This window comes from Streptomyces sp. 4N509B (assembly GCF_052245655.1).
GTDB lineage: Bacteria > Actinomycetota > Actinomycetes > Streptomycetales > Streptomycetaceae > Streptomyces.
Window position 1 is genome coordinate 1 of sequence record NZ_JBQQBZ010000013.1, and the last position, 55,344, is coordinate 55,344.

Below are 55,344 nucleotides of genomic sequence, written 5' to 3' on the forward strand. Positions count from 1 at the left end.
TCCCCGGCATGTTCTGGAGCGGGATGCCGCCACCGCCACCACCGGCGCCACCGCCCGCCGGCGGCCGGAACACGTTGCCCAGACCCTTGCCGGCGTCCTTCAGCACGTTCACGAAGCCGCCGCTCTTGATGACCGCCGCCGCTCCGCTGAGCGCGCCGAGCCCGAGGCCGACGACACCGAGCACGATCCCCGCGATGTCCCACTCGCCGGTCGCGATGCCCTTCCCGATCGTTAACCCCAACCCGGCGACGCCCAGCACGAGGCCGACGCCGATGGCGACGATCGCGAGCGGCGGGACGAGGATCGCCACGACGGCGACGATCGCCGCCACGATGCCGAGGACCAGTCCGATGATCTCGTCCCAGAGGCTGTCCCAGAAGCTCTTGCCCTTCACCGCCTCGCCCCGCGCCGTGTCCAGCTCGGTGGCGGCGGTGCGGGCGTCGGACTCCCGCAGCTCCTTGGCGTCGAGCGCGAGCCGCTTCGCCGTGTCGAGCGCGAGCTGGGCGGCGTCCACCGAGCCCTCCGCGCTGGACTTGCTGTCGCGGGCGGCGTCGATCTGCTGCTGGTCGGGCTTGTCGGCGCCCTCCAGCGTGGTCAGCGACGAGGTGGCCGACTCCAGGCTCGACTGGGCCTCGTCCAGCTGCTGCTTGGCGAGGCGGCCGTCCTCCAGCGCGCGGGCGGCCTGCTCCTGGTGGGTCTCCAGCTTGGGCGCGTAGGCGCTGAGCGCCTCCGAGGCCCGCCGGTAGGAGTCCTTGAGCTTCCCGACCTGTTCGGGCAGCTCGTCGAGGATCTCCCGCAGCTTCTCCATCGACTGGCCCTCGCCCATCAGCCCGTCGTTGACACGGCTGATGAACGTGAAGGTGCTCTCGGCGTCGTCGGCGATCGCGTCGTACTCGTTCGCCAGCTTCCGCACGATCTCCGGGTTACCCGGCGTCGGGTCCTCCGACAGGTCCAGGACCTCCCAATCGGCCGTCGGGGGCCGTGCCATGTCCGAACCTCCTGTTCGTCCTCGGGGGCGTGAGGGGCCGACAGCTCACGCGGCCTGCTCCGCCTGTGCCTGGTGCGGGGTGAAGGTGAGCGTGCCGGCGATGGCGTCGAACATGTCGAAGAAGGCGTCCACCAGCGTCAGGTTCGGGGTGGTGCCCGCCACGACCAGCAGCGAGTGCGTGCCGGGGACGGGGACGACGGTCTGGCTGATCGCCACCCGCGCCCAGCCGCGCCCGTAGAAGTCGATGTCCTCCACGGAGGTGGCCCGCCCGGCGGGCCCCACGTGGGGCAGCTCGATGATCTCGTTCCGCCGGGCGCGGGTGCCCTGGCCCAGAGGGTTCCGCGCGCCCTGCACCGCGTAGGCGAGCATCAGCTCCGACAGGTCGGGCGTGGTGCCCTCCGGGAGGTTGACGCACAGCACCATGACGTTGCCGATCAGGACCGAGCCGTCCTCCAACAGGTCGAACATGCCGGCCAGTTGGAGCGCGCCACGGGCGTGTGCCTCCCGGGCGCTGCGGCGGGCCGCCCTGATCAGGGACTCCAGGCCGGCGCGCGCGTCGGCGGGCGCGGAGGTGAGCGCCGCCTCCCCGCCGAGGTCGGACAGGATGCGGCGGCGGATCGCGGCGTCGCGGGTGTTGGGGTTGAGGTCGAGGTTCCACCAGGAGGCGGGGAACCGCAGCCCGTAGGCGGCCGGCACCCCGGAGCCGCCCGTGGCCGTCGTGCCGGGTGTGCCTGGCGTGCCCTGCGTCATGTGCCGGCCTCCTCGGAGAGCTCCTGGCCCAGCTGGTCGTCCGTGGACGTGAAGTTGTCGATGATGCCCTGGGCCGCCTGCTTGAAGGTGTCCACGTTCTCCCGGACGCGCTCGTGGCCCTTCTTCCAGGCCGAGTCGAAGGAGTTCACCGCGTCGATGAGCCGGCCGTCGCCGATGTCGTCCTCCGAGCCGACCTTGCCCAGGCTCGCGGTCTCGCTGATGCGCTCGCTGATCTCGTCGAGGTTCGCGATCGCCTCCGACAGCTCCTCCGTCGGGATGCGAATGGTGGACATGCGCATGCCTTTCGTCGTCGCTACGAACCGGGCCCCGGGCGACGGCGGCCCGCCGCCGCTCCGGGGCCCGCCCGGTGGTGGATCAGCCGATGGAGCCGGCCGTCTGGTCGTCGGTGTCGACGAACGCCGCGGCGACCGCGGACAGGAACTGGCTGACGCCCTCGAGCCCCTCGATCGCCTGCTTGGTGCTGGAGTTGTACTGCTCCCAGTAGGGCTTGAACTTGGTCTCGGACCCGGGGGTGCTGTAGGCCGCGGCGACGACTTCGCTCATCTTGGTGTCGGCCTCCTGGAGGCCCTGCTGCATCATCTCCTTCTGATTGCGCAGCCAGGCCGCCGCGGCGTCGATCTCGTCCGGGTCGATGTTGATCTGGCCACCAGCCATGCCAAGTCCTTCCGTTCCGTCCGGTCCGTCCGGTCATCGAACGGCGGCTGTCCTCGCTCGCACGCTGTGCGCTCCGCCGCTGCCGGCCCTACGGGGGGGACCGGGAAACGGTTCACGGGAGGCGGGGGATGCCGCCCTCTCCGGACGCCCCCGGGCCGTCGAGGTCGTCGAGGTCGTCGAGGCGCGCGGCGAGGACGCGGCCGACGGGGCCGAGCGCCTCCGCCCGCGTCATGGCCTGGTGGGTGGCCGCCACGTCGTGCGACGCGATGCGCCCGGCCACCCACGGCCGCCACAGCTCGGGCGCGTTCTCGCCGTGCGCGGCGCGGAAGTAGAGCAGGTCCCCGTCGAAGACCCCCTCCACGAAGGTCGGCAGGAGGCTCGTGGCGTGGGCGTGGGCCGCCGTCAACGCCGCCACGTGCCGCTCGTCGAGGCCGTTGCGGGCCGCGAGGACCGCGGGCGGGTCCGGCGTCAGGGGGTCGAGGCCGACGGACTCCAGCAGCAGCGCCCACAGCTCGCGCTCCTTCAGGTGCTCGCCCGCCGCCCGCTCCGGGTCGATGGGGCGCGAGTCGAGCATGGCCAGCAGCGTCACGGCCTCGCCGAGCGCCCGCAGCCGCACCGCGACCGCGTGGGCCAGGGCTCCGCCGATCGACCAGCCGAGCAGCCGGTACGGCCCCGCCGGCTGGGTCGCGCGGATGCGCGCGACGTAGGAGGTGATCATCTCCTCGAAGCTGCCGGGCAACTCGGGCGCGTCCGCGCCGAGGCCACGGGCCTGGAGGCCGAAGACCGGCACCCTCGAAGGCAGATGGCGCAGCAGTCCCGCGTAGCACCAGCTCAGGCCCCCGGCGGGGTGGACGCAGAACAGCGGCGGTCGCTCGCCCTGCGCGCGCAGCGGCAGCAGCATCTCGAACGCGCCGGGCCCGTGCCGTTCCGCCGAGGGGCCGGCGGTCGCGTCGAGCCGCCGCGCGAGGGCGGCGGCCGTCGGCGCCTCGAACAGGCTGCGGACCGTCAGCTCCGCGCCGTGGCGCGCCCGGATGCGGCTGACGAGCCGGACGGCCAGCGCGGAGTGGCCGCCGTGGTCGAAGAAGTCGTCGTCGGGCCCGAGCCGCGGCACGTCGAGCACCTCGGCGAAGAGCCCGCACAGCTCCCGCTCCAGCTCGCCGCGCGGCGCACGGGCGCCGCCGGGGGACCCGGCCGCGCCGCCGTCGGCGGGCGCGTTCCGGGGCGCGGGCAGCGCCGCCCGGTCCAGCTTGCCGTTGCGCGTCACCGGCAGCGCGTCGAGCGTGAGGAACGTGGCCGGCACCATCGGCGCCGGCAGGCGCGCCGCCGCCCAGGCCCGCAGCGCGGCGGCGGTGGGGGCGGCGCCGGCGCCGGCACCGGCCGCCGGGACGACGTACGCCGTCAGCGCCGGCTCGCCCGAGGCGTCCTCCCGGGCCGCGACGGCGGCCTGCGCCACGCCGGGGTGGCGGGCCAGCGCGTGCTCGACCTCGCCCGGCTCGATCCGGCAGCCACGGACCGACAGCTGCTCGTCGACGCGGCCCAGGAACTCCAGCACCCCGTCCGCCGTCCACCGCGCGCGGTCGCCCGTACGGTACATCCGCCCGCCGGGCGGCCCGAACGGGTCGGCGACGAAGCGGCAGGCCGTCAGGCCCGGCCGTCCCAGGTACCCGCGGCTGGTCTGCTCGCCGGCCAGGTACAGCTCGCCCGGGACGGTGGGCGGCTGCGGCTGGAGCGCGCCGTCGAGCACGTACGCCCGGACGTTCCGCCCCGGCCGGCCGATCACCGGCCGTCCGGGGTCGTCGGAGCCCGCGCGGTCGGCGACGCGGCAGTACACGGCGTCGACCGCGCACTCGGTGGGGCCGTAGTAGTTGTACGCCGAGGTGTCGGGGAGCGCGCCGAGCCGCCGCCACAGCGCCGGGTCGATCGCCTCGCCTCCCACCATCAGCACCCGCGGCCGGTGCCCGCCGCCGGGGGTGTCGTCGGGGGCGCCGCCGTCCCCGTCGTCGGCGAACAGCCCCGCCGCCAGCAGGGGGCGCAGCAGGGACGGCGTGAGGTCGAGGAAGTCCAGGCGTCGCCGCGCGATCTCCGCGACGAGCGCGGCCGGGTCGTGCCGCACCCCGTCGGCGACGAGGTGGAGCTCGTGCCCCGCCGCGAGGAAGAGCGGCCCCTCCCACGAGGTGTCGAAGGAGAACGAGGCCGTCAGCGCCGCCCGCAGCCGCCGCCCCGCCGCCCGGCTCTCGGGCCCGATGAGCGTCGCGACGTGGTCGCCGTGGAGGTTCGTCAGCTGGCGGTGCTCGACGACGACGCCGTTGGGCCGGCCCGTGGAGCCCGAGGTGTAGGCGAGGTACGCGGCGTGCTGGGGCCGCAGCGGGGCGCGGCGCTCGGCGTCGGTCAGGTCCCGCGCGGGCTGGCGGCGCAGGGCCGAAAGCGTGGCCGGGTCGTCCAGCGGCAGCACGACGGGCGACATCCCGACGGCCGCCGCCCCGCGGGGCGGCGGGAGCGGCGGCAGGCCCGGCGCGTGGGCGGCGGTGGTGAGGACGAGGACGGGCCGCGCGTCGCGCAGCAGCAGACGCGTCCGCTCCCTCGGCCCCTCGGGGTCGACCGGCACCGACGCGGCCCCCGACTTCAGGACCGCCAGCAGCGCCACGAGGTGGGCGGCCGAGCGCGGCAACGCCAGCGCCACCACCGACTCGGGTCCCGCGCCGCGCTCGACCAGCAGCCGCGCGAGCCGGTTCGCGTCCTCGTTGAGCCGCGCGAAGGTCCACTCCCGCCCGCCCGGCGTGCCGCAGACCAGCGCCGTCGCGTCCGGGGTGCGGCGCGCCTGCGCCTCGAAGACCTCCGGCAACGTCGTGGCCGGCAGCGGCGTCTCCGTCTCGTTGACGGCGACCACGACCTGCTTGCGCTCGGCGGGCGTCAGCAGCCCGATCGTCCCGACCCGCCGCTCGGGGCCCGCGTCGGCCAGGGTCGTCAGGAGGTGCAGGAAGCGGTCGAGGTGGGCGGCGGTGGCCTCGCCGTCGTGCGCGGCCGGGTCGGTGTCGACGTCGACGCGCAACGCGCCGTCGGCGGTGCGCTCGTAGACGTTGACGCCGAAGCGGCTGGCGCCGCCGTTGGAGAGGTTGTGCAACGTGGCCGGGTGCTCGCCGAAGCGCAGCGGCGGGTCGTAGCCCATGATGTTGATGTTCCAGCCGCCCGAGCCGCCCCGGGGGCGCACGCGCGTGGCGTGCGGGTCGCGGACGAGGAACGGCGAGGGGTAGCGCTGGTGGCGCAGCAGGTCCCGCGCCTGCCGCGAGGCGTGCCCCACCAGCTCGCCGACGCCCGCCGCGTTGTCGGGACGCAGCCGCAGCGGCAGCACGTTGGCGACCATGCCGGGCACCCGGCGGGCCACCGGCCCGGTGCGGCCGGTGACCGTGAGTTCGAGCGACACGTCGCGGCTGCCCGTCAGGCGGTGGGCGTAGAGGCCGAGGGCCGCCATCGCCACCGCCGGCAGGCTGGAGCGGACCTGCCGGGCCAGGGCCCGCAGCCGGTCGGCGGCCGGCGCGGCGAGGTGGCCCGTGGCGCGCACGAGGTCGCGCGGCAGCGAGGGCACGTCGGAGCCGCCGTCGCCCCACCACCCGGCGCCGTCGGCCAGCTGCCGCCGCCAGTGGTCCCGGTCCCGCCGGAACCGCTCGGAGGCGAGGTACGCGGCCTCGTCGTCCAGCAGCTCGCGCAGCGTCCCGAGGGTGCACGGCGGGGGCGGGTCGCCGGCCAGCAGGCTCGTGTACAGCTCGGCGACCCGCTGGATGAACAGCGAGAACCCGTAGCCGTCGAGCACCACGTGGTGGGCGCCGACGTACAGCAGGGTCCGGTCGTCGGCCGGGCGCAGCACGGCGAAGGTGAACAGCGGCGGCCGGCCGAGGTCGAACGGCACCCGCATGTCGTGCCGCATCCAGTCGTGCGCCGCCGCCCACGGGTCGGCCGCGTCGCGGCAGTCCACGACGGGCAGCAGCCAGTCCACGGTCGGCAGGACGACCTGCCAGACGCCGCCGTCGTCGTCGGCCTCGAAGCGGGTTCTGAACGCCTCGGTCTCCGCGACGGCCTGCCGCAGCGCCGCGTCGAGCGTGGGCACGTCGAGCCGGCCGCGGACCTCCAGGTACTCGGCGGCCCGGAAGATCGGGTTCGCGACGTCCAGCGCCTGGGAGAACCACACGCCCGTCTGCGCGGTGGTCAGCGGCAGCCGACGTTCCTCACCGTCAGGCTTCCTCATCACGTTCGGCCTCTCTCCTCCGCTCGCCACCTCGGTGGGCCATGCGGTGGATGATGGCAGCCGTTCGCGGCGTGCCGGGGCACGGGCGAGGGGCCTCCGTGGGGTTACCGCACGCGTGTGACCAGCGGCGGAACGGCCGGGGCGGGGGAGGCGCGCGCGGGAAGGAGAGGCACCCGCGCCACCCCGACGGCCTAACGACGGGCGTGGGGTCATACAATGCGAACGGATGTTCGCCCTCACTCCCTGGCTGGAGTGAGGGTTTTCTTATGCCCACATCCGCGCACACCCCAGCGTCCCCGTCCCCGTCCCCGTCCCCGTCCCAGCCCTCGTCCGCGTCCGACGCCCGGACCTCGGCCCACGCCTCACCGCTGGCGGAGTTCCCCACCCAACTCGCCCGCACCCACCGCTTCTCGTTCGGGGAGCCCGACGCGCTCACCGTCTCGGGCGACGGGTCACGCGTCTTCTTCCTCCGCTCCCGCGCCGGGGACGACCCGGTCACCTGCCTGTGGGCCCACCACCGGGCCACCGGCGAGGAGGAACTGCTGGCCGACCCGGCCGTGCTCGACCCCGCCGCCGCCCCGGCGGACTCGCCCACGCCGGTGGGCGTCACCGCGTACGCCTCGGACCGGGACGGGACGCTGCTCGCGTTCGCCCTCGCCGGACGGCTGTGGACGGTCAGGCCCGCCGAGGGCGCCGGCTCCGCCCGCCGCCTGACCACGGCCGCCGAGCCGGTGGCCGACCCCCGCCCCTCGCCGACGGGGCGGCACGTCGCCTACGTGAGCGGCGGGGCGTTGCGCGTCGTGTCGACCGCGACGGCGGTCGACCGCGCCGTGGCGCTCCCCGACGGGCCCGAGGTCGTCTACGGCGTGCCCGAGCACATCACCGCCTCGTCGATGGGCCGCGACCGTGGCTACTGGTGGGCGCCGGACGGGCGGCGGCTGCTCGTCGCGCGCGTCGACCCCACGCCCGTGAAGCTCCTCTACCTCGCCGACCACACCGACCCCGAGCGGCCCCCGACCCCGGTCCGCTATCCGACGGCCGGCACGGCCAACGCCGCCGTCAGCCTCTGGCTCGCGGACCTGCCGGAGGAGGCCGCGTCGGGGGAGGCCGCGTCGGAGGAGGCCGCCGGCGGGGCCGCCCGGCTGAGGCCCGTCGACTGGGACACGGAGGCGTTCGAGTACCTCGCCCGCGCCGCGTGGGACGCGTTCGGCCCGTACGTCACCGTCCAGAGCCGCGACCAGCGCCACCTCCGCCACCTCGCCGTCGACCCCGCCACCGGCGCCACCACCCCCCTCGGCGAACAGCACGACCCCGCCTGGCTCCACCTCGCGCCCGGCCTGCCCGCCCGCACCGCCTCGGGAGCGCTGCTGACCAGCGTCGACGACGTCGCCACGGACACCCGCCACCTGGTCGTCGACGGCCGCCCCGTCACCCCACCCGGCCTCCAACTCCTCGCCGTCACCGCCGTGGACGGCGACACGGTGCTCTTCACCGCCTCGACCGAGCCCACCGAGTCCCACCTGTGGCGCTACGACGTCGCCCGCCAGGACGGCCCCCACCCGTTGAGCCAGGAACCCGGCGTCCACGCCGGCACCGGCCGCGGCGGCACCACCGTCCTGGTCTCCCGCACCCTGCGCCGCTACGGCACCCGCGTCACCGTCCTCGACGAGGGAGCGGGCGTCACAGGTGCAACGGATGCGACGGGCGGGACGGGCGGGACGATCGCCTCCCACGCGGAGGAGTGCGTCCTGCCCTCCCGCGTCGAGATCCTGCGGCTCGGCCCCCTCGGCCTGCGCGCCGCCCTCTTCCTCCCCTCCACCCACTCCGCCGAACGCGACGGTCCTCTGCCGGTGCTGATGGACCCCTACGGCGGGCCCGCGATGCGCCGCGTCACCGCGGAGCACACCTGGCGGAGCTTCGTCCCGCAGTGGTTCGCCGAGAACGGCTTCGCCGTCCTGGTCGTCGACGGCCGCGGCACCCCCGACCGCAGCCCCGCATGGGAGCGCACCGTCCACCTCGACGTCGCCACGCCCGTGCTGGAGGACCAGGTCACCGGCCTGGCCGAGGCCGCCGCCCGCTTCCCCGGCCTGCTGGACACCACGCGCGTCGCCATCCGCGGCTGGTCCTACGGCGGCTTCCTCGCCGCCCTCGCCGTGCTCCGCCGCCCCGACGTCTTCCACGCGGCGATCGCCGGCGCCGCCATCAGCGACCAGCGGATGTACGGCATTCACTGGCGTGAACGCCACCTCGGCCACCCGGACGAGCACCCCGAGGCGTACGACCGCTGCTCCACGCTGCCCGAGGCGGCCACGCTGAGCCGCCCGTTGCTCCTCGTCCAGGGCCTCGCCGACGACAACGTGCTACCCGCCCACACCTTCCGCCTCTCCGCCGCCCTGCTCGCCGCCGGCCGCCCCCACGAGGTGCTGCCGCTGCCCGGCGCCGGCCACCGGCCCACCGACCCGGCGCAGGTGGCCGGGCTCCTCGGCCACGAACTCGCCTTCCTGCGCCGGGTGCTCCCCGGACCGCCGGCCGCCGCCGGTGGGACGACGCCGTGACCGTTCCCGTGTCCGAGCGGCTCAGCGGGTCGGGCTCGACGTGACGCAGCCCGGCACGGGCGAGGTGGAGCCGGCGCAGTCGTCGGGCTCGTTGCCGGCGACGGACGAGCGGGTCGCGGTGACGGTGCCGGTGTTCATGATCCCGCCCGCGGCCTGACCGGCGGCGTTGTCGGTGACGACGCTGCCGGTCAGGCGCAGCGCGCTGAGGCGGCTGTTGACGAGGGCGCCGCCGCCCACGCCCTCGGTCGCCTCGTTGCCGGTGACGCGGCTGGAGACCAGCTCCACGGTGCCGCCGTTGACGAAGATCCCGCCGCCGGCGAAGGTGGCGGTGTTGTCGCGGATGGTGCTCAGGCGCGCGGTGGTGGCCGCCTGCTCGCCGTTGTGGGCCAGCCCGCCGCCGATCTCCCTGGCGTGGTTGTCCGCCAGGGTGACGCGGGTCAGCGTGAGGGTGCCGAAGTTGTTGAAGACGCCCGCGCCGCTGCCGGCCCGGCCGTTGGTGAGGACCACGTCCTCCAGCGCGAGCCGTCCGCCGACCTCGACCTCCATCACGCGGAACTCCGGCGTCCCCGTCACCGCGCTCCGCCGGATCGTGGCCTGGCCCGCGCCCACGGCGTGGAGGCGGACGTCGCCGGTCACGGCCGTCAGCCCGTTCACGCCGCCGAACGGGGAGGAGACGGTGTAGGTGCAGCCGCCCTCCAGCGCGATCTCCCACCGCGTGCCCGAGGCGTCGGCGTTCGCCGACACGATCGCCTCGTTCAACGCCGCCACCCGGCCGCTCTCGCACGGCACCCGCACGCTCCGCACCTCGCCGCCGGGAGCGGCGGCGCCCGCCGGCACGGCGGAGAGCACCACCAGCACGAGCACCCCCAGCCCCAGCACCAGCGCGAGGCCCACCATCACGCCCCTGCGCCCGCCGAACGTCCCGTCACGTCGCATGCCCATGCCCCGAGCATCCGCCGTCACCCCACCCACCGGGCCCGGGACACGCGCCCGCGCGGGGAACGTCGACCGTCCGGGCGACAGCCATGTGCAGGAGGCCGGCAACGATCCGCGGGCCGCCTCCCTCGCAACGGGGCGCACTGTATGCACCCGTCATGCGCCCTTTTGGCCCCTTTCTCTGACTGCTCTTCTAGAGGAACCGCAGGGTTGAAGGGGGCGCTTGTGCTGTCGGATCGGAGAACTCATGAGCTGCGCCGCCGACACGGATGGCCCGCTCGCAGCTTTCTAGGGAGTCTGTCCCTACCTCTTCGGACTGAGTTGCTGCGGCTTGGTGTTCCCAGCGAGTACCGAGGTGAAGAGGCTCTGATACGCGAGGGCGACTGCTCCACCCACGTCGTGTTGCTTCGTACGGGAGTCACCAAGGTCACAGCTCACCTGGACAATGGGAACGAGGTGCTCCTCGCTATCCGCGTAGGAGGGGACCTGGTGGGTGAAATGGCCGCGATGGATGCCGCGCCGCGGTCCGCGACCGTGAGTGCATGTGGCGTTGTCGAGGCGATTGTCATCGAGAACGACGATCTGCAACGATTTCTACAGATGTACCCCGAAGTGGCTCGGTCGATCGCCAGCATGATGGCAGAGCGTCTCCGCTGGGCGAATCGCCGACGCCTAGAGTTCAGCGGCTACCCGGTCAAGGTACGCCTCGCCCGGGTCCTCGCGGAGCTAGCCGCAACCCATGGCCATCAAGTCCGTCAGAGCGTGGTCATCGGCGTCACTCTGAGCCAGCCGGAGTTGGCCGCTCTCACCGGCTCAGCCGGGCACACCATCCAGAAGGCACTCCGAGAGCTGCGGGAGGCAGGTCTCCTGACGACGAACGCGCGACGCATCTCGGTCCGCGATCTGCCACGCCTACGCGAAACTGCCCATCTTCCCGCAACTTTGACCTGACGTCCAAGTAACCCGTACTTCTACGGCTGGCTCGGCGTCCTGGGCTCTCTCGAAGCAGATTGGACGCCCGAGCGTGTGGCAGAGCCGCACGCACCGCCCACGACGAGACAGGTGTCTCATGACATCGCATGACATCGTCACGCGCCATCTGTGCGTGGCGGTCGATGTGGAGAAGTACAGCAGGTTGGACACGCCCCAACAGGAGGCAGCACAGGCGGACTTGCTACGGGTCCTCGACGAGGCTGCTGCCCTCAGCGGACTGGACCGTACGTGCTGGTCGCGTCAGGCGCAAGGCGACCAGGAGTTCTCGGTGCTGCCGCACAGTACCCCGGAGGCCGTCGTACTCGGTGTCTTCGTACGCCACCTGACGGCCATGCTCGCGGCTCACAACGCTTGGCGCCCGAGCCGAGACCGGATGCGCCTTCGGCTCGCCATGGACCTCGGTGTGGCCCGCGACGCCGCCCTCGGCCACAGTGGTCCGGCGCCAGTGGCCGTTGCGCGATACCTGAACGCGAGAGTGTTCAAGCGCGCACTGGCAGCCATGACGGCGACAAACCTTGCCGTCATCGTTTCCGACCGCCTCTATCAGGACGTGGTCCAGTCACGCGAGCACGGACTCGACCCGAAGGAGTACGCGCACCTGCACGTGATCGAGAACGGGTTCCGCGGCTACGGCTGGATCTACATTCCCGGACAGGATCCGGAAGAGGTGCGGTCCCTGGTCCAGCGGCTCTCGCAGGAGCAGAGTCGCGGTACTGGGCTCAGCGGTGATCACTCGCAGGCAAGGTTGTCCTCAATCAGGAGGTTTGGAGGATCTCACGTGAACACTCCCGCAGAAATCGCCGCTCTGGCGGCAACCGCGGCATCCGCCGTAGTCGGCGCCATGGCTACGGACACCTGGCAGTACGTGCGTAACCGCTGTGCACGGGTGTTCGGAAGGCACGTACCCGAGCGGGAGATGGAGCTGATGGCGCAGCTGGACGAGTTCGAGCGCTCGCTCGCATCGGTGCCCGCCGAGCGCGAGAACCTCCTGGACGACTTCAGGCATCGAACGGCCGAGGAACTGGCAGCCATTGCCGCACTCTCCGAGGATGCTGCCGATGAGCTGCGATCACTCGCCTATGGAACGACGCACACCCTCGGTAGGGGTGACCAGCACAGCAGTGGTCCCGTCGTCGGAACGCTCAACGTTCGCGGTGATTCCAACGTGTCTGGCCGTGACACCAACATCTGGAGGTTCAGGTGATGCATGAGGGGGGCGGTGAACGCCTTTCAGCAGACGTGCCAATGCCGCCGCACCAAGGCCCGCTGAGCTCGGCACCGTACGAGATGCATGTCATGGGAGATGGTTATGTCGCTCGTGATATGCACTTCCACACCTACATCGACCGACTGAGCCGCCTCCGTCCTCGCCCCGTCGACCGACGGCACATCCTGTCCGACGACCTGTATGTGGCTCCGCGATTCACGCCCGGCGAGCCGCCGGCAGCGCGCTTTGACGACTCCGGCTCCATGAGTGATGCCGTACTTGCGGTCATCGGAGACGAGGCGTCCGGGCGCCGCACGACGGCGCTGAAGCTCCTCGACGCTGCGCTCGGCGGCGATCAGCCAATCTTCGAATTGTTTCCCGACTGGGAGCACCCTGAGGTGGCATGCATACCCGACGACCCTCAGGTCGGGTATCTGCTCAACCTTTCGGGTGTGCGCGAACCGCTGAGTTCCACGTTCCATGAAGAGCTGGCGCTCTACGGAATGAAGGCGCTGGCGAAGGGGCCCAAACTGATCATCGTGGCCACCGAGTACGTGTGGCAGGGGGCAGAGACAGAAAATGGGGCCGGGTCGGCAACCGTCATGCGGATCAGCCGTCCATCCGCGCTCCAGGTCGCTCGCCGACGAATCGCGCAGCACCCGGAACTGGCAGCGCGTGTTGGTTGGCTTCAGGACCCGTCCAGCGTATTCGCGAACCTGCTGGGTGGAGATGAACCCCCAGGTGAGGGGGTACGGCTGGCGAACATCGTTCTGAAGGCCGCCGACGCCAACGACGCTGAAGCGCGTGACTCGTTCTTGGAATGGAAGCACAAGCTGAGCGAATGGTTCGGAGCTGATGACCCCCAGGCGACCGAACGGCGGGCCTTGCAGATCGCGGCAGCAGTCCTCGACGGATGCCCGGCGCGTGTCGTACTTGACGCCGCCGACCTATTGCTGGCCGATGAGGGCCTAAACTGGCCTGGACGACCGGGAGGCCCGCTGGTCAGGGCAGATGACACGAGGCGATGTGAAGAGGCGGGCGTCGACTTCGCCGATGGGATCGTATCCATCTCCAGGCTCCGTCCCGACATCGATCAGGCACTCCTCAAGCATGTCTGGCGGAGCAGGCCACAGATGGTCCCGATCCTTACGCGGTGGCTGTCGACGATCAGTACATCCCAAACCACCGGAGACGCATGCGTGCCCCGGCTGGCCACACTGCTTCCTGAACTCGCGCGGTCCGAGGGGCTGGAGACCGTCCTAGGGCTCGTCCACGTGTGGCTGCGTCAGGGAAGCGCCCGTCACGAGACCCATGCCGTCGACGTGCTCAGTACGCTCGCGCTCGACCCCCAATTGGGCGCGGTGGTCCGTGAGAAACTCTTGGGTTGGGCAAAGGCGCCGAGGAAACCAGAACGCCAGAGGGCAGTGGTGGCACTCTGCGAGAAAGGACTGGGACACAGTTATCCCAGCATCGCCCTCACCCGGCTGAGGTACGTTCTGGACAACGCTGACGATGCCAGGATCCGGGACGCCGCCATCGGGGTGATTCGGAGCCTGCTGGGAGACGTCGAATTGTCGGTACGAGTCCTCAATACAATCCTCAGATGGGCCGCACAGTCAAGCAGGGACGTACCGAGCTCCGAGGTTTTCGTCAACGTGTTCGCCGGAATGGAGCCGACTGAGCGTGGTGCCCTGGTTCATCGCCTGCTCACCATGGAAGGGGAACGCGGACACGCGGTTAGGCAACTGCTTGGTGAAGGCTGGCGGGTGGCCTGGCGGTGCCCCGACCTACGGCCCCGTGCCGCCGAAGTGCTCAAGAAGTGGGGTGAAGCCGTGAGCCCCGAGGGCCTGCCTGTCGAGGCGGTGGTGGAGGTTACTGCCTCGGTGCTGCCCGAGGTGAACGATGTGCTGGGCGACGAGGTGTACAAGCTCATCGGAGGGCGGAGCCCCTTCCACGAGTTGATGAGAGCGCGGCTGGTGCAGGTAATGGCTCAGATGCCCCCGTCGCGGGCGATCGACGACACGGACCAAGTGGTGTGAGGAGGAAGACCGTGTTCCGACGCAATCGGTCATGCACTGATCCGGAGAGTCAACGAGTGTCTGCGCGGATCTTCACCACCCGGCTCGATAGCGCTGATCATGCACTGCACTTCGACGCCGTCGTCAGTTACGGTTGGCGACCCCGAGGCGCTGCAACTCTGGTTCATGGTGATGCAGTGGCTCGTTCGCTGCTCAGGGAGGTCGCGGCGACGGCCGCACGGAGATTCCCCGTGCTGCTCGCAGATGACGCCGAGGCCGCGATTAATCGCGACCTGTCGGAGCCACTCCGTAGCGATCCAAGACTCGTGGTGAACGGCAGCGTGTCCCTCACCATCACCGACGACTCGCGTATCGTGGCTGACGAGCGCATCAGGGCAGCGCAACGAGAGCAGCAGGCTATGGCGGGACTAATCTCTCATCTGGAGGGATTGCGAGAACTTCTGCTAGACCGCCACCTCGGTATCGTGTGGTGGATCGAAAGATATGCAGACTGTCAGTTCGCCGTGGGTGACCCCGCGGCCAAGACGGCGTCGCTCCTAAGAACATTTCGGATGATCACGGGGGCACTGGCGGCCGATCAGGAGCGGTCCCAGTCCGATGTAAACGCAGTGATCAAAGCCCGCGTCGCGGAACTGCTTGCCGCCCTTGACGACCCTGTGTCGGGCAGGCGCGTGTTGGACCTGCTGGAGACCATGCTTCGCACCCTCACGCCACCATCGCAACGTGTTGGAGGGGAGGCACAGGGCGCGGAGAACGGTGCTTCTGTTGTTTCGGCTGGGGATAGGTCCGGCGGAGCGTAGATCCGAGCGGGCTTGCGCCCCTCCGTTCAGATGACGGAGGGGCTTCCCGTCTTTCTGCTCGTTAGACACGGCACCCACCTCTCACCGGACGAGTCACGTCACGTACAGGTCGTCGATCGCGCCCGTCGCGGTGGCGTCGAGCAGGCGCCGGCCAAGCGGCGTGAGGGTGTGGCGGCGGGATCGGCCCGCCTGGTGGGTGGCGAGGAGGCCGGCCCGCCGCAGGATGGCGGTGTGCTCGCTGACGGTGGCGGGGGACAGGCCGGTCCGTTCCGCGAGGCGGCTGGTGTTCAGCCCCTCGCCGGCGGCCGCGGTGGCCGTCGAGGTCGCGGTCAGGACGCTGGCCCTGCCGTGGCCCAGCAGGGCCGCGAGGGCGGCGAAGCCGTCGGACGGCGCCGGGCCGTGGCCCTGGCCCTGCCCCTGGGCCTGGCCCTGCCCCGGGCTCCGGGTGGTGACGGAGGGGAGGTGCGGGACCTGGTAGTGCAGGGTCGGCTGCGCCTCGGCCGGGTCGCAGGGGACGTAGGAGGTGAACGGGGCGGGCACCAGCAGCAGGCCGCGGCCGTCGAGGCGGTACTCCAGGGAGTCCTCGCCCGCGATCTCCAGCACCGGCGGCCGGAAGCGCATGCGCGGGTGCAGGGTGTTCAGCAGCTCCTCGGCCCCGCCGCGCGCCACCACGCGCGCCCGGTGGGCGAGGTCGGCGTCGAGGTGCGCGGCGATGCCCGCCCAGTACGGGGCGATCGCGGACCGGTGGTAGACGTGGACGGCCCGCGCGAGGGCGTCGAGCGCGTCACGGTCCCCGTCCGCGACGGCCCGCAGGGAGCGTGGCAGGGCGCGCTGCCCGGCAACGTGCTCCAGGTCGGCGCGTAACGTCGCGCGTGGCGTGGCGCGAAGCCGTTCCACCTCGCCCTCCCACGTGGCCTCCCCGGGGTGACCGCGCAGCAGGAAGCCCGGGACCGGGCCGTTCGCGGTGCAGGCGGCGGCGGTGAACAGGCAGGGCCCGTGGGCGCGGACGTGCGCGCCCGTGGCGCGCCGCCAGGAGCCGGGGCGGGCGGGCCCGGGGAACGCCAGGCGGAGGGCGCTGAGGGTGGTCGCGGCCAGCTGGCTCGCCCCCTCGGCGAGCCGGACGCGGGCGATGTCGGCGGCCGAGAAGTGGATTCTCACCGCGCCTCTCCTCTCGTCTCCTCCACGGCGGTACGGCGGTACGGCGGTACGGCGGCCCGGCGGCCCGTCGTGGATTCGGCCAGGGCCGAAACGACCCGCCGCGGACCCGGCGCCGGGCAACCATCGAGGTGCTGGCTCGCGGTGGCCGACTGACAGGGGGGCCGGTCACCGCGACCGCGTCGGGCCCGGGACTCGCCGCCCCCGCCACCGCCCTCGCCCCCAGGGCCCGGCCGGACCCGGCACCTTCGCCCATGGTGTGCCGCGCCGGCGGCCGGTCGGGCGTGACGGCGGCGAGGTTCACCCGTACGAGGGCCGGCTCCGGCAGGCCGCGGCGTCAAGCCGCCCGCCGCGGCGCCGGGTTCGCGCCAACCCTCCCCGGCGCCGTTCAGGCCGCCACCGCGAGACCGTAGGGTCCCGTCATGTCTCCCCCACGCACCCCCAGCACGCCGCCGGACGGCCCGTCACCCGCAGCCGCACCCGCCCAGGCCCCGGCGCTCGCAGCAGACGTCGCCCGGCTGCTCGACGAGGCGGCCGTCACGCGCCTGGTCCACCGCTTCAGCGCCTGTCTCGACGGCAGGGACTGGACGGGCTACGGCCAGACGTTCACCGAGGACGGGGTCTTCGAGATCCTCGGTCAGCGGCGCGTCGGCCCGACGGAGATCGCCGCGGCCCCCGCCAGGAACCTCGCCCGCTACGCCCGCACCCAGCACCACAACACCAACGTCACCGTCGAGGTCGACGGCGACGAGGCGACGGCCACCTCCTCGGTGCTGGCCGTGCACGTCCCCGACGCGGCCGACCCCGGGACCCACACCGACGTGGGCGGCGTCTACCACTACCGCTGCCGGCGCACGCCCGAGGGCTGGCGCTTCGCGCACGTCCGCCTGGAGGTCACGTGGACGGCCGGGCCGCCGCTCTTCTCCGGGCTGCCGGACCCACGGCCTGAGCCGCCGGAGACCGGGGGCGCGCCGGGCGGACGCGCCCTGTCGGGAGCCTGACCGGGAGCCTGACCGGGGCGTCTCACCAAGCCTTGGTCGGCAGTTCGAGCGACCTGTCTTGACACGGTCCGCGGGCTCTCCAACGCTGCGTCCGGGCGCGCTCGCCCGACGCGCGTCGGCCCACCGTTCGTCCCACACGAGGAGGAAGGACCGCGATGAGACAGTTACCCGAGACGTCGAGCAGAAGCAGGGGCGGGAGCAGGAGCGGGACAGCCGGCGTGAGGCGGCTCGCGGCCCTCGGCGCCGCCGCGCTGGCCTCGGCGCTCGCTCTCTCCGCCGCCCCGGCGGCGGCCGCCCCCGGCCCCGCCCCCGCCGCCGCGTTCGCCGAGTTGGCGCTGACCGTCTCGGCGGACAGCGTCTCGCCGGGCAGCTCGGCCACCCTCACCTGCCTGCCCGACGGGGGCACGCACCCGACCCCCGTCGACGCCTGTGACACGCTCGCGTCGGTGGACGGGTACGTCGAGCGCATCCCGCCGAACCGCGAGTGGGTCTGTCCCGGCCACCTGGACCCGGTGACCGTCACCGCGCGGGGCCTCTGGGGCAACCGTGTGGTCCTCTACGAGAAGACGTTCATCAACCGCTGCTACGCCGTCGTCAGCTCCGACTTCGTCTTCGACCTCATCCCCTGACCCCTGTCTGACCCCTGTGCGGCCCCTGTACGGACCTGGTCGAATCCCCGGCGTGCTCCCGGTCGGGCACGGTGGTTCCCGCCGCGTCCGACCGGGTGGCCTGCTCACTCGCCCACTCCGGCGTCGTTCCCGGGCGATGACTGCCCCGAGGGACAATGGCGGCCTCGACAAGACGACAGGAGCTAGGTGTTATGAGCACGTCAGCCCAGATCGGCGTCACGGGCCTCGCGGTCATGGGGAGCAACCTCGCGCGGAACTTCGCCCGCAACGGATACACGGTCGCCGTTCACAACCGCACCGCGGCCAAGACGCGTGCTCTGGTCGAGGAGTTCGGGAAGGAGGGCGACTTCGTCGCGGCCGAGAGCGCGAAGGAGTTCGTCGCCGCCCTCGAACGCCCCCGCCGCCTCGTGATCATGGTCAAGGCCGGTGAGCCGACCGATGCCGTGATCCGCGAGTTCGCCCCGCTCCTCGAACCCGGCGACATGATCATCGACGGCGGGAACGCCCACTTCGCCGACACCCGCCGCCGCGAGAAGGAGCTGCGCGAGCAGGGCCTGCACTTCGTCGGCACGGGCATCTCCGGCGGCGAGGAGGGCGCGCTCAACGGCCCGAGCATCATGCCCGGCGGCTCCGCCGAGTCCTACGCCACGCTCGGCCCGATGCTGGAGAAGATCTCCGCGAAGGCGGCCGACGGGGCCCCCTGCGTGACCCACGTGGGCCCCGACGGCGCGGGCCACTTCGTGAAGATGGTGCACAACGGCATCGAGTACGCCGACATGCAGCTGATCGGCGAGGCGTACCACCTGCTGCGGTCCGTCGCCGGGTACGAGCCGGCGCGGATCGCCGAGATCTTCCGCACCTGGAACACCGGCCGCCTCGACTCCTACCTCATCGAGATCACCGCCGAGGTGCTGTCCCACGTGGACGCCGCGACCGGCAGGCCCTTCGTGGACGTCGTCCTCGACCAGGCGGAGCAGAAGGGCACCGGCCGCTGGACCGTGCAGATCGCCCTCGACCTCGGCGTGCCGGTGTCGGGCATCGCCGAGGCCGTCTTCGCGCGCTCGCTCTCCGGTCACACGGCGCTGCGCGAGGCGTCCCAGGGGCTCGCCGGGCCGCGGCCGACGCCGCTGCCCGCGTCCGAGGCGGCGGCCTTCGCCGACCGCGTCGAGCAGGCGCTGTACGCGTCGAAGGTGGTCTCCTACACGCAGGGCTTCCACGAGATCGCGGCCGGCAGCGAGGAGTACGGCTGGACCATCGACCTCGGCTCGGTCTCCTCCATCTGGCGCGGCGGCTGCATCATCCGGGCCGCGTTCCTCGACCGCATCCGCGCCGCCTACGACGTGCGCCCGGACCTGCCGAGCCTGCTGTCGGACGAGACCTTCGCGCGGGAGATCGCCGAGGCGCAGGACGACTGGCGCGAGGTGCTGATCGCCGCCACCCGCCAGGGCGTGCCGGCCCCCGGCTTCTCGGCGGCGCTGGCGTACTACGACGCGCTGCGCGCCGAGCGCCTGCCCGCCGCGCTGACCCAGGGCCAGCGGGACTACTTCGGCGCCCACACCTACCGGCGGACGGACCGGGAGGGCTCCTTCCACACGCTGTGGGGCGGCGACCGCTCCGAGGTGTCGGCCTAGGCGCGACGCGCGACGCGCGACGCGGCGGTGTCCCCCCGTGCTCGGACGGGGGCACCGCCCCGCGCGGGTGTCACGGCGTGGCCGCGCCCGGCCACGCGCCACGGTCGGCCAGGTGCAGGACGAGCGCGGCGATGTTCCACGCGTCGTCCTCGCCGCGGTGGTGGCGACCTTCGAGCGGCAGCCCGGCGATCCGCAGGGCCTTGCTCATGCCCGGCCTCCCGCGCAGGCCGTGCGCCTCGGCGAACACGGCCTTCGCGTTGGTGTGCGTGCGCTCCGCCGGGTGGCCGAAGGGGTAGGCGACGCCGTCGGCCCGGCACTGCCGGGCGAACTGCCCGCGGTCGTAGTCGCCCCAGCTGGCCCACGGGCGTCGCCCCGCGTCGTGCTCCGCCACGAGGACGCGGCACGCCTCGGCGAAGGTCACGCCCCGCTCCACCTCCGCCTGGGTCAGTCCGGTGAGTTCGGTGCAGAAGGAGCTGACCGTCGAGCGGGTGGGCCGCACGAGGACGCGGTGCCGGGAGACGCGGCGGCGCGCCGGGAGGTCGACGACCGTGAGGCCGATCTCGATGATCTCGTTCACCGCGCCGGGTGGCGGCTGGCCCCGCCAGCAGGTCGCCTCGACGTCGACGACGTTCAGGAGGGCGGGCTCGTCATCGTCTCCCACGCGGTCTCGCATGGGGTGAGGGTACGGACGCGTGCCCGGCGCGGCACCCCACTTTCGCGTTCCTAGCGGGCGGCGACGGCGACGGCGAGGACGAGGGAGGCGACGGCCAGGCCCAGGTAGCCGACGGGGAACGCGATGTTGTGGAACACGCGGGTCCGCAGGTGCGCGGCGACGGCGCCGACGAAGAACAGCACGAGCCCCGCGGCGGCGGCGACCCCGAGGATCCGGACGCCCAGCAGGCCGAGCAGGAGCCCGGCGGCGCCGGCGGCCTTGAGGCCGGCGAGCCACGGGAGCCAGGACCGGGGGACGCCCACCTCGGCCGAGTTGGCGAGGACGAACCCGGCCCTCGACAGGTCCGCGGCGGCCATTCCGCCGTTGGCCACGATGGTGGCGACGGTGACGATCACGTAGGCCGTGAACACCTGACACCTCTTCCGGCTCGTTCGTCTGGTTCGGTTCCCGGCCGGTGCGTGGCGGATGGGGAGGAGCCACGGCCGGCCGACGTGTCCAGCCTCACCGAGCCCCCGCGAGGGCGTCCAATACCTGCACCCATAACCTGACGGCATGGACGTGGACACCCGGCTGCTGCGGTACTTCGTCGCCGTGGCCGAGGAGGGGACGCTCACCCGCGCCGCGGCGCGCCTGTTCGTCTCCCAGCCGGCGCTCACCAAGCAGATCAGGCAGCTGGAGACGCAGCTCGGGGTGCGGCTGTTCACCCGCTCCCGCTCCGGCATGGCCCTCACCGAGGCGGGCCGCGCCCTGGCGGAGCGGGTGCCGGCCCTGCTGGCCGACTGGAACCAGGCCCTGCGGGAGACCAGGAGCGTGGCCAGCCGGGCGAGGCGGGTGCTGCGGGTCGGCTTCCTGGCCAGCGGCGCCAACGAGGCGACGCCGCGCATCGTCGCGGAGTTCGCCCGCCGCCGGCCGGGCTGGCGGGCGGAGCTGCGGCAGGCGTCGTGGTCGAACCCGAGCGCGGGGCTGGCCGACGGGGACGTCGACGTCGCCCTGGTGCGGCTGCCGTTCCCCGGCCAGGAGGCCCTGCGGACGGCGGTGCTCCTCAGCGAGCCGCGGTGGGTCGCCCTCCCGGCGGCGCACCCGCTGGCCGCCCTCGACTCGGTTCCCTTCCGGGAGCTGTGGGACGAGCCGTTCGTGGCCGCCCGACCCGAGTCGGGCTGGTGGCGGGAGCACTGGCTGGCCGCCGACGAGCGCGACGGCCACCCGGTCCGCGTCGGCGCCGTCGCCGACCAGCCGGACGAGTGGCTCAGCGCGGTCGCCAACGGCGACGGCGTCGCCCTCGCCCCCGCGTCCGCCGCCCGCTTCTACGCCCGCCCCGGCGTCACCTACCGTCCGGTCAGCGGCGTCAGCCCGAGCCGCGTGGGCGTCGCGTGGGCCCCGGCCGACGAGGCCAACCCCGTCGTCCAGGACTTCGTCCGCTGCTGCCTGGACCACCGGCCGCCGTCCGAGGAGCCCGCCGACGGGCCCTGAGGGACCTGCCGTCGGGGCAGCCGGCCGGGGCTCTGCCGGCGGGTGGGCTCTCCCCGCTCTCAGTAGCCCTTCGACCAGTCCACGACGTTGACCAGCGGCCGGCCGGCCGCGCGCCGCCGCCAGTTGTCGGCGAAGACGTCGATGACGCGGGTGGTCTCCTCCTCCGAGCCGCCGGCCGTGTGCTGGGTCAGGATGGTGCGGGGCGCCCGCCACAGCGGGTCGTCGGGCGGGAGCGGCTCCCGCCGCGTCACGTCGAGGACCGCGCCGCCGAGCGCGCCGTCGGCGAGCGCCGCGAGCAGCGCGTCCTCGTCCACGACGGAGCCGCGTCCCGCGTTGACGAAGAGCGCCGTGGGCCGCAGCAGCGCGAGGCGGCGCGCGTCGAACAGGCCACGGGTCGCGGGGGTGTCGGGCAGCAGCGCGACGACGACGTCCGCGGTCGGGAGCTGGGCGTCGAGCTCCCGGAGGGTGCGCAGCTCGCCGGCGCTCCTGCCGTAGTGCACGAGGTCGCAGCCGAACGGCGCGAGGAGCGCGGCCAGGCGGCGGGCGATCGCGCCGGTGCCGAGGACCAGCACCCGCGCGCCGGTCAGCAGGCGCAGCCGGGGTCGCAGCCGCGCCCGCTGCCAGGCGCGGTCGGGCCGCGCGGCCACGAGCGTGTCGACGCCCCGGAGGTGGGCGAGGATGCCGGCCAGGCACGTCTCGGCCACGGGGTCGGCGAAGACGCCGCGGAGGTTGGTGACGGTCAGGCCGTCGAGCGGGGCGGCGTGCCAGTCGAGCCCGAGGTAGGCGTCGACGCCGACGGAGGCCAGCTGGAGCCAGCGCAGGCGCGGCGCGGCGGCGAGCCACTCCGGCGGGCAGTTGCCCAGCGCGACCTCGGCGTCGGCGAGGGCGCGGGCGTCGTCGTCGGCCGGTCCGTCGGGGTCGGCGAAGTGGACGGTGCGGCCCGCCTCGCGGGCCAGGGTGCGCAGCCGTTCGCGGTGGGTGTCGTCGGCGAGGGGGAGGTGGACGTAGAGCGTCACGCGACCGATCATGCCGCACCCGCCCCGTTGTCAGACCCCCGTCGTAGGCTCCGCACCATGCCGTACCTGGAGAGCTACTACCGCACCCTGATCACCGTCGCCGACGACTGTCCGGTCAGCGCCAGCGTCGTGCCCGTGCCGCGCGGTGGGCGGAGGACCGTGGCCGTCCTCCAGTACGAGATGGTCGCGGAGCGGCCCGGTCAGCTGACGCAGGAGGACGTGGTGTTCCTGTCGTGGCTGCGCCGTCAGGAGGGCGGGGAGGAGCTGGCCGGGCCCGAGCTGGAGGCGGCGCGGGCCGGGTTCTTCTCCCGGTCCCAGGCGTGCCTGCGGGCCTCGCCGCTGCCGAAGAAGTACGGCTTCGGGCTCCTCTTCGACGAGGAGGGGCGGATATCCCTGTGCCCCATGGAGTCGGAGGAGTACGTCCGCATCCTCGACGACCCGGGCGAGGTCACGATCGTGAAGGCGATGCGCTCCTCCCGCCGCTGAGCCAGTCTGAGCGGATGTGTACACATGGTCCACCTGGTACGCTTTGTTTCATGACCCAACAGCTGTCCACGGCGTCCGTTCGTGACGTTCGCGCACATCTCGCCGATGTTGTGGAGCGTGCCGACCGAGACGACGAGCCCACTGTCATCACGCGCCGTGGCAAGCCGGTGGCCGCGGTCGTCTCCATAGAGGTGCTGCGCAGGTACCAGGAGTGGGAGGAGCGCGAGATCAACCGCATCGTCGACGAACGCATGGCGAACCGCTCCGCCGGCATCCCACTGGAGGACGTGCTGCGGGAGACGCTCGAACGCAGTGAGTGAGTACCGCACCGTCTTCCGTCCCGAGGCGCGTGACGAACTGCGCAAGATCCCTCGCGTCACGGCACTGCGCATCCTGACCAAACTCGCCGAACTCGAAGCCGATCCGTTCGGGTTCGGCACCACCGCTCTCGTGTCCCAGCCGGAACGCCGCCGCCTGCGTGTCGGGGACTATCGGGTTATCTACACCGTGGACAACGGCGAGCTGATCGTCTGGGTCGTACGGGTCGGGCATCGTTCCACGATCTACGACGTGTGAGGGACGGCTACGCCGCACCCGCCGGTTTCCGTCGCCGTCCCCAGTCGTGCCCGGCCGTCCCCAGCCGTGACCGGGCATCCTCGGTGTGGCATTCTCGCCGAATGTCAGACATCGGCAGATCGCCGCTCGGCGGCTCGTTCTGGCGGCTGTGGACCTCCGCCGGCCTGTCCAACCTCGCCGACGGCGTACTGAAGGTCGCGGTGCCGCTCGTCGCCATCGACCTCACGCGTTCGCCCACGCTGATCGCGGGGGTTGCCATGGCGATGACCCTGCCCTGGCTGCTGTTCGCCCTGCCCGCCGGCGCGCTCGCCGACCGCCTCGACCGCCGCCGCGCCATGATCGGGGCCAACGTCCTGCGCGGCGCGCTGGTGGCCGCGCTCGCGCTGCTCCACGCCCTCGCGCCGGACGCCGGCTCCATATGGCTGCTGTACGCGGTCGCGTTCGGCGTCGGGGTCGCCGAGACGCTCTACGACACCTCGGCGCAGTCGATCCTGCCGCAGATGGTGCCGCGCGAGAGCCTGACGCGTGCCAACGGCCGGCTGTTCGCCGTCGAGCTGACCGCGAACCAGTTCGTCGGCCCGCCCCTGGGCGGCTTCCTGGTCGTGGCCGGCACGGCCGTCGCGCTCGCCACCCCGGCCGGCCTGTGGGTGCTGGCCGTCGCCGCGCTGCTGCTGGTGCGCGGCAGCTTCCGCGTCGAACGGACGGGGCCGCGGACCACGCTCCGCGCCGACATCGCCGAGGGGCTGCGCTTCCTGTGGCACCACCGGCTGCTGCGCACGCTCGCCGCGATGGTCGGCGTCTTCAACTTCGCCAGCAACGCGACCATGGCCGTCCTCGTCCTGTACGCCGTGGGCCCTGAGTCCACCATGGGCCTGTCGGAACAGGCGTACGGCCTCCTGCTGACCACCACGGCCGTGGGCAGCCTCGTCGGCTCGTTCGTCGCCGAGCACGTCGAGCGGCGGCTCGGCCGCGCCGTGTCCGTCGCGTTGACGATCCCCACCAGCGCCCTGGCCGTGGGCCTGCCGGCGCTGACGGCCAACCCGTACCTGATCGGCGGCGCGTACCTGCTGTGGGGCGTCGGCATCGTGGTCTGGAACGTCGTGACCGTCTCGCTGCGGCAGCGCGTCACGCCCGACCGGCTGCTCGGCCGCCTCAACAGCTGCTACCGCCTCTTCGCCTGGGGCACCATGCCGCTGGGCGCGCTGGCCGGCGGCCTCCTCGCCGAGTTCCTCGGCATCCGCGCGGTCTTCGTCATCATGGCCGGCCTGACGCTCGCCCTCTTCGTCGGCATGACGGTCGTCACGAACGCCGCGATCGACGCGGCGGAACGCGCCGCCGAGGGCGCGACGGAACGCGCCGACGCCGGCGCCGGCGCCGGCAACGCGGAGGAAGCCGCGGAGGACGCCGCGCAGAGCGCGGCCCCGGCCGAGCCGCCGGTCAGGGCCGAGGGCGGAACGGTGCTCGACGGCCGCGGCGACGACGCGGGCGTCGAGGCGGGCGTCGAGGCGGGCGGGGCCCGGACCGACGAAGCCGGGGACCCGCCCGGCGCCGTCACCTCCCGTCCAGGGTCCTGACCCGGTCGATCGCCTGGTCGAGGCTGCGCTTGAGCAGCCGGGAGGCGGGCCGCTCGACCAGCCGGTGGATCAGCCAGCTCGCCACCAGCGCCCCGACGAGCAGCCCGCCCACCAGCAGGCGCGGATCGACGTCGTCGTGGAGGAGCGCGATCAGCGTCAGCCCGATCGCGTAGTGGATCAGGTACAGCGGGTAGCTCATGGCCCCGGCCGTCGTCATCACGCGCCCGTAGCGCCGCCCGCTCGCCCGGGTCAGGCGCGGCAGCCGGCCCAGCGCGATCACCAGCATCAGGCCGAGGAAGGCGGTGTAGAGCACCAGTGAGCCGCGCCAGGAGGAGACGCTCTCGTAGGCGACCCGGTCGATCAGCTCGTACTGCCCGAGCAGCCAGGACATGCCGAGCATGCCCCACAGCAGCAGGTCGGGCCCGAAGCGGTGCATCAGGTACAGGGTGAGCCCGGCGATGAAGAACGGCGCGCCGGAGGGGTTGGCGACCAGGGTCAGCAGCTCGGAGTCGGCGGTGTGGGAGAGGGCGGCGACGAAGCCCCAGGCCGCGCAGAAGAGCACCACCTTGCGGTAGGTGAGGCCGGTCGCCATCAGCAGGCCGAAGATCACGTAGAACCGCAGCTCCGACCAGAGCGTCCAGTACACGCCGTCGACGCCGCGCACGCCGAACGCCTCCTGGAGCATGGTGAGGTTCAGCAGCGTGCCGCTGTGCGGCAGCGGGTCGCGGGCCAGCGGCCAGAGCGTGATCACGACGGTGGTCAGGAGGATCGCGCACCAGTAGGCGGGGTAGAGCCGGACGACGCGGGAGACGAGGAAGTCGCGCGGCCGCTTGCCCCAGCAGGACATGCAGATCACGAAGCCGCTGATGACGAAGAAGAACTCCACGCCGATCCAGCCGTAGACGGCGACGGAGAAGAGGTTGGGAAAGACGTCCTCGACCGGCTGGCCCCAGGGTGAGCTGTTCGGCTTGTTCACGCGGAAGGTGCCGACGTAGTGGTGGACGGCCACCATCAGGGCCGCGACCAGGCGCAGGCCGTCGAGGAGGTACAGGCGGGGACGGCCGCCGACGGCGGCGCCCTGCTCGGTCACGGCGACGACGGCGGGGCGTCGTCGGATGGAGGTCATCGTCGCTGCCACGCGGTCTTCCCTAGTTTCCCTAGAAAAAAGATGGGTAATGTAGGGTACTAGCGTTTGATCACGGCGGCATATCGGAGTTGGGGAAGAGGCGCGAGTGTGGCGGATAATGTCCGCATGCGTGTCTCGGCGAGAGCAGACTATGCGGTGCGTGCCGCCCTGGAGCTGGCGGCTGCCCGCGACAGCGGCCCGGTCAAGGCGGAGGCGATCGCCGAGGCACAGGGCATCCCCCACAAGTTCCTGGAGAGCATCCTCAACGACATGCGGCGCGGCCGGATCGTCGTCAGTCAGCGCGGGGGGCACGGCGGGTACCGGCTGGCCGCGCCGCCGGAGTCGATCAGCATCGCCGACGTGATCCGTGCCGTCGACGGCCCGCTGGTGTCCGTCCGTGGCGAGCGGCCGCCCGAGCTGTCGTACACCGGGCCCGCGGAATCGTTGCAGCCGATGTGGATCGCGGTGCGCGCCAACGTCCGCAAGATCCTCGGCGAGGTCAGCCTCGCCGACGTGGCCGCCGCGCGGCTGCCCGCCTCCGTCCACAACCTCGTCGAGCTTCCCGACGCCTGGACCAATCCCTGATCCGGCCCTGATCCGGCACTCCTGATCCGGCCCTGATCCCGTACCCCCGCGGCCCGGCGGGCCTCGTCCGCCGGGCCGCGGGGGTTTCTGCCACCCCTTCGACGGCCTGACGGCCCGGGCGGGCCCGAGGGAGGCCGCGGGCGTCCCGCCCGCCCCACCTGCCCCGCCCGCCCCGTCGTCGTTGCCCTTCGCGAACGTTTCCCCCCGCTCGCCCGAGCGTGCTCGACGTGTCCTCGGCGGTCGCTCGCATGGCGTCCGGTAACGGCGAGGTTTCCCCCCGTACAGCTTCGGGTTCCCGGGTGACAGTCGAACGGTTTTCCTATAAATTCGCTGGGGAAAATCGGAAAGGTAGGGTTCCATGAAGACGTTGATCCTGCTGGCACTCGCGGGCCTGGGTGCCCAACTCGTGGACGGCAGCCTGGGGATGGCCTACGGGGTCACGTCCACCACACTGCTGCTGGCCATCGGCACCAACCCCGCCGCCGCGTCCGCCACGGTGCACCTCGCGGAGATCGGCACGACCCTCGTCTCCGGCGCGTCGCACTGGCGCTTCGGCAACGTGGACTGGCGTGTCGTGGCGAAGATCGGCATACCGGGGGCCGTCGGAGCCTTCCTCGGCGCCAGCGTCCTGACCAACCTCTCCACGGAGGCCGCCGAGCCGCTGATGGCGCTGATCCTGCTCTCGCTCGGGATCTACGTCTTCACCCGGTTCACCTTCGCCGGCCTGCCCAAGAACAACCTGGGCAAGCCACTGCGCAAGAGATTCCTCTCCCCGCTGGGCCTCGTCGCCGGCTTCGTCGACGCCACCGGTGGCGGCGGCTGGGGGCCGGTCGGCACGCCCGCGATCCTCGCCAGCGGGCGGATGGAGCCCCGGAAGGTCATCGGCTCCATCGACACCAGCGAGTTCCTCGTGGCCGTCGCCGCCAGCCTCGGCTTCCTCATCGGGCTGTCCGACGAGGGCGTGAAGGCCAGTTGGGTCGTCGCCCTCCTCATCGGCGGCATGATCGCCGCCCCGATCGCCGCCTGGCTCGTGCGACACATCCCGCCCCGCGTCCTCGGCTCGGCCGTCGGCGGACTGATCATCCTCACCAACTCCCGCACCCTGCTGCGCGGTGACTGGATCGACGCCAGCGACACCACGTGCGCCCTCGTCTACACCCTCCTCTACATCCTCTGGGGCGCCGCGCTCGCCTACTCGATCCGCGAGCACCTGCGCGCCGTCGCCGCCGAGAGGGCCGCCGGGACGACGACGCCCGAGCCGCCCACCGGTGAGGCGCCCGCGCGGCTCGCCGAGCCCGTGGGGGGACCGCACGCCGGGCAGGACGCGGTGGTGGAGGCGGGAGACGGAGCGGGAGTCGGAGCGGGAGCGGGAGCGTTGGTCGACCGGTCGGTTGAACAGCCGGTTGAACCGGGAGACCACGAGAAGCCCCGACCCGTCGCCTAGCGTTCACTCGGGCTTAGGCTCACGGACAGAACGCGAGACGGGACGCTCTCTACGATCGCGCCCACCATGGTCGAACTGTCTGTCGTCGTACCCTTCTTCAACGTCCAGGCCTACGCCCCGGAGGCGCTGCGGAGCCTGCGCGCCAACGCCTCGCCCGACGTCGAGTTCATCCTGGTGGACGACTGTTCCACCGACGAGACGCCGGGAATCCTCGAACGCGCCGTGCGGGAGCTGCCGCAGGCCACCCTCGTGCGACACGAGCGGAACGGCGGCCTGGCCACCGCCCGCAACACCGGTCTGGACCGGGCGCGCGGCCGGTACGTCACCTTCCTCGACGGTGACGACTGGCTCGCGCCCGGCTACTACCGGGACCTGCTGGCCGCCATCCGCGAGCTGGAGTGCGACTTCCTGCGCGTCGACCACGTGCAGTGCGCCGCCCGCGCGCGCACCATCCACCGGGTGCCGCACGGGCGGCGCGGCGTCGTCCTCAACCCTCGCGACGCGATCCTGCCCGCCGACACCCAGACCTCGGTGGACTACGCCTACGCCTGGGCCGGCGTCTACCACCGCCGCCTCGCCGACGAGGGGCTGCTGCACTTCACCGACGGCCTGCGGACGGCCGAGGACCGCCCCTGGATCTGGCGGCTCCACCGCGAGGCCAGGACCTTCGCCGTCGTCGGCCTGCTCGGCGTCTTCTACCGGCGCGGCGTCGCCTCCTCCCTCACCCAGATCGGCGACGTCCGCCAACTCGACTTCATCCGCGCCTTCGACCAGGTCGTCGAGGAGACCGCCCGTGACCCGGAGGCGGACCGGCTCCTGCCGAAGGCCGTGCGCACCTACTGCGCGATCATCTCCCACCACCTGAGCAACAGTGAGAGGTACGAACGCCACGTGGCACGCAAGCTCCGCGCGCTGAGCGCCACCGCCCTCAAGCGCATGCCGCAGGACGTCCTGTCGTACACGCTGGACACCATGGACCACGAGCGTGCCGCGCGGCTGCGCTGGCTGCGCCGCCGGCCCGGCCTGGCCGCCGGACCGGTGGAGGTCGCCGCGCGATGACCCCCACGCCCGTCCCCCCACACCGCCCCGACCGCGCCCCCGGCGCCCCCGGGACGCCCGAGGCGCCGACGCAGATCCTCGTCGCCTCCACGCTGTACGGCGCCGCCACCCTGGCCGCCGCCCTCGACAGCGGCCTCCTCCCCGTCGCCCGCCGCCGCGTCCTGCTGGTGTGCAACAACGCCGCCAGCCCCGAGACGACTCCCGCCCTCGACGAGGCGCCCGGCTTCGAGCGGCTGCGTTCCCGCTTCGACGAGGTGCGCTCGTGGAACGACGCCATCAGCCCCATGCACCCCGGCTCCTGGGAGCCGCGCGCCGGCGACGTGCCCATGTGGGAGCGGCACCTGCGGATGCTGTGGCGGCTCGGTGACGAGGACGTCGCGCTGGTGCTGGAGTCGATCCAGGTCAACCCGGCCCGCGCCCTCGCGCAGCTCTTCCCCGCCGCCCCCATCGACGTCTACGCCGACGGCCTGATGAGCTACGGCCCGACCCGCAACCGGCTGCCCACCCTCGTCGGCACCCGCGTGGGCCGGCTGTTCCACCCCGAACTGCTGCCCGGCGTCCGCCCGTTGCTGCTGACCGAGTTCGGCGTGACGCCGGAGGTCGTGCCCGCGGCGGCCATGAAGAAGGTCCTCGGCGAGCTGGCGGACGCCACCCCCGACGTCGTTCCGAAGGAGCTCACCGCCGTCGGTGACGCCGAGGAGCCGCCCGCGCTGCTGCTGGGCCAGTATCTCTCCGCCCTCGGCATCCTGAGCGCGGCCGAGGAGCAGCGGCTCCACGCCCGGATGCTGCGCGGCGTCGCCGCGCTCGGCCACCGCCGGGCCGTCTTCAAGCCCCACCCGACCGCGCCGCCCGACTGGACCCGCCGCCTGGCCGAGGAGGCCGCGGCCCTCGACGTCGAGCTGACGGTCCTCGACACCCCGGTGCTCGCCGAGGTGCTCTACGAGCGGCTGCGGCCCTCGATCGTCGTCGGCGCCTTCTCCACGGCGCTGCTGACCGCCTCCGTCCTCTACGGCCTGCCGGTCGCGCGCGTGGGCACCGAGATGCTGCTGGAGCGCCTGAGCCCCTTCCAGAACAGCAACCGCGTGCCGGTCACCGTCGTGGACGCGATCCTTCCCGACCTCGACGACGCCGAGGCGGTCCGCGCCTGGCGGATGCCGGGCGAGGAGGAGTGCCGGGAGCGGCTGGCCGGGCTGCTCGCGGCCGTCGGCTTCACGATGCAGCCGCAGCTCTACCCGGAGCTGCGCGGCGAGGCGGAACGGTACCTGGAGACGAAGCTCAACGGCGTGACCCGGCGGTACTTCAAGCGCCGCCGCCTCACCGTCCTCGCGCTGCCCGGCGCGGTCCCCAGGCGGTTGGCGTTCATACCCCGCAACCGCACCGTCCGCGGCGCCGCGCGACGCGTGCGGGCCCTCCAGCGCCGCCTCACGCCGCAGCGCGGCTGAAGGCTGTCCCGCCCCTTGGTGGGGGCACGTCTGGCGGTCACGCGGAGCGGGAGAGCTGTTCGCGCACCCATCCGGGATCGGGGTTGGTGCGTGGCCGGCCCGCCACGACGACGGTGGGAACGGTCTCGTTGCCGTCGTTGACCGCTCTCACCGCTGTGGCCCCCGCGGGGTCGCGCCAGATGTTGACCCAGTACGCCTGGCGGGCGCCGCGCCCCAGCCGGACGCGAAGTCGTATGCAGTACGTGCAGCCCGGCCGCCAGAAGACGATCGGTCGGCCGTCGACCGCGCTGCGGCGCTGCGCCTCCCGCGCACCGATCGACCTCGGGAAGACCAGGGGTGAGTTCACGCCGGCGAGCGCCAGGAACGCCAGCAGGAGCGCCGCGGCCGTGCCGGGGCTCCCGTCGAGGAGCTGAGGAGCCGCGACGGCTGAGCCGCCGAGGACGAACAGCATCGGCAGGAGCCAGGCGCGCGTCATGGGACGCAGGCTACCGACGAGGCGTTCGTGAAGCGCCCCCGCTTCCGGGGGAACCCACGCGACGTCCCGCCGGGCCCGGCCGGGACGGTCGCGCCCGGCGAGGCCCTTCCCGGCGAGGCCCTTCAGCGGGTGTAGCCCCAGCCCTCGGCGATCTCGGCCAGGCGGGCGGGCAGCCCCTCGTAGTGGTCGCCGTCGCGCGCGGCCTGGATCCTCCCCGACTTGATCTTCTCGCTCCAGTCGCCCATCTGCGGCCGGAACGTGCCGTGGTCGTGCTCCCCGTACTCCAGCATCCCCGGCTCCCACGCCACGCCCAGGTACGCGCAGAGGTCGCGGGTGGCGGCCTCGGGGTCGGCCGTCAGCCGCTCGTAGGTGACCGTGTGCCCCGCGAGTTCGCCGGCCGCCTCGTCCATGGCCTCGGCGTACCGCAGCACCTCGTCGTGGATCGCCGCCATGTCGGGCTCGGCGCGCCGGTTGACCAGCGAGCTGACGACGGCTCCGGGGTGGCGGCGCAGGAAGACGTAGCGGGCGTTCGGCCAGCAGTCGCGCAGCCGCCGCCAGACGAAGAGGTTGGCGGGGGTCTTGTCGACGATGACCTCCTTGCCGCTGTGGGTGAGCTCCGCGTGCAGCACCCGGTCCCACAGCAGGTGTTCCAGCTCCTTGCGGTCCAGCCGCAGGCCCTTCATCGCCTCGGCCGTGAACGGGCGCGTCAGCTGGACGTGGACGGTGCGCAGGTGCATCTCGTGGGGGGCGCGGATCTTCGAGTGGCTGTTGAGCAGCACCCGCAGCAGCGTGGAGCCGGAGCGGACCGAGGAGAGCACGAAGACGGGGGAGTCCACGAGCCGCCCGGCGTGCGGCGCGACGTAGGCCGGCCGCTTCGGCTGCTCGGGCTGTTCGGCCCCCCGCCCCTGGTCCTGCCCCTTCCCCTGACCCGGCCCCTGTGTCCCCCGCTCCCGCTTCCCCTCCGGTCCCGTGCCCGGCCCCGCCCCCGGCCCGGTCTCCCCGCGCGACTGCTGCCGTGCGGCGCCGGGCGCGGGCTGCTGCGAGGCGGCGGCGGGACGCCGGGGCGGGCCGAGCGCCTGTGCCAGCAGCCTGCCGCGCCTCCTGAGACCCTTGCGCACCGCGTTCACGCCCACGTCCTCTCTACCTGATGCCGGGTGGTCATTCCATGTGACGGCGGCGAACAGGAGGAGTCGGCGAGGTAACGAGCCGCTTTACGGACGCGTCACAGGTGGTCGTTACGATGCGACGGCCATGAGAGTTCGTCGTGACGCGCGTGACGTGCGCGAAGTACAGCAGGCCCGGCCGGCGTCCCCGGCCCGGGCGCCGGAGATCCGCAGCTTCGTCGCCGTGGGCGACTCGTTCACCGAGGGCATGTCGGACCTCCTCCCCGACGGGAGCTACCGGGGCTGGGCCGACCGCCTCGCGGCGCGCCTGGCCGCCGAGGCCGGCGACGGCTTCCACTACGCCAACCTCGCGGTGCGGGGGAAGCTCATCGGCCAGATCGTCAACGAGCAGGTGGAGCTCGCGGCCGCCATGGAGGCGGACCTCGTCACCCTCGTCGGCGGCCTGAACGACGTGCTCCGCCCGCGCTGCGACCTCGACCTCGTCTGTGCGCGCCTGGAGGCGGCCGTCGCCCGCCTCGCGCCCAGCTGCGGCACGCTGGTGCTGATGCGCACCCCCGCCCGTCGCGGCCCGGTGCTGGAGCGGTGCCGCCCGCGCGTCGAGCGGCTCTTCCTCGCCCTCGACGACATCGCCGCACGGCACGGCGCGCTCCTCGTCGACCTCTACGCCCCGCCCGTCATGGGCGACCCGCGGCTGTGGGCCGACGACCGGCTGCACCTCACGGCCGACGGGCACCGGAGGGTCGCCGAGGCGGTGTGGCAGCGGCTGGGGCACCCGGCCACCTTCGACTGGCAGACCGTCCTGCCGCCGCCGACGCCGACCCGGTGGGCGGCGCGGTTCGGCGCGGACCTGCGGTTCACCCGGCAGCACCTGCTGCCGTGGATCGGGCGCCGGCTCACCGGCCGCTCCTCCGGCGACGGCCGTCCGCCGAAGCGTCCGGAGCTGGCGCCGCTGGCGCCCGTGGTCTACGAGGAGGGCTGAGGCCCCGCGCCGGCCCGGTCGTCCGCCGCGCCGCCGTCCGCCGCGCCGGCCCGGTCGTCCGTGCCCGCCGCTGACGCGTCGCACTCCCCGTCCCCGCCCGGCGGCACGAGCCGCACGTCGTCGCGGCGGACGGCGAAGGTGTCGGACGCGTCGACGTCCGAGCGCGCCGCGCGGGCGGGGTCCCACAGCCACACCCACTCCTCGGAGCTGCCGAACGACAGCACGGGATGGCCGGTCGGGACCGGCCCGTTCTCCACGGCGATCGGCTCCGCGCCCACCGGGTGCACGCACATCAGCCCGCCCCGCAGCCCGAAGTACGGGGCGGGGTTGCGGCCGTCGCCCGCCTCGGCCATGGCCCGCTCGGCCGCCGAGTGGGCGGCGTCCACGCCGAGGCCCACCGCGGTGAGGGCGTAGACCAGCGACGCGAGGAGCGTGGCGACGATCGCGTAGACCCGGTTGTCCCCCCGGGCGAAGTACACGTGGCGGGCCCAGCCCAGCGCGCCGGTGAAGAGCAGCACGAAGGCCAGCGCGATGCCGAGCGGCCGTCCGGCCGCCGCGTAGTCCCACAGGCTCTCCACGGAGCGCACCGAGCCGGCGGGGATGTCGAACGCCTCCAGGTAGACGGCCCGCATCAGCCGTCCGAGCCAGGCCACCATCGAGCCGGCGACCGGCACCGCCACCGGCACCAGCCACACCGCGTTCCGCGAGACCCACGTCTGCCGCAGCGCGAGCCAGACCCCGGCCAGGGAGAGCATGCCGAGACTCACCGCGCCGATCATCAGCAGCTGGTCGACCGGTTCCGTGCCGGTGTCCGACTGGGCGTCCGCCAGCATCCAGCCGAGCAGCGCGCAGCCGGCCGCCAGCAGCGGGCCGACGGCCACGCGCGCCGCCAGCCGCAGGGGCTCGCGCCACGGGAAGGCCGCGAACACGGCGGCGGCCAGCAGCAGCATGACGAGGGGGACGCCGAGGGTCAGGCCATCGGCCCACCACAGCCAGTAGCCGCCGGCGAGCGCACCGAGCAGCGCGGCGGCGGCCAGCACGAGGGTGGGCAGCGGCACCGGCTCCGTGGTCCGCCGCGCCGCCTCCTCCTCGGTCTCGGGCGGGGGCGGCAGCAGCTCGTGGTCGGCCGTGGCGAAGCGGTCGCGGCCCAGCCGGCGGTCGGTCAGCTCCCGTTCGACGGCCTCGCGGGTCAGGCGCGTGGGCAGGCCCAGCACGCGGTGGGCGTCGCGCCCGCCGAGCCGGGCCCACAGGCGGGGGAGCGGGCCACCGGTGGCGCGGCGCACCACGCGGTAGGTGGTGCGGTCCTCGCGCGGCGGGCTCAGCAGCGTGGCGTCCCGCACCCACAACGCCAGCTTGCGCCGCCGGGCGATGACCGTGACGGCGCCCTTGGCGGCGCGCTCGGCCCGCCACCGGGCGCCGTTCAGCCGCACCTCGACGACGAGGGCGCGTCGCGTGGGCGGCCCCGCGCCGTCCGACGTGGGGCCGGGGGGTGGGGGTGGGGTCTCGTCGGGGGCGGCGTCGCGGACCGGCCAGCCGCGTCCCGCCAGCAGGTCACGGGCCAGCGCCAGCTCGCCCGGTTCGTCGACCACCTCGACGAGCACCAGGACCCGTTGGGTGAACGGCGCCGTGGGGGGCGCCGCGGCCTCGCCGTCGTCCTCCCCGCGCCCGTCCCCCGCGCCCGCTGGGCCGCCGCCCCCCGCCCCGTCCCCGTCCCCGTTCACCACGCGCCGACCCTATCCGGCGGCCGGCGCGGGCGTCAGCGGCGTCGGCGTCGCTCGGCGGGCGGCCAACGGGGCGGCCAACGGCTGGCCGGGAAGCGTCAGAAGACGATCGAGCTGATGCGCCGCGGAGCGTCGAGGACGCGGCTCACGGCCTCGACCGCCGCCGGCGGCTGGTCCGTCGCGTCGCGGTCGGCCGACAGGACGTAGTAGACCTGCTCGATCGAGGGCGGACCCACGGCGAGCGTCCGCATGGCGGCCTCGCGCGAGTCGGCCTGCCCGGTCCGGACCAGGTACGCGGCGCTCATCGAGCCGGCGCGGCCGACGCCCGCCCCGCAGTGGACGTAGACCGGCCCGTTCGTGGACTCGACCGTGGCCAGGAAGCGGTCGACCTGCTCGGGGGTGGGCGTCTGGCCGTCCCTGATCGGCATCCGCACCAGGTTCAGACCCGCCTCCTCGGGCCGGGCCAGCGCCTCCCGCGACAGGTCCTCGGCCCGCAGGTCGACGACGGTGTGCACGCCGCGGTCGGCCAGCTCCGCGTAGCCGGCGGGGCCGGGCGCCGAGCCGCGCCACACGCGGTCGTCGACCTCGAAGAAGTGGTTGATGCCGGCGACCCTCTCGCCCGAGGTGTGGTGCTGGCCCGCCCAGAGGGACACCAGCAGCATGCCGCCGGCGGCGACGATCCACAGGCCGACGTAGCCGGCGACACAGAGGCCGAGCACCTTGCCCGCTCTGCGGAGCGGCGCGGGGAGAGCGGGGAGGGAGGACACGGTTCACCACCAGGGGAGGGGGCGGGGATTGCGCGCAACGCTAACCGCCCGCCCGGACATCCAGGCGCTTATCAGATGACATGTGGTGAAGCGCACAGATCGACGGGTGCGTCCGGGCGAGGGCCGGCCGGCCCCGAGGCAGCCCGTAAGGACAGCCGGTCAGAACAGCCTGTAAGGACCGTGGCGCGGTGGCCTGCCCCTCCCCGAGCACGGTGGCCAGCGCCCGGTTGGCCGTCGTGTCCCGCAGGCAGCCGCGCAGCCGCAGCAGGTCGTGCTCGGGCAGCGGCGGACGCAGCACCCCGGAGAAGACGTTCCCCTCCAGCCGGCCGAGCGTCCCCGTCCGCAGCACCGACGTGGAGCGGTGGCAGTGCTCCCACAGCTCCTGCGCGGCGCGCGTCACGGCCGCCCGGTCGTTCGGCACGCCGCGCAGCTCGACGCGGAACACCACGGTGGTGGCGGCCGAGGCGGGCGGCTGCTGCCGGCGGGTCTGGGTCGCGTCGGAGATCAGGTCGACGGCCAGCGCCACGAGGACCGCGGTCGCCAGCACGCTCACGACCCTGCCCACGGCCCGCAGCGGCCGGGCCGGCGGCACCGGCGGCGGGGGCGTCGTCGCCTCCCCGGCGGGCGTGGCGGCGGCGCCCAGGATGCCGCCGGGCGGGGCGGCCAGGCCCGCGAGCCGCCCCGCGAGGCGCCGCTCGGCGCCCGGCCGGGTGCCGGCCGCGGCCAGCCGTTGGATGAGGATGGCCAGCATCGACAGCGCGGCCCCCGCCGCCACCAGCACGGGAACGAAGACGAACGTGTCGCGGCCGGCCCCCGCGCCCGGCTCCCCGCCGCCCGACCCGGTCGGGCCCCGGGGCGCGGCCGTGCCACGCAGCCAGCGGAACGGCTCGGGCCCGTGGGCGTGGCGGGGCCGCGTCTCGGCCAGGTGGCGCAGCATCTCCTCGGCCCGGCGGTCGCTCTCGGCCAGCCGCCGCCGCAGCCGGTCGACCTGGGCGAGGACGGCGACCGTCGCCAGGAAGACCTCCACCACCAGCAGCAGCACGCCGCTGAGCAGCGCCCGCTCCCACTCCCAGCGGTAGAGGTAGACCACCGTGTAGACGGCCGCCGCGCCGGCCGCCACCCCGCCGACGACGTACCCCAGGATGCCGGCGTACCTCACGCCACGCTCCTGGCCCCTTCGGGATCGGCGCCGTGCGGATCCGCCGGAGAGGTCCACACGGCCCCGGTCGTGCCGTCCACCGACAGGCGGGCGCCCTCGGGGAAGCGCTCGACGGCCCCGGCCACGGCCACCGCCGTCGGCACCCGGTACTCGCGGGCCAGGATCGCCAGGTGCGACAGCACGCTGCCGGTCTCCGCGACCAGGCCGGCGAGCCCCGGCAGGAGGGGCGCCAGCTCCGGGTCGAGGGTGGGGACCACGAGCACGGCCTCGCGGGGGCGTCCGCCGCTCCCGTGCCAGGCGGTGCCGCTGCCGAAGCCGCCGCCCGCGCCCTGCCCCTCCACCCGCTCCCGCCCCCGGCTCCCGTGCCCGCCGCCGTCGTCCGCCGGGGCGCGGCCCGGCGGGCGCTCGGTGACGACGCCGCCGTCGGCGGCGAGGCGGAACGCGGCCGGCAGGCGCGGGCTGTCCGGCCGTGGCCGGCGACGGTCGAGGTCCGGCGGCGGGGAGGCACCCTCCAGCACGGCGACCAGCTCGGGCCACCGCAGGGTCGACAGCCGGGCCAGCGCGTCCGGCCACCCCTCGGCGGCCAGGCGGTCCGCCGTTGCCCTCACCAGCCTCACCTGCATCTCCTGCACCCAGCGGATTCGCAGCCGCAACCCTTCACGAACGGACAGGGACGACAGGCCACGGGGCTCGCCCGTCCAGCCGAGCGACGTCGGCAGCCCGCTCCGCCCGTCGCCCCCGTCGCCCCCGTCGTGCCCGTCGCCCCCGTCCTGGCCGCCCCGTCCGCTCGCCCGCGCGTCCAGGGCGGGCGGCAGCAGTACGAGCAGCACGGGATGCCGCGACAGCAGCCGCTCCTCGTCCGCCGCGCCGGCCTCCGAGCGGCGCGCCGTGGCCAGCACCGCCAGCGCCTCCCCCACCGCCGAGGCGCCCCTGTTCCGGCCGGGCGAGAGCAGCGCGCCGGCCAACGACTCCTGCGCGTGCAGCGACACCAGCACCTCCCGCCCCCACCCCAGCGCCGCGAGCAGCTGCGCGCGCGGCAGCGTCTCGGGGGGCGGCAGCCCGGCCAGCTCCCGGTCCACGTCCGCCATCAGGTCGACCGCGAGCAGCGGCAACGCGGCCCGCAGCCGCCCCATCCGCCACGCGGCCGAGGCCCGGCGCGCCCCCGGCAGGGGATTGATGAAGGACAGCACCGGGTGGCTCGCGGGCACCGCCCCCAGCAGCCGCAGGTCGGCGACGGCCCGCCCGTTGACCGTGGAGACGGTCGGCACCGCGCGCAGCACGCGGCGCGGCGCGGCACCCGCCAGGTCCAGCGCGAAGGCGAGGCCCCGCGCCATCGGCGTGAGCCACAGCTCCTCCTCCAACGGCTGGAGCACGTGGGGGAAGGTCTCGGCCACCGGCCCCGGGCCCAACAGGCGGGCGCCGCGCGGGGTGGGCGCCGCCATCGCCGTGATCGGCCGGGACTGGAAGAGCCACAGCCGGTCCTCGGCGTCGAACGCGAACTCCACGTCCTGCGGCCCGCCGAAGACCTGCCCGGTGCGGCGGGCCAGGCGCGCCAGACGGGCGAGGCGGCGGCGGGAGAGCACCCGCGAGGAGCGCCGCTCGGCCGGATCGGCGCGCACCAGGCGCCCCCAGCGCGTCAGCTGGTACCGCACCCCCGGCGCGCGTCCCCCGACGAGCCGGTCGGGGCCGCCGGCCACCGCGCTGACCAGCACGCGGTCCTCGCGTCCCGCCAGCGGGTCCGCCCCGAACATCACCCCACCCGCCACGGCCCGCACCATCGGCTGCACCAGCACCGCCATGCCGGCGCGGTCGGCGCCGGGTACCCGGTGGACGGAGTCGAGGACCGTGCCGACCGCCGAGGCCACGGCCTCGAAGCCGCGCACGTCGAGGACGGAGGCGAAACGGCCGGCCAGGGCGGAGGTCTCGGAGTCCTCGGCCGGGGAGGAGGACCGCACGACGACCGCGCCGTCGGCCCCCGAATGAGCCCGGGTCAGCTCCTGCCAGGCGCGACGCAGCGGCTCCCGACCGACCGGCAGCCCCGGCGCCCGGTCGGCGGGCACGAGGACGAACCCGGGCAACGCCGGCAGGCCGGTGGCGTGCGCGCGGGCGAGGCGGGCCGCCTTCGCGCCCGTCACCGCCGCGTCGGCGGCGGGCGCGCCGCCCGCCAACGGCACCACGGCGAGCCGCGCGAGGAGCCGCTCCACGTCCTGTCCAGCGTCGGCGCCCACCCTCCCAGGCTTCGGCGGCGACGGCCGCCGCGCCACCGGGCCCGGCGTTCGGGTGACGGACCGAGGCCCTGTCCGGGGACCTGACCGACGGCCTGACCGACGGCCTGACCGAGGGCCCGCCCGGCCCGTCGCTAGAACTCCGAGCTGTTCAGGTCCTGGATGTTCCCGATGAGCTGGCGCAGCGAGGTCAGGCGCATCGTCGGCAGCAGCGCGGCGTCGGGATGGTGCTGGTGGATGACGCCCCACGGCCCCCGCACGACCAGCGCCGTGGTCAGGCCGACGGCGGAGGCCGGGCGGACGTCGTGGTCGATCCGGTCCCCGACGTAGAGGATCTCCTCGGGGCTGATGGCGTCGAAGCGCTCGGCCACCCGCGCCGTCAGCTGCTGGAAGAACCGCGGGTCCGGTTTGGCCACACCCCACTCGCCGGAGGTCGCGGTCAGGTGGACGTGGCTGGAGAACATCGTCCTCAGCACTCTGCCCATGCGGGCCGTGTGGTTCCCGGCGACGCCGAGGAAGAGGCCGGCCTGCCGCAGCTCCTTGAACGCCAGCCGCACGTCGGGATAGAGGTCGTTCTCCCCGTACCACTCGGCCTCGCCACACGCCTCGCGCTTGATGCGCTCCTGCTCGATGTCGAAGCCGGGCCGGAACACCTCGAACGTCTCGTGGTGGTCGCGCCCCTGGGCGACGATCGCGCCGAACTGCGCGGCGAAGGTGTGGCGAGGAACGCCGAGCCAGTCGGCCCAGCCACCGAACTCGCGGGTCTGGTCGATCAGGCACTCACCTATGCCGAACACCACTGCGCGGATCATGCCCGAAGCGTATAGAGACCAGCGCCACCGGCGAAACGGGTGAAGGCGTCACCCGATCGGGTGAACTCGGGTGCCGACGGCGGCCCTTCCCCGGCGGGCGAACGGCCTCAGTCGCAGCGACAGCCACCCGTCCCCTGACCGGGCAGGACCTGGGCGTTCTGCAGCACACTGCCCAACGGGTTCTCGATCTGGCCGATGCTGACCAGCGCGAACTGAGGGCCCACGGTCGTGCCCTCGTGGAGCTCGTCGGCGCGCGCCGCGCCCGCGCCGAGGGTCGTGACCACCACCGCAGCCATCGCCGTCCCCGCCGCCGCCACGGCCGTCCGCCTCACCCACGAAGCCCGCCGTCCCCGACGCTCCGTCACCATGAGCCTCTCCTCGTTCGTCCGATCGAGTGTCATGGTCGGTTAATCAGTCGAGCCCAGGAAAAGTTACGGGCGCCCGACGGGGCGCTCGTCGTCCGGCGTGGGGGTCACAGGGGCGGGCGGTACTGCTCCGCCTTGTCGAGGATCGCGGTGAAACGGGCCCACTGAGCCGCCGCCTCCGCCGTCGGACCCACGGTGAAGTCCTCCGGGTCGAGAAAGTCGAGTCGCTCGCGCGTGGCCGGGTCCAGGTCCCGCCACGCGGCCTCATCCTGCGGTGACCGCGCCACAGTCGTCGCACACCCAATTGCCGTTGTTGAGTCTGTGCCCGTTCCCCGACCCGCACGAGGGACACTCCACGCGAAGCCCCCTACGTCCGGATGCAAGGCCGCCGAGTGCACCGAACTGTAGCGCGCGACGGCCCGGCACGGCAGACCCGCCGTGCCGGACCGTCGTCGGACCGTGACTCCGGTGTCGGATCAGGCCAGGCGCCGCAGTCGCGCGGAGAATCCCGGCTCGCCGAGCTCCGCCGCGAGGCTGACGGGCACCGTCACGCCGTCGGCGCCCTCCCCGACCCGTAGGCTGCCGACCCGCGTGCCGGCCTCCGCCGAGTGGGGCAGCGCCTCCCCGTCCCGCGCCACCAGCGAGAGGTCGACCTCCAGGCCCGGCCAGCCGACGGCGGCGACGTCCTCGTCGACCCGCACCGGGGTGCTGCCGCCGAGCCCGTCGTCGACGTGACCGACCACGTCGCCCTCGCCGAGCACCCGCTCGGAGACGAGGACCTCCTGGGCGAAGTCGATCAGCGCCTTGCCCGCGTTGGTGGCGCCGACGAGGATCGAGTTGTCGACCGGGTCGGGGCCCTGCCCCAGGACCGTGCCGAGGATCAGCTGCCGCTCCCCGTTGACCTCCTGCTCGGCGGCGAACATCAGACAGCCACCGGAGCTGCTGGTCGTGCCCGTCTTGATGCCGATCACGCCGTCCACCGGCACCAGCGGGTTGAAGTTGTACTGCGTGACGCCGTTGCTGTCGGTGTATCCGGAGAGGGCGACGATCTCGCGGAAGACGGGGTCGTCCATGGCGGCCTCGGCCAGGATCGTCTGGTCCGTGGCGGTGCTGACGGTGTCCTCCCGCAGGCCGCTGGGGTCGGTGTAGGTGGTGTTCTCCATGCCCAGCTCCTCGGCCGCCTCGTTCATCTTCTCGACGAACGCGTCCTCGGAGTCCGCGTCCCAGCGGGCCAGCAGCCGGGCGATGTTGTTCGCCGACGGCAGCAGTATCGCCTGGAGCGCCTCGTACTGGCTGATGGTGTCGCCCGCCTGGACCTCCACCGTCGACTCGCCCTCCGCGCTCAGCCCGGCGTCGTCCTCGGCCTGCTGGTCGACGGGGATGTCCGGCCCCGGCTCGCCCGACCCGAGCGGGTGGTCACGCAGCACCACGTAGGCGGTCATCACCTTGGCGAGCGACGCGATCGGCACGGGCTCCTCGCCCCCGGAGGTGCCGAAGCCGCCGACGCCGTCGACGCGCAGCGCCGCCTGCCCGGCCTCGGGCCAGGGGACGGCCGGCGTGGAGCCGTCGAAGGTGAACGTCTCGGCGGCGGTCAGTTCCAGCCGTGGCTCGGGCAGGGGGCGCAGCGCCTGGACCGTGGCGAAGGCGATCGCGAGCAGCACGACGAGCGGCGTGTAGATCTTGATGCGGCGCACCGCACCGCGCCAGGCCGTGGGGGGCGGCGCGGGGCGGTTGGTGAGCGCGGCCAGGAGCTCCAGCGGGTCCCGCTCGGAGTCGGCGGGCGGCGGCGGAACGGCCGGCGGTGGCGGCACCCGCGGGGCCGCCGGGGGTGCCGGGGGCGCTGGAGGCGCCGGAGGCGCGGCGGGCGGAGCCGTGGCGGGTGGCGTGGGGACAGCGGGCGCCGGGGCGGGCCTGGCCTGCTCGGGCGCGCGCAGGGTCGTCGTGGGCTGGTCCACGGGCCGAGGGGGCGTGGCCGCGCCCTGACCGGCCTTCGGCGGGGCGTCCTCGGGCCCGGCCTCCTTCGGCTCCGCCGCCCCGTTCCCGCCCTCCCCGCCGCCGCTCTCGCGGTCCTCCTCCGGCTCCTCCGCCGGCTCCTTCTCCTGCCTCTTCTCCCGGTCCTTCTCCTCGTCCTCGGCCGTGGTCGCCGGTGCCTCGGCCGCCTCGGCGGCGTCCGCCGTCTCCCCGTCCGGTTCCCCGGCCTCGTCGGCCCCGTCGCTCTCCCCGCTCGCCGTGGACTCCCCGCCCTCCTCGGGCTCCTCGGGCCGCGACGAGTCCTCCGGCTCGGTGGGCTCGTCACCCGCGCCGGCCTCGTCAGACGCGTCCGGTGGGTCCGCCTCTCCCGGCGCGTCCGGCTCGTCCGGTCGGTCCGTCTCGTCCGAGGGCGGGTCGCCCCCGTCGGGACCGTCCGTGCCGCCGCCCGCCGCCGGCTCCGCGGTCGCCCGCGCGGGCTTCTCCGTGCTCGCCTCCCCGGCGGCGTCCGTCTCCCCGGGCTCGTCCTTCTGGTCCTCCCCGTCCATCTCGCTTGCCCTGTCCCCGAGATGTGCCATGCCCAGGGGAACCGTCGCGGGGTCCTTGGGCGTCTTTCTCGATGACTGCCCTGTCGCGAGCGAGGTCGCTCGCACCCCATCCCGTTCCGAAGTGTCCGGGGACTCGCCCGCCACCCGTGCCTCCTCGCAGATTGGTCCGACTCCTGACGCGGTGAATCCGGCCGCTGGCCCTACCAGTTTGCCTGGCCCTGTGCACCTGGGTACGCCGAGCCGGGAGTGGCGGAAAGCTGCCGTTCTCCTTCGTTGACGACAACGACATATCTACGGGTTCCCGTACAAACCAACCACGCGCTCTCGACAGAACAATGTGAGAGGCGTCACCCTGTCTGTCATCCACGCGGGGAGGCATGGATGGGCAGGAGTCGTAGAACCATTCCGGAGGAGCTGTTGCTGCTGGCTCTGGACCCGGCCACGGGCACCACGGCGCAGCCGCAGTCTCTCGACCTTGGTCTTGCCGGAGCACAGCTCGTGGAGCTGGCTCTCGCGGGACGGATAGCCCCAGATGGGGACCGAATAGCCGTGATACTGCCACGACCGACCGGAGATCCCACGCTGGACTCCGCCCTGGAGCTGCTACGCCGACGTGGCAGCCCCGTGCGCGCCGTCCACTGGATCGGCGGACCCAGGCTCGGGCTCCGCCAGACCTATCTCACGCATCTGGAGCGCTGCGGCATGGTGCACGCGGTGGAGAACCAGATGTGCGGGATTCTGCCAACGACGCGGTACCAGGCCACTGAGACCGCGGTCAGCCGGCAGATCCGGGCTCGGTTGGACACCGCGATCCGCACCGGCACCCCCCCGGACGCGCGGACCGCGGCCCTGGCGGCGCTCGCCCACGCGGTCGGGCTGGGCAAGCACCTGTACCCGGGGAACGAGGGGCGGTCCTCCCGCTCCCGCCTCCGGGACCTGATCCGACACGACCCGATGGGTGGCCTCGTGGCGCACGCCGTGATGGACGTCCAGAACGGTGTGGCCGGTCAGGCCGCGGCACGGCGCTCGTCGCAGACGGGCGGCCGTGGCAAGGCGGCGGCAGCCGCCGCGGCGGGTCGGGCGCACACGTCCGCACCGGCGGCGGCGATGGCCGCCGCGGCGGTCGGGCAGTCAACGGCTCAGCAGTTGTCCAAGGAGGGCAGGCGGAGAGGGGTGACACGGGCCTCGGTGCGTACGTCGCTGTCCCACTGAGCGTCGAGCCAGCGCCCTGGCAGGTGACCGACCGGGTGTGGTCCGCGAACGCGTGCGCCACACGCCGTACCAACGCTCAACCACCGAAGAACGACGACAACCCAACCGGGAGCCGCACCACGGAACGCGGGGTGTGGCGGTGGTCAGGAACCTTGGCCGCCGCCACACCCCGCGTTCGCACACGGTCGGGCACCCTGTGTGGCGAAAACTCGGCGAAGCCGCCACCCCGGATGGCAGGCTGCTGGTGAACAGCCACAACGACGGCCTGGATGCCAGGAGTACGGAGGTGCGTAAGTCCGTGGCGGGCAACGTCAATCCCACCGTTCGGCGGCGCAGGCTCGGCCAGGAGCTACGGCGACTCCGCGAGGACCGCGGCATGACCGCCGAGGAGGTCGCCGACCGGCTGCTCGTGTCGCAGTCGAAGATCAGCAGACTGGAGAACGGCCGCCGCAGCATCAGCCCGCGCGACGTGCGCGACCTGTGCGGCGTCTACGAGGTCCAGGACAGGAAGCTGATCGAGTCCCTGATGCAGATGGCGCGGGAGTCGCGCCAGCAGGGCTGGTGGCACGCCTTCGCCGAGCTGTCCCCCTCCTACAGCGTCTACATAGGCCTGGAGACCGACGCCTCCTCGCTGCGCGTCTACGAGCCGCACGTGGTCCCGGGGCTGTTGCAGACCCAGGAGTACGCCCGTGCCGTGATCGCGGGCGCGCTGCCGGAGATCAGCGAGGACGAGATCGGCAGCAGGGTGCAGGTGCGTGTCCGTCGCCAGCAGCGGATTTACGAGGAGCGCGGCCCGTTACGGCTGTGGGCCGTGGTGGACGAGGCGGCGCTGCGGCGCACGATCGGCGGGCCGGCGGTCATGGCGACGCAGCTGGACAGCCTGGTGGAGGCCTCCCAGCTGCCGAACGTCACGCTCCAGGCGATGCCGTTCACCGCGGGGGCCCACCCGGGGGTCAACGGGCAGTACACGATCCTGGAGTTCCCCGAGACGAGCGACTCGACCGTCATCTACCTGGAGGGCGGCACCAGCGACCTCTACCTGGAGAAGCCGCACGACGTCCAGCACTACAGCGTGATGTACGAGCACCTGCGCGCCCAGGCGCTCAGCCCGCAGCAGACGCGGGAGTTCGTCGCGCGGATCGCCCAGGAGCACCGCAAGGCGGCCTAGGAGGGCTGGGCGGGGCGGAGCGGGTGGGGCCGGGGCAAAATACACCTCAACTCCACAGCTGTGGAGGGGTTTTCCGTCGAACCATCCGGTCGGGTGAAGCGTCGGGCTACCGGGAGCCGGGCGACGAGTACGGTCGTTGCGCATATCAACACGCCACGTGAGCACTATGCGTATGAAGCGAGGCGTTACCCGACGATCCGCGACGATCCGGAGCGACCATGGCGATTCAGCAAGCCACGACGATGTGCGTCTGGACCCGTTCATCCTATTCCGCGGGGAACGGCGCCTGTGTGGAGGTACGGGCCGAGATGGGGGAGCGGTTGGCGGTTCGTGACTCGAAGGCGCCCGCCGGGCCGCGGCTTGGGTTCGGGGCGCGGTCCTGGTCGGCGTTCGTCGGCTTCGCCGGCCACGCCGACGTGGAGGCCGTCACCCGCGACGTCTGACCACCGTCCGGTGCGGTCCGGCCCGGGTCCGTCGCGAGAGCGCGGCCCCGGGCCGGTGTGTGTTCCGGTCAGCCGGTCAGCGGGAGGCGTGGTAGCGGCGGTGGAGCTCGCGCACCTCGTCGGCCAGGCCCGGGACCGGGCCCGTCACGTCGGCGTCGGGCACGAGGTCCCGGACGGGGAGGGGACGGATGGGGGGCGGCGGGGCCCCGAACTCCTTCAGCCACTGCCCGAGCTGGGCGGACGAGCTGACGTACACGATCCGGCCGAGGCCCACCCAGCCGTGGGCGGTGGCGCACATCGGGCAGTGCTCGGTCGAGGTGTACACGGTGGCGGCGGCCCGTTCCGCGGGGGTGAGGTGGGCGGCGGCCCAGCGTGCCGCCTCGAACTCCGGGTGCCGGGTGCGGTCGCCCGAGCCGACGTGGTTGTGGTCCTCGAAGCGGGCCGTGCCGTCGGCGGTCACCAGCACCGAGCCGAACGGCTCGTCGCCGGCGGCGAGGGCCTTGGCGGCCAGCTCCACGCAGCGCCGCAGGTGGGTGAGGTCGTCCTCGGTCACGAGGGGCCGCTGAGGGTCGTTGGCCGTGGCGTCGTTCTCCATGGCGGGCATGGTACGAACCGTCAGGCGACGAGGCGACGAAGTTTCTCGCGGCAGAGGCGGTCGGCGTGGCGCGTGGTCTCCGGGAGGCGGTGGTCCGGCGTCATGCGGAGGGTCAGCGCGCAGGCGTCGTCGATGCCGAGCAGGTGCCCCACGGAGACGAAGACCGGCCTGACGCCCGTGCGGGTGCGCAGCGCCCGCCCGACGGTCTCCCCGGTCTCCCGGTCCAGCAGGGGGGCGGAGGCGCCGCGCGGTGGCTCGGGCGTCTCGTGGTCGAAGAGGAAGGGGGTCTTCGCCACGCCGACGGTGGGGATGCCGGTGAGGACGCCGAGGTGGCTGGCGAGGCCGCAGCGGGCGGGGTGGGCGATGCCGTACCCGTCGCAGACCAGCACGTCGGGGCGGGTGGCCAGGTGGTCGAGCGCCGTGAGCACGGGAGGGAGCTCGCGGAAGGCGAGCAGGCCGGGAACGTAGGGGAAGGTGATCGGCCCGCCGGCGGTGGCCTGGTCGGTCACCTGGAGCGTCTCGGCGTCGAGCACGACGACGGCGGCGGCGAGGCGGCCCCGCACGTCGTCGTAGGCGACGTCGACGCCCCCGACCGTGCGGGGTGGCGGGGCGCCGGGCGGTGTCGTCGTCCGCACCAGGGCGCACAGCCGCCGTTGCTGGGCGACGGCCTCCTCCGGCGTGGTGGGCCAGGTCTCGTGCGGGTCGCTCATGAGCCCATTCTGCGGGGTGGCGGCGCGGGCTCGCGGTGGCCTCGCGTCGTGCTGGAGCCGCGCTTGAGCGGTGCTGGAGTTCCGACGGAGATCCCGCCGGACTGTCAGTGCCGGATGGGAGGATCGTCACCATGAGTAGCGAGAACGCGATCGCGGAGTACTGGAGCGCGGCGGCCCCGGCCTTCGACGAGGAGCCGGATCACGGGCTGCGCGACGCGCGGACGCGCCGGGCGTGGGAGCGGCGGCTCGCTGACTGGATGCCGCCACGGCCCGCCGTGGACGTGCTGGACGTGGGATGCGGCACGGGGTCGCTGACGGTGCTGCTGGCGGGCGCGGGCCACCGGGTGACGGGGGTGGACCTGGCGCCCGGCATGGTCGCGGCGGCGCGGGCGAAGATCGCGGCGGCGGGGCTGTCGGCGGCCTTCGTCGTGGGCGACGCCGCGGCGCCGCCCGTGGGGGTGCGCCGCTTCGACGTGGTGCTGTCCCGACACCTGCTGTGGACCCTGCCGGACCCACAGGCGGCGCTGCGCGGGTGGCTCGCGCGGCTGCGGCCGGGCGGACGGCTGGTGCTGATAGAGGGCCGGTGGCGGCAGCCGGCGGACGCCGGCGCGGTGGGCGCGGGCGTGGCGGCGCCGTACGCGGGGGAGCACCGGCTGCCGTGGCAGGGCGGCGTCACGGCGCGGGAGCTCACGTCGGCGGTCGCGCCCCTGGTCAGCGAGGTGAGGGTGGAGTCGTTGAGCGAGGACGGCGAGCTGTGGGGAGGGGAGGTGGACGACGAGCGGTACGCGCTGCTGGCCCTCGCCTGAGCCGCCCGTCGTGCCCGCTCGTCCCGGCGCGGTGGCGGCGTCTGGATGCAGGGGCGGACGGGGCGCAATAGGCTGACGGCACAGGGATGGGCCGACCCGAACGCATGGAGGTGCCCGATGCCCGAGAGCGCCGAGACAAACGAAGAGACGAACGCGGATCTGCCGACGCCCGACCGGCTGCTGCACACGGGCGGTGAGCGCCCGATCGACCCCGAGGATCTGGTGCGGGCCAGAGGGCTGGAGCCCACGCCCGAGCGGATCGAGTGGGCCAGGAAGCAGCTGGAGCAGGAGGGGCCCGCCGCGGTCGAGCGGTATCTGCCCTGAACGCTGTGACTCCGGGGCGGCGGGGACGCCGCCCCGGACGGCGCACAGCCCGGGTGGCGCGACCTGGGGGACCCGGGCGGCCGGGAGCCGGGGTCGGGGTACGGCTGGCGCGAGGTACGGCCGGCGCGCGTCGGGGTGGCCCGCGTTACGGTGCCGCGAGCTCGGTCAGGCGGGAGACGGCCCAGCGGCCCAGCGCGGCTGTGGCCGTGTCCTCGCCGAGGCCGGGCCTGGTCGCGACGAATCCGTGGGCCGTGACCGGGTCGGGGCCGCCGACGGGCGCGTAGGTGCCGCCCGCCGCGCGCACCAGGGCGGCGCCGCCGGCCACGTCCCAGGGGTGTATGTGGAGGTTGCAGGCCAGGTCGGCGCGGCCCGTCGCCACCCAGGCCAGTGACAGGGCGGTCGAGTACAGCCGCCTGACCTCCGCGCGGGTCAGCAGGTCGAGCGCGAACGCGGGCTCGTCGGGGCCCGCCCGCCCGGCCAGCGGGATGTCGCTGAGCGCCAGTGGCTCCCCGTGCGACGCGGTGGGCGGCGCGGGTGCCGGCGCGCCGTCGACGCGCAGCGGCACGCCCACGCCGCCGCTGAAGGACTCGTCGCGGAAGACGTCGTGCACGCAGCCGCCGACCAGCCGCCCGCCGACGGCCACGCCGACGGAGACACAGGCCAGCGGCAGGCCACGCAGGTAGTTGTGGGTGCCGTCGATCGGGTCGACGTACCAGGTGACGGACGCGCCCCGCGCGAGGTCGGGCGCGGTGGCGGAGCCCTCCTCGTCGCGCGCCGCGCCCCCGTCCTCGCCCCGCGGCTCGCCGATCTCCTCGCCAAGCTCCTCGCCGACGACGGACGAGCCCGGCACGGCGGCGCGCAGGGCCGAGCGGAGCAGCGTCTCCACCTCCACGTCGGCGTCGGTGACGCGCTCGTGGGCGCTCTTGGAGCGCACGGTCAGCCCGCCCTGTCCGGCGCGCCGGCGCAGCAGCGCGGCGGCCTCGCGGCAGCTGGCGCGGGCCGCCTCGACCAGCGCGGTCGTCCGGGCCGGGTCACTCGTGCTGGCGGGGGCGGCCGAGGCCGCCGTGTCGCTCGTCACCGACGCCACGCCGTCGGTCTCCTTCCGGTCACGCGGGGGGCGGTCAGGAATGCCCTCGGCGGAGGGCTGGTTGCCATTCTCAGGCATGCGTGAGGCATGAACGTTTCCGGGAGGCGAGAAGTACGTGATCAGGGGACGACGTCAGGGGACCGCGCCCGCGGTGCTGTCGGTGCTGGATCTGGCCACGGTCGGCGTGGGGCTGACCGCCACCGAGGCGTTGCGCGCCACCACCGAGCTGGCCCGCCTGGCGGACCGGCGCGGCTTCGAGCGTTTCTGGGTGGCCGAGCACCACTCGATGCCCGGAGTCGCCAGCTCCTCGCCGGCCGTCATCCTCGGCCACCTCGCCGGCCAGACCGAGCGGATACGCCTCGGCTCCGGCGGGGTGATGCTGCCCAACCACGCGCCGCTGGTGATCGCCGAACAGTTCGGCACCCTGGAGGCGCTCGCCCCGGGGCGGGTCGACCTGGGCCTGGGCCGGGCGCCCGGCACCGACGGCGCCACGGCGGCGGCGTTGCGGCGCGGGCGGAGCGACGGCGCGGACGAGTTCCCCTCCCAGCTCGCCGAGCTGGTGCGCTTCCTCGACGACGACTTCCCCGACGGCCACCCCTACGCCCGCATCCACGCCGTCCCCGGCCCCGTCCAGGGCAGCGTCGAGGGTGGGGTACAGTCCGCCGGCAGGCCGCCGGTGTGGCTGCTGGGCTCCTCCGGCTTCAGCGCCGAACTCGCCGGCCGCCTCGGACTTCCCTTCGCCTTCGCACACCACTTCTCCGCCGCGAACACCGAACCCGCCCTCGACCTCTACCGCCGCAGCTTCCGTCCCTCCGAGGTGCTGGACACCCCGTACGCGCTGATCGGCGTCTCGGCGCTGGCGGCCGAGGACAAGCGGGACGCGCACCGCCAGGTGCTCAGCGGCGCGCTCGCCATGGTGCGGCTGCGCACCGGCCGCCCCGGCCTGGTGCCGACGCCCGAGGAGGCCGAGGCGTACCCGTACGGCCCGCTGGAGCAGCAGGTCGTGGACGGCTGGCTCGCGAACGTGGTCCACGGCACGCCGGACGAGGTGCGTGAGGGCCTCGACGAACTGGCGCGCCGCACCGGCGCCGACGAGCTGATGATCACCAGCAACGCGCACACGCCGGCGCTCCGCCTGCGTAGCTACGAGCTGATCGCCGACGCGTACGGGCTGCCGGACGGGGCGACCGGCGCCTGACGGCTGTTCCGTCGGCCCCGTCGGCCCCGTCGTCCCGTCCTCCCCGGCGGGCTCGCGGCGTCCGGCAACGCCGGGGCGGAGGTGTCGTGCCGGGCGTCGCGAGCCGGCGAGCCGGAGCGGTCACGGCACCAGGGGCGCGGGCCGGAAGCGTGGCGGCGGCGTTCTGCCGGGCCCGACGCCCCGCGACTCCGCTCCGCGGGGGAGCGCGGGACGGCCTCCGACGGCCTTGTCACGGCCCTCAGTGATCGAAGACGGCCGTCACGGGGGCGTGGTCGCTCCAGCGTTCGTCGTGGGTGGCCGCCCGCTCGACGTACGCCTTGACCGCCCGGCCGGCCAGGCCCGGCGTGCTGACGATGAGGTCGATCCGCCAGCCGGCGTCGTTGTCGAAGGCGCGCCCCCGGTAGCTCCACCAGCTGTAGGGGCCCTCCTGCTCGGGGTGCAGGGCGCGCACCACGTCGACGTACCCGCCGTCGCCCTCGCCGTCCCCGTAGACCCGCGACAGCCAGGCCCGCTCCTCGGGCAGGAAGCCGGCGCGGTCGCGGTTGCCCCGCCAGTTCCTCAGGTCCACCTCGCGGTGGGCGATGTTCCAGTCGCCGCACACGAGCACCTCGCGGCCGGCCGCGGCGGCGCGGACGCGCAGCGCCACGAGGTGGGGCAGGAACGCCGCCATGAAGCGCTCCTTCTCCGCCTGCCGCTCCGTGCCCACCTCGCCCGAGGGCAGGTACAGGCTCGCGACCGTCACGCCCGGCAGGTCCACCTCGACGTACCGGCCCGAGCCGTCGAACTCCGCCGCGCCGAAGCCGACCCGGACCGCCTCCGGCGCGCGCCGGGTGAGCAACGCCACCCCGGCCCGCCCGCGCGCGTCGCGCGAGGGCGCGTACACCACGTGCCATCCCTCGGGGGCACGGACGGCGGCCGGGAGCTGCTCCTCCTCCGCCCGGACCTCCTGGAGGCAGACGACGTCCGCCTGGCTGGCGGTGAGCCAGGCCAGGTAGCCCTTGCGCGCGGCGGCCCGCAGGCCGTTGACGTTGACGGTGGTGACGGTGAGCACCGCACGACGGTACTACGGGCCGGCGCGCGGTCGGGCTGGCGCCGGAGGGGAGGGGTCCCGGCCGGGGCCCGCTTCAATCCCGTCATGACGCGCTCACTGTCCGCCGCCGCCGTCGCCGTCGTCACGGCCGCCGCGTTGGCCGTTCTCACCTCGTGCTCCTCGGACGACGATCCCGCCGCCAACGGCTCCGAGACCAACGGCTCCGAGGCCAACGGCACCGACGCCGGCGACGCCAACGGAGCCGGCGGCTCCGACGAGTCCACCGAGTCCGCCTCGCAGGCCCCCGATCCGCCCACCCCGAGCCCGACCCCCACCCCCACGCCGTCCCCCACCCCCACCCTGCCCGAGCCGGCGGACGGGGAGAACGGCGACGCCTGCGCGGACGGGACCTGCGAGGTCCGGGTCACCGAGGGCGCCACCCTGCCCGTGCCGCAGAGCTACGGCCTCGGACCGATCGAGGTGACCGGCGTCACCGAGGACGTGGTCGAGCTGTTCGGCCCCATGACGCAGGCGCGTTACGCCAGCGACGGCGGCTGCTCGATGAGCATCACGGGACCGACGGCCACCTCGCCGGGCTTCCTCGCCCTGAGCTGCCCCGCCGGCAACACCGGGATCGTCAACGAGGCGATGAGCGTGGAGGTCGTCGGCGTCCTCGACGGGGCGGCCGTCCTCCGCATCGAGCCCGCCTAGGACGCCGCGGGACGCCCCCTCAGGGCGCGTCGGCGCGCCGCAGCACGGCGTGGCCGCCGAGGAGGGCGGCGGCCGTCCACAGCGCGACGACGGCCAGCGCGACCCCCGGTCCGTAGCCGGGCACGAAGGCCCGGTCGTCGGCGCCGTCCCACAGGCGCATGGCGTGCATGCCCGCCTGGTCGGGCAGGTACTGCAGGACGGTGCGGGCCACCGGCGCGTTGCCCAGGCCCTGGGAGCCGAGGAACAGCAGCGGCAGCAGCACCGCCAGCGCCCGGGTCGTGCCGCGCAGCAGCGCCGACAGCCCCGCCGCGAAGACGCACATCAACGTCAGGTACAGCCATCCGGCGGCGACGGCCCGCAGCGTGCGACCGTCGGCGGCGTCGGCGCCGTAGGGCCCGAGGGTCGCCTGCGCCGACGCGTACGTGGCCACCACGGTCAGCAGCGCGGCGGGGGCGGCGAGGGCGGTGACGGCCAGGAGCTTCGCGGCGTAGAAGCGGCCGCGTCGCGGCATGGCCAGCAGCGACGGTCGTATGGTGCCGCCGGTGAACTCCCCGCCCAGCGCCAGCACCCCGAGGACGACGAGGGCGAGCTGGGCCAGGGTGAGGCCGTAGAGGGACGGCAGGAGGGGGTTGTACTCGGCCTGCTCGCGCGCCGTCATGCCGGGACGGGCGTCGCGGTAGCTCAGGCCCGCCAGTGCCCCGACCACCGCGCCGGTCGCCACGCAGGCCGCCAGGGTCCAGCCGGTGGAGCGAAGGGTGCGCAGCTTGATCAGCTCGGCCGGGACGGCGGCGGTGAGCTCCCTCACGGCGCCCAGCTCCCTCTCGGTGCCCAGCTCCCTCGCACCCCCCGGCTCCCGCGCCGCGCTCACCACCGCTCCCCACCCCCGCCCGTCAGGCGCAGGAACGCCTCCTCCAGCGACCCGGTCCCGCTCGCCCCGACGAACGTCGCCATGTCGGTGTCGGCCACCAGCCGACCCCGGGCGATCACGATCAGGTGGTCGGCGGTGAGCGCCATCTCGCTCATCAGGTGGCTGGAGACCAGCACCGTCCGCCCCTCCGCCGCCAGCCCGCGGAGGGTCTCGCGCAGCCAGCGCACGCCCTCGGGGTCCAGACCGTTGCCCGGCTCGTCGAGCAGCAGCACCGGCGGGTCGGCCAGCAGCGCGGCGGCCAGGCCGAGGCGTTGCCGCATGCCGAGGGAGAAGCCGGCGACGCGCCGCCCGGCCGCCGCCTCCAGGCCGGTGAGGCGCAGCACCTCCGCCACACGGTCGGGCGGAACGCGGTGGCTCCTGGCCAGCCACCGCAGGTGGTCGCGCGCGCGGCGCCCGCCGTGTGCGCCGCCGGCCTCCAGCACCGCGCCGACGCGGCGCAGCGGCTCGGGCAGGCGGGCGTAGGGGCGGCCGTCGATCAGCGCCTCGCCGGCGGTGGGGCGGGACAGGCCCAGGATCAGCCGCATCGTCGTGGACTTGCCCGCGCCGTTCGGGCCGAGGAAGCCCGTCACACGGCCCGGCCGCACCGTGAACGACAGCCCGTCGACGGCCGCCGCCACGCCCCCGCCCGCCACGCCCCCGCCCGGCACGCCGCCCCGCATGCCGCGCCACGTGCCGTCCGGCCGGCGGAACGGCCGGCCGTGCCGCCGGTCGTCGCGCGTCCCGTCCGCGTACCTCTTGGTGAGGTTCCGTACCTCGATCATCCGGCAGACGCTAGGCGCGCCCGACACGGCCGGGCAGTCCCCGAAAGTGGGCGGGGGCCGTCCACGAAGGTCGATGGCGGGGCGCGGCGCGCCGCCCGTACGCTCGGGGCCATGCGCCTGTCCGCGAGGCCGCCGAGCCTGCCGAGGCCGCTCCTGCCCGTCGCCGTGGTGGCGGTGGACACCGCGATCCTGTCCGCGGCGCGCCCGGCGGGCGGCTCGCCCTGGGCTCTCGTCGCCTTCACGCTCGCCGCGGCGGCGGTCGTCGCGTGCGAACGCCGCAGCGCGCTCGTCGCGTTCGGCGCCACGGTGACGGTGCTGGCGCCGGTCAGCGGCGTGGGCTTCGCGCTGCTGCTGTGGACGGGCTACCGCGCCGGGCACGCCGTCGCCTCCCGCGCCGACGCGGCGTGGACGGCGGGCGTCACGGCGGGAGGGCTCGCCGCGCAGCTCGCCGTGCGGGTCGCCGCGCACGGCGTGACGCCGCGCGCGCTGTTCTTCCTGGCGTGGTTCGAGCTGGTCTTCGTGGCACTGCCGCTGCTCGCCGGCCGCTATCTCGCCCAGCACCGTCGCCTGGTGGAGACGCTGCTCCAGGAACGCCGGCTCCTCGCCGAGCGGGAACGCCTGCGCGAGCGGCTGCGCATCGCCCGCGACGTGCACGACTCCCTGGGGCGCCGCCTGAGCCTGGTGTCGATCCAGGCCGCCGCGCTGGAGGTCTCCGACCGGCTGCCGGACCGCGAGCGGCAGACCACCCGTCACCTGGCCGAGGCGGCGCGGGAGGCGATGACCGAGCTGCATGAGCTGGTCGGGGCGCTGCGCGGCAACGAGGCGCCGCCGGGCCCCGGGGCGGTCGAGCGCCTGGTGGCGGACTTCCGGGCGGCCGGGGTCGAGGTGGCCTTCCGGCAGGAGGGGCGGGACGAGCGGGCGGGCGGCGGCGCGGGCGAGCTGCCCGAGGCGGCGTGGGAGGCGGCGTACCGGGTGGTCGAGGAGGGGCTGACCAACGCCGCGAAGCACGCGCCGGGGCAGCCGGTCGCCGTCCGGATGGCGTGGGAGCGGGACGCCCTGCTGCTCACGGTGGTCAACGCCGCCGCGCCCGGCGGCGCGGCGACCGCCTGCGCCGGCCCCGACCTCAGCCCCGGCCCCAGCCCCAGCGCCGGCAGCAGCCCCAGCCCCAGCACCAGCGT

The 55,344-nt window shown here is 74.1% G+C and carries 53 protein-coding genes (1 of these 53 only partly in view); 26 read left to right on the plus strand and 27 right to left on the minus strand.

All coding sequences use genetic code 11. From position 1 onward, the window contains the following. The 5 genes from ACTWP5_RS14505 to ACTWP5_RS14525 all read right to left on the minus strand — a co-directional run. On the minus strand, positions 1-988 hold a 988-nt coding region (locus tag ACTWP5_RS14505), incomplete at its 3' end, for a putative T7SS-secreted protein (protein WP_443221336.1). A 45-nt stretch (positions 989-1,033) separates the two neighbouring features. Then, positions 1,034-1,738: a hypothetical protein gene (locus tag ACTWP5_RS14510; protein WP_443221337.1), complete on the minus strand. Its 705-nt coding sequence runs from the start codon at positions 1,736-1,738 to the stop codon at positions 1,034-1,036. Further along, positions 1,735-2,031 (minus strand): hypothetical protein, encoded by a 297-nt coding sequence (locus ACTWP5_RS14515; protein WP_443221338.1) that lies wholly within the window; start codon positions 2,029-2,031, stop codon positions 1,735-1,737. Before ACTWP5_RS14515 ends, ACTWP5_RS14510 begins: the two co-directional genes overlap by 4 nt. An 82-nt stretch (positions 2,032-2,113) precedes the next feature. After that, positions 2,114-2,413: a WXG100 family type VII secretion target gene (locus ACTWP5_RS14520; protein ID WP_443221339.1), complete on the minus strand. Its 300-nt coding sequence runs from the start codon at positions 2,411-2,413 to the stop codon at positions 2,114-2,116. A gap of 112 nt (positions 2,414-2,525) precedes the next feature. Then, the gene (locus ACTWP5_RS14525) at positions 2,526-6,653 is read right to left on the minus strand and encodes an amino acid adenylation domain-containing protein (RefSeq protein WP_443221340.1); all 4,128 of its coding nucleotides are present in this window, start codon (positions 6,651-6,653) and stop codon (positions 2,526-2,528) included. A 266-nt stretch (positions 6,654-6,919) separates the two neighbouring features. On the opposite strand from ACTWP5_RS14525, the gene ACTWP5_RS14530 reads away from it, so the two are divergent. Then, positions 6,920-9,208, plus strand: a complete 2,289-nt coding sequence (locus tag ACTWP5_RS14530; protein WP_443221341.1) for a prolyl oligopeptidase family serine peptidase — start codon at positions 6,920-6,922, stop codon at positions 9,206-9,208. Positions 9,209-9,229: 21 nt separating this feature from the next. Here ACTWP5_RS14530 and ACTWP5_RS14535 read toward each other — a convergent pair whose 3' ends face one another. Next, positions 9,230-10,150, minus strand: coding sequence for a hypothetical protein (locus ACTWP5_RS14535; RefSeq protein WP_443221342.1), 921 nt, complete (start codon positions 10,148-10,150; stop codon positions 9,230-9,232). Positions 10,151-10,291: 141 nt separating this feature from the next. Here ACTWP5_RS14535 and ACTWP5_RS14540 point away from each other — a divergent pair, with 141 nt between their 5' ends. The 4 genes from ACTWP5_RS14540 (at position 10,292) to ACTWP5_RS14555 (ending at position 15,183) form a co-directional block, all read left to right on the plus strand. After that, positions 10,292-11,095 carry a Crp/Fnr family transcriptional regulator gene (locus ACTWP5_RS14540; protein WP_443221343.1) on the plus strand — a complete coding sequence of 268 codons (804 nt, stop codon included), beginning with the start codon at positions 10,292-10,294 and terminating at the stop codon, positions 11,093-11,095. 118 nt (positions 11,096-11,213) lie between these two features. Then, complete coding sequence (locus tag ACTWP5_RS14545; RefSeq protein ID WP_443221344.1) at positions 11,214-12,341, plus strand: hypothetical protein; 1,128 nt, start codon at positions 11,214-11,216, stop codon at positions 12,339-12,341. Positions 12,342-12,460: 119 nt separating this feature from the next. Next, complete coding sequence (locus ACTWP5_RS14550; RefSeq protein ID WP_443221345.1) at positions 12,461-14,383, plus strand: hypothetical protein; 1,923 nt, start codon at positions 12,461-12,463, stop codon at positions 14,381-14,383. 230 nt (positions 14,384-14,613) lie between these two features. Then, a complete protein-coding gene (locus tag ACTWP5_RS14555) occupies positions 14,614-15,183 on the plus strand; it encodes a hypothetical protein (protein WP_443221346.1) in 570 nt (189 codons plus the stop codon). Positions 15,184-15,276: 93 nt separating this feature from the next. Here ACTWP5_RS14555 and ACTWP5_RS14560 read toward each other — a convergent pair whose 3' ends face one another. Further along, complete coding sequence (locus ACTWP5_RS14560) at positions 15,277-16,341, minus strand: helix-turn-helix domain-containing protein (protein WP_443221347.1); 1,065 nt, start codon at positions 16,339-16,341, stop codon at positions 15,277-15,279. A gap of 419 nt (positions 16,342-16,760) precedes the next feature. On the opposite strand from ACTWP5_RS14560, the gene ACTWP5_RS14565 reads away from it, so the two are divergent. The 3 genes from ACTWP5_RS14565 to gndA all read left to right on the plus strand — a co-directional run bounded on the left by ACTWP5_RS14565 (position 16,761) and on the right by gndA (position 19,599). Continuing rightward, positions 16,761-17,339 carry a nuclear transport factor 2 family protein gene (locus ACTWP5_RS14565; RefSeq protein WP_443221348.1) on the plus strand — a complete coding sequence of 193 codons (579 nt, stop codon included), beginning with the start codon at positions 16,761-16,763 and terminating at the stop codon, positions 17,337-17,339. A gap of 218 nt (positions 17,340-17,557) precedes the next feature. Then, complete coding sequence (locus ACTWP5_RS14570) at positions 17,558-17,968, plus strand: SSI family serine proteinase inhibitor (RefSeq protein ID WP_443221349.1); 411 nt, start codon at positions 17,558-17,560, stop codon at positions 17,966-17,968. Positions 17,969-18,159: 191 nt separating this feature from the next. Further along, positions 18,160-19,599: an NADP-dependent phosphogluconate dehydrogenase gene (gene gndA / locus ACTWP5_RS14575; RefSeq protein ID WP_443221350.1), complete on the plus strand. Its 1,440-nt coding sequence runs from the start codon at positions 18,160-18,162 to the stop codon at positions 19,597-19,599. Between the two features lie 70 nt (positions 19,600-19,669). Here gndA and ACTWP5_RS14580 read toward each other — a convergent pair whose 3' ends face one another. Both ACTWP5_RS14580 and ACTWP5_RS14585 read right to left on the minus strand, forming a co-directional pair. Continuing rightward, on the minus strand, positions 19,670-20,272 hold the full coding sequence (locus ACTWP5_RS14580) for an exonuclease domain-containing protein (protein WP_443221351.1): 603 nt from the start codon (positions 20,270-20,272) through the stop codon (positions 19,670-19,672). A gap of 50 nt (positions 20,273-20,322) precedes the next feature. After that, the gene (locus ACTWP5_RS14585) at positions 20,323-20,682 is read right to left on the minus strand and encodes a DoxX family protein (protein ID WP_443221352.1); all 360 of its coding nucleotides are present in this window, start codon (positions 20,680-20,682) and stop codon (positions 20,323-20,325) included. 142 nt (positions 20,683-20,824) lie between these two features. Between ACTWP5_RS14585 and ACTWP5_RS14590 the strand changes: the two genes are divergently transcribed. Then, positions 20,825-21,742 carry a LysR family transcriptional regulator gene (locus ACTWP5_RS14590; protein WP_443221353.1) on the plus strand — a complete coding sequence of 306 codons (918 nt, stop codon included), beginning with the start codon at positions 20,825-20,827 and terminating at the stop codon, positions 21,740-21,742. A 59-nt stretch (positions 21,743-21,801) separates the two neighbouring features. Here the strand turns inward: ACTWP5_RS14590 and ACTWP5_RS14595 are convergent, their stop codons facing one another. Then, positions 21,802-22,758, minus strand: a complete 957-nt coding sequence (locus tag ACTWP5_RS14595) for a D-2-hydroxyacid dehydrogenase (protein ID WP_443221354.1) — start codon at positions 22,756-22,758, stop codon at positions 21,802-21,804. A gap of 57 nt (positions 22,759-22,815) precedes the next feature. Here ACTWP5_RS14595 and ACTWP5_RS14600 point away from each other — a divergent pair, with 57 nt between their 5' ends. From ACTWP5_RS14600 to ACTWP5_RS14615, 4 genes are all read left to right on the plus strand, one after another. After that, entirely contained in the window at positions 22,816-23,244 is a 429-nt protein-coding gene (locus ACTWP5_RS14600; protein ID WP_443221355.1) for a DUF6157 family protein, read from the plus strand. Between the two features lie 50 nt (positions 23,245-23,294). Next, a complete protein-coding gene (locus ACTWP5_RS14605; protein WP_443221356.1) occupies positions 23,295-23,564 on the plus strand; it encodes a type II toxin-antitoxin system Phd/YefM family antitoxin in 270 nt (89 codons plus the stop codon). After that, positions 23,557-23,820 carry a type II toxin-antitoxin system RelE family toxin gene (locus tag ACTWP5_RS14610; protein WP_443221357.1) on the plus strand — a complete coding sequence of 88 codons (264 nt, stop codon included), beginning with the start codon at positions 23,557-23,559 and terminating at the stop codon, positions 23,818-23,820. Before ACTWP5_RS14605 ends, ACTWP5_RS14610 begins: the two co-directional genes overlap by 8 nt. A 101-nt stretch (positions 23,821-23,921) precedes the next feature. Beyond that, positions 23,922-25,394 (plus strand): MFS transporter, encoded by a 1,473-nt coding sequence (locus ACTWP5_RS14615; protein WP_443221358.1) that lies wholly within the window; start codon positions 23,922-23,924, stop codon positions 25,392-25,394. Here the strand turns inward: ACTWP5_RS14615 and ACTWP5_RS14620 are convergent. Then, the gene (locus ACTWP5_RS14620) at positions 25,372-26,532 is read right to left on the minus strand and encodes an acyltransferase family protein (RefSeq protein WP_443221359.1); all 1,161 of its coding nucleotides are present in this window, start codon (positions 26,530-26,532) and stop codon (positions 25,372-25,374) included. The genes ACTWP5_RS14615 and ACTWP5_RS14620 overlap by 23 nt on opposite strands. A 114-nt stretch (positions 26,533-26,646) precedes the next feature. Between ACTWP5_RS14620 and ACTWP5_RS14625 the strand changes: the two genes are divergently transcribed. From ACTWP5_RS14625 to ACTWP5_RS14640, 4 genes are all read left to right on the plus strand, one after another. Then, a complete protein-coding gene (locus tag ACTWP5_RS14625; protein WP_443221360.1) occupies positions 26,647-27,105 on the plus strand; it encodes an RrF2 family transcriptional regulator in 459 nt (152 codons plus the stop codon). A 358-nt stretch (positions 27,106-27,463) separates the two neighbouring features. Beyond that, on the plus strand, positions 27,464-28,549 hold the full coding sequence (locus ACTWP5_RS14630) for a sulfite exporter TauE/SafE family protein (protein WP_443221361.1): 1,086 nt from the start codon (positions 27,464-27,466) through the stop codon (positions 28,547-28,549). A gap of 66 nt (positions 28,550-28,615) precedes the next feature. Further along, positions 28,616-29,608 carry a glycosyltransferase family 2 protein gene (locus ACTWP5_RS14635; RefSeq protein WP_443221362.1) on the plus strand — a complete coding sequence of 331 codons (993 nt, stop codon included), beginning with the start codon at positions 28,616-28,618 and terminating at the stop codon, positions 29,606-29,608. Beyond that, positions 29,605-31,050 (plus strand): polysialyltransferase family glycosyltransferase, encoded by a 1,446-nt coding sequence (locus ACTWP5_RS14640; RefSeq protein WP_443221363.1) that lies wholly within the window; start codon positions 29,605-29,607, stop codon positions 31,048-31,050. Before ACTWP5_RS14635 ends, ACTWP5_RS14640 begins: the two co-directional genes overlap by 4 nt. 37 nt (positions 31,051-31,087) lie before the next feature. Here the strand turns inward: ACTWP5_RS14640 and ACTWP5_RS14645 are convergent, their stop codons facing one another. Together ACTWP5_RS14645 and ACTWP5_RS14650 are read right to left on the minus strand one after the other, a co-directional pair. Then, positions 31,088-31,525, minus strand: a complete 438-nt coding sequence (locus ACTWP5_RS14645) for a glutaredoxin domain-containing protein (protein WP_443221364.1) — start codon at positions 31,523-31,525, stop codon at positions 31,088-31,090. Between the two features lie 122 nt (positions 31,526-31,647). Then, positions 31,648-32,652: a sulfotransferase family protein gene (locus tag ACTWP5_RS14650; protein ID WP_443221365.1), complete on the minus strand. Its 1,005-nt coding sequence runs from the start codon at positions 32,650-32,652 to the stop codon at positions 31,648-31,650. A 124-nt stretch (positions 32,653-32,776) separates the two neighbouring features. On the opposite strand from ACTWP5_RS14650, the gene ACTWP5_RS14655 reads away from it, so the two are divergent. Then, entirely contained in the window at positions 32,777-33,628 is an 852-nt protein-coding gene (locus ACTWP5_RS14655) for an SGNH/GDSL hydrolase family protein (RefSeq protein ID WP_443221366.1), read from the plus strand. Here ACTWP5_RS14655 and ACTWP5_RS14660 read toward each other — a convergent pair. The 8 genes from ACTWP5_RS14660 to ACTWP5_RS14695 all read right to left on the minus strand — a co-directional run bounded on the left by ACTWP5_RS14660 (position 33,613) and on the right by ACTWP5_RS14695 (position 43,223). Then, the gene (locus ACTWP5_RS14660) at positions 33,613-35,352 is read right to left on the minus strand and encodes a hypothetical protein (protein WP_443221367.1); all 1,740 of its coding nucleotides are present in this window, start codon (positions 35,350-35,352) and stop codon (positions 33,613-33,615) included. The genes ACTWP5_RS14655 and ACTWP5_RS14660 overlap by 16 nt on opposite strands. Positions 35,353-35,447: 95 nt before the next feature. Then, complete coding sequence (locus ACTWP5_RS14665; protein ID WP_443221368.1) at positions 35,448-36,116, minus strand: fused DSP-PTPase phosphatase/NAD kinase-like protein; 669 nt, start codon at positions 36,114-36,116, stop codon at positions 35,448-35,450. Positions 36,117-36,156: 40 nt separating this feature from the next. Beyond that, complete coding sequence (locus tag ACTWP5_RS14670; protein ID WP_443221369.1) at positions 36,157-37,275, minus strand: hypothetical protein; 1,119 nt, start codon at positions 37,273-37,275, stop codon at positions 36,157-36,159. Next, positions 37,272-39,503: a PEP/pyruvate-binding domain-containing protein gene (locus ACTWP5_RS14675; RefSeq protein ID WP_443221370.1), complete on the minus strand. Its 2,232-nt coding sequence runs from the start codon at positions 39,501-39,503 to the stop codon at positions 37,272-37,274. Before ACTWP5_RS14675 ends, ACTWP5_RS14670 begins: the two co-directional genes overlap by 4 nt. A gap of 131 nt (positions 39,504-39,634) precedes the next feature. After that, positions 39,635-40,312 (minus strand): HAD family hydrolase, encoded by a 678-nt coding sequence (locus ACTWP5_RS14680; RefSeq protein ID WP_443221371.1) that lies wholly within the window; start codon positions 40,310-40,312, stop codon positions 39,635-39,637. Between the two features lie 107 nt (positions 40,313-40,419). Further along, on the minus strand, positions 40,420-40,644 hold the full coding sequence (locus ACTWP5_RS14685; RefSeq protein WP_443221372.1) for a hypothetical protein: 225 nt from the start codon (positions 40,642-40,644) through the stop codon (positions 40,420-40,422). Between the two features lie 140 nt (positions 40,645-40,784). Next, on the minus strand, positions 40,785-40,964 hold the full coding sequence (locus tag ACTWP5_RS14690) for a hypothetical protein (RefSeq protein WP_443221373.1): 180 nt from the start codon (positions 40,962-40,964) through the stop codon (positions 40,785-40,787). 189 nt (positions 40,965-41,153) lie between these two features. Beyond that, complete coding sequence (locus ACTWP5_RS14695; protein WP_443221374.1) at positions 41,154-43,223, minus strand: D-alanyl-D-alanine carboxypeptidase; 2,070 nt, start codon at positions 43,221-43,223, stop codon at positions 41,154-41,156. 351 nt (positions 43,224-43,574) lie between these two features. Between ACTWP5_RS14695 and ACTWP5_RS14700 the strand changes: the two genes are divergently transcribed. From ACTWP5_RS14700 to ACTWP5_RS14710, 3 genes are all read left to right on the plus strand, one after another. Further along, positions 43,575-44,405, plus strand: coding sequence for a GOLPH3/VPS74 family protein (locus ACTWP5_RS14700; RefSeq protein WP_443221375.1), 831 nt, complete (start codon positions 43,575-43,577; stop codon positions 44,403-44,405). A gap of 298 nt (positions 44,406-44,703) precedes the next feature. Further along, positions 44,704-45,573 carry a helix-turn-helix domain-containing protein gene (locus ACTWP5_RS14705; protein WP_443221455.1) on the plus strand — a complete coding sequence of 290 codons (870 nt, stop codon included), beginning with the start codon at positions 44,704-44,706 and terminating at the stop codon, positions 45,571-45,573. Between the two features lie 218 nt (positions 45,574-45,791). Beyond that, positions 45,792-46,016, plus strand: a complete 225-nt coding sequence (locus ACTWP5_RS14710) for a DUF397 domain-containing protein (protein WP_443221376.1) — start codon at positions 45,792-45,794, stop codon at positions 46,014-46,016. A gap of 76 nt (positions 46,017-46,092) precedes the next feature. On the opposite strand, the gene ACTWP5_RS14715 is transcribed toward ACTWP5_RS14710, so the two are convergent. Next, on the minus strand, positions 46,093-46,611 hold the full coding sequence (locus ACTWP5_RS14715) for a nucleoside deaminase (protein ID WP_443221377.1): 519 nt from the start codon (positions 46,609-46,611) through the stop codon (positions 46,093-46,095). A gap of 20 nt (positions 46,612-46,631) precedes the next feature. Continuing rightward, positions 46,632-47,321: an endonuclease V gene (locus ACTWP5_RS14720; RefSeq protein WP_443221378.1), complete on the minus strand. Its 690-nt coding sequence runs from the start codon at positions 47,319-47,321 to the stop codon at positions 46,632-46,634. Positions 47,322-47,452: 131 nt separating this feature from the next. On the opposite strand from ACTWP5_RS14720, the gene ACTWP5_RS14725 reads away from it, so the two are divergent. Continuing rightward, complete coding sequence (locus tag ACTWP5_RS14725; RefSeq protein ID WP_443221379.1) at positions 47,453-48,127, plus strand: class I SAM-dependent methyltransferase; 675 nt, start codon at positions 47,453-47,455, stop codon at positions 48,125-48,127. A gap of 117 nt (positions 48,128-48,244) precedes the next feature. Next, positions 48,245-48,451 (plus strand): hypothetical protein, encoded by a 207-nt coding sequence (locus ACTWP5_RS14730; protein WP_443221380.1) that lies wholly within the window; start codon positions 48,245-48,247, stop codon positions 48,449-48,451. 145 nt (positions 48,452-48,596) lie between these two features. Here the strand turns inward: ACTWP5_RS14730 and ACTWP5_RS14735 are convergent, their stop codons facing one another. Continuing rightward, positions 48,597-49,616 carry an inositol monophosphatase family protein gene (locus ACTWP5_RS14735; RefSeq protein WP_443221381.1) on the minus strand — a complete coding sequence of 340 codons (1,020 nt, stop codon included), beginning with the start codon at positions 49,614-49,616 and terminating at the stop codon, positions 48,597-48,599. Positions 49,617-49,653: 37 nt separating this feature from the next. On the opposite strand from ACTWP5_RS14735, the gene ACTWP5_RS14740 reads away from it, so the two are divergent. After that, positions 49,654-50,736, plus strand: a complete 1,083-nt coding sequence (locus ACTWP5_RS14740) for an LLM class flavin-dependent oxidoreductase (RefSeq protein WP_443221382.1) — start codon at positions 49,654-49,656, stop codon at positions 50,734-50,736. A 238-nt stretch (positions 50,737-50,974) separates the two neighbouring features. Here ACTWP5_RS14740 and ACTWP5_RS14745 read toward each other — a convergent pair whose 3' ends face one another. Then, on the minus strand, positions 50,975-51,787 hold the full coding sequence (locus ACTWP5_RS14745; RefSeq protein WP_443221383.1) for an exodeoxyribonuclease III: 813 nt from the start codon (positions 51,785-51,787) through the stop codon (positions 50,975-50,977). Positions 51,788-51,871: 84 nt separating this feature from the next. Here ACTWP5_RS14745 and ACTWP5_RS14750 point away from each other — a divergent pair, with 84 nt between their 5' ends. After that, on the plus strand, positions 51,872-52,477 hold the full coding sequence (locus tag ACTWP5_RS14750) for a hypothetical protein (RefSeq protein WP_443221384.1): 606 nt from the start codon (positions 51,872-51,874) through the stop codon (positions 52,475-52,477). A 19-nt stretch (positions 52,478-52,496) separates the two neighbouring features. Here ACTWP5_RS14750 and ACTWP5_RS14755 read toward each other — a convergent pair whose 3' ends face one another. Together ACTWP5_RS14755 and ACTWP5_RS14760 are read right to left on the minus strand one after the other, a co-directional pair. Further along, positions 52,497-53,282: an ABC transporter permease subunit gene (locus ACTWP5_RS14755; protein WP_443221385.1), complete on the minus strand. Its 786-nt coding sequence runs from the start codon at positions 53,280-53,282 to the stop codon at positions 52,497-52,499. A gap of 59 nt (positions 53,283-53,341) precedes the next feature. Next, positions 53,342-54,064: an ABC transporter ATP-binding protein gene (locus tag ACTWP5_RS14760; RefSeq protein WP_443221456.1), complete on the minus strand. Its 723-nt coding sequence runs from the start codon at positions 54,062-54,064 to the stop codon at positions 53,342-53,344. A 213-nt stretch (positions 54,065-54,277) separates the two neighbouring features. Here ACTWP5_RS14760 and ACTWP5_RS14765 point away from each other — a divergent pair, with 213 nt between their 5' ends. Then, a protein-coding gene (locus tag ACTWP5_RS14765) for a sensor histidine kinase (RefSeq protein ID WP_443221386.1) crosses the window boundary here: on the plus strand, positions 54,278-55,344 show its 5' portion. The gene runs 220 nt beyond the window's last position; the window shows 1,067 of its 1,287 coding nt (coding positions 1-1,067); the start codon lies at positions 54,278-54,280; its stop codon lies off the right edge, out of view.

Excerpts from the sequence above, each read along its gene's own strand:
- ACTWP5_RS14510 (WP_443221337.1), bottom strand. The coding sequence starts at position 1,738 with ATGACGCAGGGCACGCCAGGCACACCCGGCACGACGGCCACGGGCGGC.
- ACTWP5_RS14515 (WP_443221338.1), bottom strand. The coding sequence starts at position 2,031 with ATGTCCACCATTCGCATCCCGACGGAGGAGCTGTCGGAGGCGATCGCG.
- ACTWP5_RS14520 (WP_443221339.1), bottom strand. The coding sequence starts at position 2,413 with ATGGCTGGTGGCCAGATCAACATCGACCCGGACGAGATCGACGCCGCG.
- ACTWP5_RS14525 (WP_443221340.1), bottom strand. The coding sequence starts at position 6,653 with ATGAGGAAGCCTGACGGTGAGGAACGTCGGCTGCCGCTGACCACCGCG.
- ACTWP5_RS14530 (WP_443221341.1), top strand. The coding sequence starts at position 6,920 with ATGCCCACATCCGCGCACACCCCAGCGTCCCCGTCCCCGTCCCCGTCC.
- ACTWP5_RS14535 (WP_443221342.1), bottom strand. The coding sequence starts at position 10,150 with ATGGGCATGCGACGTGACGGGACGTTCGGCGGGCGCAGGGGCGTGATG.
- ACTWP5_RS14540 (WP_443221343.1), top strand. The coding sequence starts at position 10,292 with ATGCACCCGTCATGCGCCCTTTTGGCCCCTTTCTCTGACTGCTCTTCT.
- ACTWP5_RS14545 (WP_443221344.1), top strand. The coding sequence starts at position 11,214 with ATGACATCGCATGACATCGTCACGCGCCATCTGTGCGTGGCGGTCGAT.
- ACTWP5_RS14550 (WP_443221345.1), top strand. The coding sequence starts at position 12,461 with ATGCACTTCCACACCTACATCGACCGACTGAGCCGCCTCCGTCCTCGC.
- ACTWP5_RS14565 (WP_443221348.1), top strand. The coding sequence starts at position 16,761 with ATGTCTCCCCCACGCACCCCCAGCACGCCGCCGGACGGCCCGTCACCC.
- gndA (WP_443221350.1), top strand. The coding sequence starts at position 18,160 with ATGAGCACGTCAGCCCAGATCGGCGTCACGGGCCTCGCGGTCATGGGG.
- ACTWP5_RS14580 (WP_443221351.1), bottom strand. The coding sequence starts at position 20,272 with ATGCGAGACCGCGTGGGAGACGATGACGAGCCCGCCCTCCTGAACGTC.
- ACTWP5_RS14590 (WP_443221353.1), top strand. The coding sequence starts at position 20,825 with ATGGACGTGGACACCCGGCTGCTGCGGTACTTCGTCGCCGTGGCCGAG.
- ACTWP5_RS14600 (WP_443221355.1), top strand. The coding sequence starts at position 22,816 with ATGCCGTACCTGGAGAGCTACTACCGCACCCTGATCACCGTCGCCGAC.
- ACTWP5_RS14605 (WP_443221356.1), top strand. The coding sequence starts at position 23,295 with ATGACCCAACAGCTGTCCACGGCGTCCGTTCGTGACGTTCGCGCACAT.
- ACTWP5_RS14615 (WP_443221358.1), top strand. The coding sequence starts at position 23,922 with ATGTCAGACATCGGCAGATCGCCGCTCGGCGGCTCGTTCTGGCGGCTG.
- ACTWP5_RS14625 (WP_443221360.1), top strand. The coding sequence starts at position 26,647 with ATGCGTGTCTCGGCGAGAGCAGACTATGCGGTGCGTGCCGCCCTGGAG.
- ACTWP5_RS14630 (WP_443221361.1), top strand. The coding sequence starts at position 27,464 with ATGAAGACGTTGATCCTGCTGGCACTCGCGGGCCTGGGTGCCCAACTC.
- ACTWP5_RS14635 (WP_443221362.1), top strand. The coding sequence starts at position 28,616 with ATGGTCGAACTGTCTGTCGTCGTACCCTTCTTCAACGTCCAGGCCTAC.
- ACTWP5_RS14640 (WP_443221363.1), top strand. The coding sequence starts at position 29,605 with ATGACCCCCACGCCCGTCCCCCCACACCGCCCCGACCGCGCCCCCGGC.
- ACTWP5_RS14645 (WP_443221364.1), bottom strand. The coding sequence starts at position 31,525 with ATGACGCGCGCCTGGCTCCTGCCGATGCTGTTCGTCCTCGGCGGCTCA.
- ACTWP5_RS14655 (WP_443221366.1), top strand. The coding sequence starts at position 32,777 with ATGAGAGTTCGTCGTGACGCGCGTGACGTGCGCGAAGTACAGCAGGCC.
- ACTWP5_RS14680 (WP_443221371.1), bottom strand. The coding sequence starts at position 40,312 with ATGATCCGCGCAGTGGTGTTCGGCATAGGTGAGTGCCTGATCGACCAG.
- ACTWP5_RS14695 (WP_443221374.1), bottom strand. The coding sequence starts at position 43,223 with ATGGCACATCTCGGGGACAGGGCAAGCGAGATGGACGGGGAGGACCAG.
- ACTWP5_RS14700 (WP_443221375.1), top strand. The coding sequence starts at position 43,575 with ATGGGCAGGAGTCGTAGAACCATTCCGGAGGAGCTGTTGCTGCTGGCT.
- ACTWP5_RS14710 (WP_443221376.1), top strand. The coding sequence starts at position 45,792 with ATGGCGATTCAGCAAGCCACGACGATGTGCGTCTGGACCCGTTCATCC.
- ACTWP5_RS14715 (WP_443221377.1), bottom strand. The coding sequence starts at position 46,611 with ATGGAGAACGACGCCACGGCCAACGACCCTCAGCGGCCCCTCGTGACC.
- ACTWP5_RS14720 (WP_443221378.1), bottom strand. The coding sequence starts at position 47,321 with ATGAGCGACCCGCACGAGACCTGGCCCACCACGCCGGAGGAGGCCGTC.
- ACTWP5_RS14725 (WP_443221379.1), top strand. The coding sequence starts at position 47,453 with ATGAGTAGCGAGAACGCGATCGCGGAGTACTGGAGCGCGGCGGCCCCG.
- ACTWP5_RS14730 (WP_443221380.1), top strand. The coding sequence starts at position 48,245 with ATGCCCGAGAGCGCCGAGACAAACGAAGAGACGAACGCGGATCTGCCG.
- ACTWP5_RS14735 (WP_443221381.1), bottom strand. The coding sequence starts at position 49,616 with ATGCCTGAGAATGGCAACCAGCCCTCCGCCGAGGGCATTCCTGACCGC.
- ACTWP5_RS14750 (WP_443221384.1), top strand. The coding sequence starts at position 51,872 with ATGACGCGCTCACTGTCCGCCGCCGCCGTCGCCGTCGTCACGGCCGCC.
- ACTWP5_RS14760 (WP_443221456.1), bottom strand. The coding sequence starts at position 54,064 with ATGCGGGGCGGCGTGCCGGGCGGGGGCGTGGCGGGCGGGGGCGTGGCG.